General features: G+C 38.3%; 25 protein-coding genes and 1 tRNA gene (2 of these 26 cut by a window edge). 9 read left to right on the top strand and 17 right to left on the bottom strand.

Going from position 1 to position 57,671, the window contains the following annotated elements:
• The 5 genes from ACEXOE_RS23495 to ACEXOE_RS23475 all read right to left on the bottom strand — a co-directional run.
• Positions 1-7,832, bottom strand: partial view of an amino acid adenylation domain-containing protein gene (locus ACEXOE_RS23495; RefSeq protein ID WP_394751323.1) — the 5' portion only. It extends 1,291 nt beyond the left edge of the window; 7,832 of the gene's 9,123 nt are visible here — the first part of the coding sequence; the start codon lies at positions 7,830-7,832; its stop codon lies off the left edge, out of view.
• Entirely contained in the window at positions 7,829-13,996 is a 6,168-nt protein-coding gene (locus ACEXOE_RS23490) for an amino acid adenylation domain-containing protein (RefSeq protein ID WP_394751322.1), read from the bottom strand. The genes ACEXOE_RS23495 and ACEXOE_RS23490 overlap by 4 nt, the downstream gene beginning before the upstream one ends.
• A complete protein-coding gene (locus ACEXOE_RS23485; protein WP_394751321.1) occupies positions 13,993-26,202 on the bottom strand; it encodes a type I polyketide synthase in 12,210 nt (4,069 codons plus the stop codon). The genes ACEXOE_RS23490 and ACEXOE_RS23485 overlap by 4 nt, the downstream gene beginning before the upstream one ends.
• A gap of 399 nt (positions 26,203-26,601) precedes the next feature.
• Entirely contained in the window at positions 26,602-28,974 is a 2,373-nt protein-coding gene (locus ACEXOE_RS23480; RefSeq protein WP_394751320.1) for an ABC transporter permease, read from the bottom strand.
• A gap of 214 nt (positions 28,975-29,188) precedes the next feature.
• Entirely contained in the window at positions 29,189-35,659 is a 6,471-nt protein-coding gene (locus ACEXOE_RS23475; RefSeq protein ID WP_394751319.1) for an amino acid adenylation domain-containing protein, read from the bottom strand.
• A gap of 930 nt (positions 35,660-36,589) precedes the next feature.
• Between ACEXOE_RS23475 and ACEXOE_RS23470 the strand changes: the two genes are divergently transcribed.
• Positions 36,590-37,690 (top strand): DmpA family aminopeptidase, encoded by a 1,101-nt coding sequence (locus ACEXOE_RS23470; protein ID WP_394751318.1) that lies wholly within the window; start codon positions 36,590-36,592, stop codon positions 37,688-37,690.
• Positions 37,691-37,871: 181 nt separating this feature from the next.
• On the opposite strand, the gene ACEXOE_RS23465 is transcribed toward ACEXOE_RS23470, so the two are convergent.
• From ACEXOE_RS23465 to dnaE, 4 genes are all read right to left on the bottom strand, one after another.
• A tRNA-Asp gene (locus ACEXOE_RS23465) sits at positions 37,872-37,945 on the bottom strand.
• 75 nt (positions 37,946-38,020) lie between these two features.
• Positions 38,021-38,950: a DUF58 domain-containing protein gene (locus ACEXOE_RS23460; protein WP_394751317.1), complete on the bottom strand. Its 930-nt coding sequence runs from the start codon at positions 38,948-38,950 to the stop codon at positions 38,021-38,023.
• Positions 38,951-39,106: 156 nt separating this feature from the next.
• Positions 39,107-39,424 carry a thioredoxin gene (gene trxA, locus ACEXOE_RS23455; protein WP_394751316.1) on the bottom strand — a complete coding sequence of 106 codons (318 nt, stop codon included), beginning with the start codon at positions 39,422-39,424 and terminating at the stop codon, positions 39,107-39,109.
• A gap of 208 nt (positions 39,425-39,632) precedes the next feature.
• A complete protein-coding gene (gene dnaE, locus ACEXOE_RS23450) occupies positions 39,633-44,069 on the bottom strand; it encodes a DNA polymerase III subunit alpha (protein ID WP_394751315.1) in 4,437 nt (1,478 codons plus the stop codon).
• A gap of 228 nt (positions 44,070-44,297) precedes the next feature.
• On the opposite strand from dnaE, the gene ACEXOE_RS23445 reads away from it, so the two are divergent.
• From ACEXOE_RS23445 to ACEXOE_RS23420, 6 genes are all read left to right on the top strand, one after another.
• The gene (locus tag ACEXOE_RS23445) at positions 44,298-44,822 is read left to right on the top strand and encodes a 30S ribosomal protein S16 (protein ID WP_394751314.1); all 525 of its coding nucleotides are present in this window, start codon (positions 44,298-44,300) and stop codon (positions 44,820-44,822) included.
• A 13-nt stretch (positions 44,823-44,835) separates the two neighbouring features.
• Complete coding sequence (gene rimM, locus ACEXOE_RS23440; RefSeq protein WP_394751313.1) at positions 44,836-45,363, top strand: ribosome maturation factor RimM; 528 nt, start codon at positions 44,836-44,838, stop codon at positions 45,361-45,363.
• 67 nt (positions 45,364-45,430) lie between these two features.
• On the top strand, positions 45,431-46,102 hold the full coding sequence (locus tag ACEXOE_RS23435) for a tRNA1(Val) (adenine(37)-N6)-methyltransferase (protein ID WP_394751312.1): 672 nt from the start codon (positions 45,431-45,433) through the stop codon (positions 46,100-46,102).
• A 130-nt stretch (positions 46,103-46,232) separates the two neighbouring features.
• Positions 46,233-47,411: an acyl-CoA dehydrogenase family protein gene (locus ACEXOE_RS23430; protein ID WP_394751311.1), complete on the top strand. Its 1,179-nt coding sequence runs from the start codon at positions 46,233-46,235 to the stop codon at positions 47,409-47,411.
• A gap of 633 nt (positions 47,412-48,044) precedes the next feature.
• Positions 48,045-48,218, top strand: a complete 174-nt coding sequence (locus ACEXOE_RS23425; protein WP_394751310.1) for a hypothetical protein — start codon at positions 48,045-48,047, stop codon at positions 48,216-48,218.
• A 383-nt stretch (positions 48,219-48,601) separates the two neighbouring features.
• Positions 48,602-49,747: a hypothetical protein gene (locus ACEXOE_RS23420; protein WP_394751309.1), complete on the top strand. Its 1,146-nt coding sequence runs from the start codon at positions 48,602-48,604 to the stop codon at positions 49,745-49,747.
• 80 nt (positions 49,748-49,827) lie between these two features.
• Here ACEXOE_RS23420 and ACEXOE_RS23415 read toward each other — a convergent pair whose 3' ends face one another.
• The 6 genes from ACEXOE_RS23415 to trmB form a co-directional block, all read right to left on the bottom strand.
• A complete protein-coding gene (locus ACEXOE_RS23415) occupies positions 49,828-50,157 on the bottom strand; it encodes a 2Fe-2S iron-sulfur cluster-binding protein (RefSeq protein ID WP_394751308.1) in 330 nt (109 codons plus the stop codon).
• Positions 50,158-50,291: 134 nt separating this feature from the next.
• Positions 50,292-50,534: a NifU family protein gene (locus ACEXOE_RS23410; protein ID WP_394751307.1), complete on the bottom strand. Its 243-nt coding sequence runs from the start codon at positions 50,532-50,534 to the stop codon at positions 50,292-50,294.
• Between the two features lie 3 nt (positions 50,535-50,537).
• Positions 50,538-51,680 (bottom strand): Mrp/NBP35 family ATP-binding protein, encoded by a 1,143-nt coding sequence (locus tag ACEXOE_RS23405; protein ID WP_394751306.1) that lies wholly within the window; start codon positions 51,678-51,680, stop codon positions 50,538-50,540.
• Between the two features lie 123 nt (positions 51,681-51,803).
• Positions 51,804-52,139: an MGMT family protein gene (locus tag ACEXOE_RS23400; RefSeq protein WP_394751305.1), complete on the bottom strand. Its 336-nt coding sequence runs from the start codon at positions 52,137-52,139 to the stop codon at positions 51,804-51,806.
• Positions 52,139-52,768 (bottom strand): LysE family transporter, encoded by a 630-nt coding sequence (locus ACEXOE_RS23395; RefSeq protein ID WP_394751304.1) that lies wholly within the window; start codon positions 52,766-52,768, stop codon positions 52,139-52,141. The genes ACEXOE_RS23400 and ACEXOE_RS23395 overlap by 1 nt, the downstream gene beginning before the upstream one ends.
• Positions 52,769-52,772: 4 nt before the next feature.
• A complete protein-coding gene (trmB, locus tag ACEXOE_RS23390; protein ID WP_394751303.1) occupies positions 52,773-53,444 on the bottom strand; it encodes a tRNA (guanosine(46)-N7)-methyltransferase TrmB in 672 nt (223 codons plus the stop codon).
• Between the two features lie 191 nt (positions 53,445-53,635).
• Between trmB and ACEXOE_RS23385 the strand changes: the two genes are divergently transcribed.
• Positions 53,636-54,748 carry a glycosyltransferase gene (locus ACEXOE_RS23385; RefSeq protein WP_394751333.1) on the top strand — a complete coding sequence of 371 codons (1,113 nt, stop codon included), beginning with the start codon at positions 53,636-53,638 and terminating at the stop codon, positions 54,746-54,748.
• On the opposite strand, the gene ACEXOE_RS23380 is transcribed toward ACEXOE_RS23385, so the two are convergent.
• The gene (locus ACEXOE_RS23380) at positions 54,673-55,728 is read right to left on the bottom strand and encodes a sensor histidine kinase (RefSeq protein ID WP_394751302.1); all 1,056 of its coding nucleotides are present in this window, start codon (positions 55,726-55,728) and stop codon (positions 54,673-54,675) included. The genes ACEXOE_RS23385 and ACEXOE_RS23380 overlap by 76 nt on opposite strands.
• Positions 55,728-56,414 (bottom strand): response regulator transcription factor, encoded by a 687-nt coding sequence (locus ACEXOE_RS23375; RefSeq protein ID WP_394751301.1) that lies wholly within the window; start codon positions 56,412-56,414, stop codon positions 55,728-55,730. Before ACEXOE_RS23375 ends, ACEXOE_RS23380 begins: the two co-directional genes overlap by 1 nt.
• Positions 56,415-56,593: 179 nt before the next feature.
• Between ACEXOE_RS23375 and ACEXOE_RS23370 the strand changes: the two genes are divergently transcribed.
• Positions 56,594-57,671 carry the beginning of a TonB-dependent receptor gene (locus ACEXOE_RS23370; RefSeq protein ID WP_394751300.1) on the top strand. It continues 1,748 nt past the right edge of the window, so 1,078 of the gene's 2,826 nt are visible here — the first part of the coding sequence; the start codon lies at positions 56,594-56,596; its stop codon lies off the right edge, out of view.

The raw sequence follows: 57,671 nt of genomic DNA, 5'->3' as shown, positions 1-57,671 counted from the left end.
GGAATTTCTTCCAGCAACGGGCTTTCTGTTTTTAAAATATACGCCCCAAGGGCATGAATTGTGGGATGTTCAAAAACATCCTTTAAACTTATTTTTACCGAAAAAATGCGACTTATTTTGTGCAGCATATCCACTGCCTTTATAGAATGACCTCCCAAGGCAAAGAAATCATCATGGATTCCTATTTTCTTCGCGTCTATTTTTAGAACAGCTCCCCATATTTCCGCTAATTTACTTTCAATTTCATTTTCAGGAGCAATAAAATCTTTTGCATTGCCCTCTGGATCGGGCATTTGATTCTTATCTAATTTTCCATTTGAAGTTAAAGGAAAAGTCTCGAGTTTAACATAATTCATTGGAATCATGTACAACGGAAGGGATTGTTTCAAAAATGCAATGAGCTCCTCAGATGCTATAATCTTATCTGCTTTGTAATATCCTACTAGGTATGGCTCATCATTTCGCATTTTAACAATAACCTCTCCCTGTTCAATACCAGGACAAGTCCTTAAACGGTGAGCGATTTCCCCAAGTTCTATTCGATATCCCCTTATTTTCACTTGATCATCCATTCTACCCAAATACATAAGCCCTTTGTCGGAAGTCCATTGGACCATATCTCCCGTTTTATAGAGTTTATTGTTGTCTTGATCATCAAAAATATTATCCACAAATTTCTCTTCTGTCAATTCAAGACGATTCAAATATCCGCGTGAAACTTGGATACCACCGATCCACAACTCTCCAGGAACCCCTTCTAGCTGCAAATTATTCCATTTATCCACTACATATAGCGGTGTATTGGGCACAGGATAACCTATAGGCACCATCTTGTTCACATCAATTTTAGAGAGGTCTATTGCAGTAACATCTATTGCAGCTTCGGTTGGTCCATAGAAATTATGTAAACATACCTTATCCATGTTGGACTTAAATACATTCACCAAATTCAGTGGCAAGGCTTCACCGCTGCAGATGACATGCGCCAACTCAAAAGTATTCTCGTTTTTCTTGGTTTTTTCCAAGAACAATTGCAGCATAGAGGGAACAAAATGAATAAGATTTATTTTGTATTCCTCAATTAACTTCCACAAATATTCAGGGTCTTTATGGCCTTCTGGTTTGGCGATAACCAATTTTGAACCGGATATTAAAGGAAGGAAAAATTCCCAAACGGAGACATCAAAACAAAACGTGGTTTTTTGGAGTGTGGTGAGCTTCCGATCTGTTCCTAAATACTTCCGCATCCAGAGTAATCGGTTATAAATACTACGATGCTCATTCATTACCCCTTTGGGCGTCCCTGTGGTACCCGAAGTATAAATTACATAGGCCAAGTTCCTATAGAGATCTTCTCTAGTTGGATTATGTTTCTGATACTCTTCATAGGTTGTGACATCATCCAACAAGATGGTTTTTATTGTTGAAAGTGCTCCCAACGTCTTTTTTGAAGATGTTGTCATTAAGATAAAATTAGCTTCTACATCGTTGAGGATATAGTCAATTCTAGCTGTAGGATAATCCAAATCTATAGGGACGTATGCGCCACCTGCTTTTAAAATTCCTAAAAGTCCAATGACCATTTCTAAAGAACGTTCAACGCATATCGGCACCATACTATCTGGCCCTACCCCCTCATTTTTAAGGCGATGAGCTAATTGATTGGCTCTTATGTTCAATTCACCATAGGTCATTCTAGCGCCTTCAAATAGGAGCGCTACCTGTTCTGGGTTATCCTGTACCTGTTTTTCGAATAAATCCAATAGTGTTCCAGTCCCATAATCTTCGCTGGCAACCGTATATCCTTTTTTTAACCGATTGAATTCCTCTTTTTCCAATACGCTGATTTCATGTATCTTCTTGTTCGGGGATAGCAGTATTTCATCGACCACTCTTATGAGCTGATCTACGACTTTCTCTATTATTTTAGTGTCGTAACGTTCCGTATTGTACGAAGCTTTTATGGTGATATCATCATTATGAGGTACAATGATCAGGGTTAGATCATAGCCTGTTTGTTCAAAAAACTCAGCTCCAAGAAATGACAATCCCCCTTCTTTGGTTTTTTCTCCCTTATCTATTTGTTCTGCAATAGGAAAATTCTCAAATACCATAATATGATCAAGCAATGCTCCTTTCAATTCACTTAATGATTGAATGTCAGACAAGGGCGTATAGTGATAATCCGTGGCAACCAATGCTTCTTTTTGACTATTAGAGAGTGCTTCCATAATAGTTTCTTTGTTGCTTTTAATGCGTACGGGAACCGTATTTATAAAAAGCCCGACCATAGTATCTACTCCGGTAATACTGGGAGGCCTTCCCGATACTACGGTCCCAAAGACAACATCATTGGTATTGTTGTATTTCTGCAATAAAATTCCCCAAGCCATCTGCAATACGGAACTTGTGGTAGTAGAATTTTCAATGCAAAACGCTTGTAAGTCCCGCGTTTTTGCTTTCCCCAAATATTTTGAAAAATCCTTATGAACATAAGGTACTTTCTTTGTGGTGATCTTGGGGATTCCTGTTGCTGTGTTAAACTCGGATAGGTATTCTTTCCAATACTGAAATGCCACTTCTTTTTCAGTATTTTCTATCCATTGAATATATTTGGAATACGGTTTAATACTGGGCAATTCCACCTCCTGTTTGTCAATATAAGAAAGGTAATACTTTTCAAATTCACTGATCAATATGCTCACGCACCAACCATCCATAATAATATGATGATGACTCCAAATAAATGTATATTCATTTATGGAAGTTCGCAAAACCAGTAATCTTATGAGCGCATCGGTCTCGAGATCAAATTTTCTTGTTTTATCGTTTTGCTGATACTGCTGTATTACCGTCTCTTTACGCTTTCCTTCAGATTCATTCCGAATATCTTTGAAAGCAAACTCTACTTTTCGCTCTGATAGTACTATTTGCAATGGGCGATCTACCTCATCTACTTGTTTGAACAAAGTACGGAGAACGGAATATCGTTTTGTAAGGGCGTTCATTGCATTTTCGACCTTATCGAGTTTTAAATCCCCTTGGACATGTAGGGTAATTTGTTCAAAATACGCCTGCGATCTCGGTTCCATGAGGTAATGAAAAAACAACCCTTCCTGCATAGGGGATAAAGGATATATATCCTCTATATCATATTCTTCCTGTAATGCTTCCAATGCGGTTATTGGAATATTTTTATAGGTCATATCTGACGGAGACAATGTTACCTGATCTGCAGCGCAACAAACATCAATGACATCTTCAAGGCATTTCTTATAATTTTTGGCCCATCTAGAAAATGTAGTATCCTTATGATGCTTCTTACTGTATACCAATTGAAGTTCCAATCTCCCATTATTGACCATACTTAAAACATCAATTTCATGGGACCGACAACCTGCAGTATCCACAGCATTTCCAGACAAGTGATTCTCCATTGTAAAGGTATCATGATCGATCACCTCTTCGAACTGTCCCAAATAATTGAAACAGATTTGTGGGTCGTTCCCTTGTAAGGTGTGTGCTTGGGAATCCATATAAGAGGCAATTAGATAGTCGATCCCTTTATTGGGAACCTGCCTCAATGTTTCTTTCACACTTTTCACTACAGCAGGAATATCCTCAGCTGTTTTTCTTAAAACCACAGGAAATATACTGGTAAACCAGCCTATGGTGCGATGCACATTTACAGTCTCATTAATCTCTTCTCTGCCATGTCCTTCCATATCGATCGCTATGGTTTCCATACCAAATGTTTTTGAGACGCTCATTAGCAATGCCGTTAATAACAGATCATTAATTTGCGTGTTAAATGCTAAATTGCTTTCCTTTAAAAGCTTTGTGGTATACTCAGGACTAAGCACAAAGAGTTGCTGTGATACATCTTCCAATAATGGAAGTGTTTGGTCCTGATAGTCCTTTGGGATTCGAGGCAAGGTATCCAACTTCTGATTTTCCCAAAATACCTTTGCTTCCTGATAGCTTTTACTTTTGAGATAGTTATGTAAATGCGTGGGCCATGTTATAAATGGCGCTGTCTTGGAAGGCAATTTTAATGCTTCCCTCTTCATCTCTTGTTGGTATAGCCGGTCCATATCTTCAAGGAGTATCCTCCATGAAACACCATCCACTACCAAATGATGTATAACAATAAGGAGATGGGACGCATCATTGGAATTAAACAACCCTAATCGCATCAGCGGGCCATTACCTATATCCATTGACGATTGAATCTGATTACTCAAGGAAATAATTTCCTTTTCTATAGATTCATAATTTTCTTCAAAAGAATAGGTTTTTAAGAATATATCTCCTAAATATTCCCTGTTTTCCTGAACCCATTGCCCTTTTTCTTTTCTAAAGACCATCCGCAAAGCGTCATGGTGTTCTAGTATTTTTTTAAAAATATTCCTAACGGTGTGCTCATCAATTCGTTTTTTAAATCTTAAAACAATACCATGGTTGAAATAATCTTTGTTTTCAATAGGTCCTTCAAAAAACCATTGTTGAATAGGGCTGGTTGTATTTTCGTCCACGATAATTTCTTGATCGCTCTGTGTATTTCTGCAAATTAATTTAGGCGCTAATTCTCTAATGGTCCTATATTCAAAGATATCCTTGATCAGTACATGATAACCCTCATCCTGTAACCTAGAACTTATTTGAAGCGAACGGATCGAGTCTCCCCCTAAAGAAAAGAAATCGTCAACAATTCCTATTTTATCGATACCCAACACGCTTGACCATACCTCAACAAGGATTTTTTCTTCTTTGGTAGTGGGTGCGATATAGGTAGACGTTAACTCCAAATTATAAGGAGGTAGAGCAGGCTTATTAACTTTTCCATTAAATGTCAAAGGCATTTCCTCCAATACCATATAAAATTTGGGAACCATATACTCTGGCAGAAATTTGCCAAGAAAACTTCTCAGGCCTTCCGTTTCCAAAACTGTATTTGATGTAACATAAGCAACAAGATGTTTTTTATCCTGAATTTCTTGGGTAATTACTGCGGTTTCAGTAATCTGATCGTGCTGCATCAAAGCTGCCTCTATTTCTCCAAGTTCTATTCTATAGCCATTAATTTTGACTTGGTCGTCTACACGTCCTATATAGCGAAGCGTATCATCGGGAAGTAAAAGGACCTTATCCCCTGTTCTATATATAAATTGGCCTTTGACATAAGGATCTTCAATAAATCTTTCCCGGGTCAATTCGGCATTATTCACATAATGCTTGGCCAATCCAAATCCTCCAATGTACAGTTCTCCCTGTACATTTCTCGGGCAAACATTCTGACTTTCATCCAAAATGTATAATCTCGTATTGTAAATTGGCTTTCCTATGGCTACAGAGGGGAAATTCTGCTTTTTGTCAAACTTATGGGCAACACAACCTACTGTAGTCTCCGTAGGCCCATATTCATTATAGATCACACAAGTTTCTTTGAACTTATCCATTACTTTTGCTGCCAAAGCCGTTTCCAATTGCTCTCCACCAACAATGAATTTTCTCTTTACTTCGCTTTCTATATTTTTGTTTTCCACGACCATTTTTAAATGGGATGGGGTCAACTTAACCACATTCACTTTGTCTTCATTCAGCACATTTTCTAGAAGTGTACTGCTCTCATATTGCTCAAAAACAAAAATTCCGCCTCCAGAGAATAATGGAGAAAAGATAGATGTTAAGGTCAAATCAAAAGATAAGGAGGTATGTAATCCAAAAACACTGTTTTGGTCGAAACCATAAAAGTCTTCCCCCCAGCTAACGTAATTCAAAAGTGCTTTATGTGATATTTCAACTCCCTTTGGTTTTCCTGTACTACCCGAAGTATAGATCACATAGGCAGATTGATTATTTTCCGTAACCGTTCCCGGGAACACCTCTTTATATTCTTCAGAATCAAATTCAATATCAATTGCCATAATGTCCCCGTCAAAATAATCGGTTTCAAATAGATAATTGGATGCGGTAACCAACAGCTTCAATTCGGCATTTTCAGCGATATATGCCTTCCTATGATGTGGATAATCCGGGTCTACAGGAACAAATGTGGCCCCCACTTTTAGTATGCCCAGTATGGTAATGATCATGTATTCGCTCCGATCTAGCTGAACTCCCACATAGTCTCCTACTTCAATATTGTACTCTTCTTTTAATTTATGGGCCAGTGCATCGGAAGTTCTATTCAACTTCTCAAAAGTCATTTCTTCACTTCCGTAATAAATAGCTGTCCGATCAGGGCTTTCCTTCGTTTGCTTCTCAAAGTAATCCAGTATTGAAGATGTTTCCAAAGGATTCCCCTTACCTTTTAAAGCTGAAATTATTTGTTCCTCCTCCTTATCTGTCAGTATTTTAAGGTCTCTTAATTTTATTTCCGGTTTTTTCAATACCACTGCAATAGCATGTTTCATACATGCCGCAAATTTTTCAACGGTATTTTTTTTGAAGAGATCTGTGGCATATTCAAAATGAAACTGGATGCTCCCATGTAACTCCTTTGCGGTCAATGAAAGATCAAATTTTGCAATCTTTTGATCGTAATGATACGTGAACATGCTCAATCCAGGAATTTCAAAAGCTTCTTCTTCTAAATTTTGATAGTCAAATATGATATCAAATAAGGGATTTCTACTCAAATGCCGTTCAAGTTTCAACTCTTCTATCAACTCTTCGTATTTGTATTCTTGATGATCCAGACACTGCAACATTCTCTCTTTGCATTCTCTCAGAAAGTCTTTGAACGATAGATTTTGCTTGGGAAAGTTCCGCAAGGGAATTATATTGGAAAACATTCCCAGGGTATTTTCAACTCCCTCATAATGTCTACCAATAACTGAAGTGCCTACAACAATATCATCCCTATTCGATAATTTGCCCAACACCACATTGAAGATAGTCAACAAGATTGTGAACATCGTTGTTTTTTCTTCTATCGCAATAGTTTTTAGTGCTTTTGTTTGGGTCATGGAAAGATTTACACTTACCGTATCCCCTTGACCGCTTTTAGCGTTGGGCCTTGAATAATCCATTGGAAGATCTATAACACTAAGTTCTTGAGCAAATTCATTCTTCCAAAATTGTTTTTGTGAAGCACTCCTTTTCTTAAAGGCCTTACTTTGCTCCCAAACCGCATAATCCTTATACTGGATTTCCAAAGTTTCAAGTTCTTCTCCTTTATAAAACGCCACAAAATCCCTCATAAAAATACCGAAAGAAAAACCATCCATAGCGATATGGTGAACATCAAAGACAAGGATATATCTAGAGGAGGTTATCGCTATTAGAGTTACCCTCATCAATGGTGGTTCTTCTAAATTAAAAGGCTTTATACATTGTGCGATGATTTCTGGCAAATTATCCTCTGTATTTTTGAGAAGTGCTATTTCTAAATCTATATCATTCACTATTTGCTGTATAGGTTCTCCCTCGATCAAGGTAAACCGTGTACGTAGAATTTCATGTCTTTGAAATACTTTGTTAATAGCCCATTTGAATTTATCAATATCTAAATTTCCCTGTATTTCCAGCGTATGGGGCATATTATATGCCAAAGATTCTTTTTGGTACGATTGCAGAAAATACATGCGTTTCTGTACTGAAGAAAGCGGATATGCCGATTTTTTTTCGGCTTTGCCGATTACCGGAATAGCTTTTGAAGCTGCCACTGCATTGAAAAAAGCTGTGATTTCGGGTTTCCGTCTTTTAATTTCATTGATCAGCTCTTGCTCCAATGGGGCTTTCGAAGTTACTTTTAACTCCCCATTTTTATTGGTTATCAGAACATTATGTTTTTTTCTCAGCTGCGTTATGTAGTCCTCAATTTTCATAGTGTTGTTTCAAATAATTCTTTGTCTTCCAAGCCATTATGGATATTGGAAATGGTTATGATATAATCAGAAATACTTGTGATGTCCTGCTTGTCAAAAAGTTCTTTAAGTGGAATACTGACCTGGAAGGTTTCATTTATTTTATTGTGTAGGGTGACGGTATGTAATGAATGTCCTCCCAAATCAAAAAAATTGTGAAGAATCCCTATTTTATCCTCTTCTATATTCAAAACCTCTGCCCATATCCGAGTCATTTCCCTTTCAGTATCATTTGAAGGTGCTACATATTCCTTTTTTTCGAGAAAGTTGATTTCGGGAAATGCTTTTCTATCTAGCTTTCCATTAGGTGTCAAAGGAAATTCCTCCATAAATTTATAGTGCAGTGGAATCATATAATCCGGTAATTTTAACCTCAACTGCTCCTTTAAGCCATTCTCATCTACCGCTTCATCAGTGGTATAATATGCGGCTAAAAATTTCTCCTCTTCCTTTTCCCTTAAAAGGACGGCCGCATCTTTTATTTTTTCTAAGGATTTAACTGCATTTTCTATTTCTCCCAATTCAATACGATGTCCCCTCAGTTTTACTTGATTATCTATTCTTCCTACATAATGGATACTACCATCTGGGAGCCATTTTGCCCTATCTCCGGTTTTGTATATGAGCTCATCTGAAGCGTAAGGGTCTGGTATAAATTTTTTATTCGTCAACACTTCATCCTTCCAATACCCTTTTGCCACTCCAAATCCTCCAATACATAGTTCTCCTTCTGAGTTTACAGGGAGTAGTTGATTTGACGGTCCAAGTATTCTTATGGTAGTATTTGCTATCGGTTTTCCTATATCTATCGTTTCCGCAAACGTCAAATCTTGAACCGAAGACCAAACCGTTGTTTCCGTAGGTCCATACATATTGAACACCTTCCCCTTATAAATCTCTTTTAAACGACTTAATAGTGTACCTGGAAATGCCTCTCCTCCAACCATAACCACCTTGAGCGTTGCGAATAGGGTATCCAAGGAAGTCCCTGTAAGCAATGATTTTAGATGGGAAGGCGTAATCTGTAACATTTCTACTTGATGGATTTTGATGCTTTGTGCAAGCTTGTCCGTATCCAGTTTTTCATGTGGACTTGCCAAAACAACCTTCAATCCATGTAAAAGAGGAACAATGGTCTCTAAAACAAAAATGTCAAAAGACATTGTGGTCAGAGAAAGTATACTTTCATGATCGTCAAAGGGTATTTCAGCGGTAATCCCGTGATAAAAATTCATCACATTGGCATGTGAAATCATAACGCCTTTTGGTTTTCCTGTAGAACCTGAAGTATAGATTACATAGGCCAAATCTTCAGGGGTTATGCCATACGCTAAATTCTCTGTAGGCATTTTCTTTTGCGAAGCTCCACCTACATATACAGGCTCGATTCCTTTTAATGGGGATTTTGGCAATCGTTTCTCTGTAGCTTTATCACAAACAATATATTTTAATCCCGTATTCTCTATAATATGTGCTATTCTAGGTGCCGGATAATCAGGATCTATAGGTACATACGCGCAACCTACTTTTAAAATTGCCAGGATTCCAATAATCATTTCTTCCGATCGGCCTATTGAAATACCAATAATTTCTTCGTTATCAACACCTTGGCCAACCATGGTATGGGCAAGTTGGTTACTACGCTCGTTGAGTTCTTCGTAAGACCATGTTTTCTCTCCAAATGTCAGTGCAGTTGCCTTTGTATGCGTTCTGCATTTTTCTTCAAAAAGTGATACTATCGTTTGGTTGTTGGGAAAATCAAGCTGGGTCGCATTAAAATCGTACAAAATCTCCTGTTCTTCGGCTGCGGACATCAGTTTTATATCTCCTACAGGAATACGGTGATCCGTGAGTACTGCGTTGATAATATTTTTAAAGTATCCGATAAATCGGTCTATTGATTCTTTTTTAAACAATTCTGTAGCGTATTCAAAAGAGAAAGTGATCCCTTCTTTTGTTTCCCTCGCATTCAGGGTCAGATCAAACAACGCCATGTCTACGGGTGTCTGAAAAGCAGAAACCTTTAATTCTGGAATAGCCACTGAAATGTCTTCTATATTTTGAAAAGAAAAGAAAACATCAAACAAAGGATTATGATTACTGGATCTTTCCAATTTCAATTGGTCAATTAAGTCTTCATATTGATATTCCTGATGTTCCAAGCATTGGATTGTTTTTCTTTTCAAGTCTTTGAGCCATTCTATATATCGCAACTCTTCATTCAATTGACTTCGAATACAAATGGTGTTGACAAAAACGCCAATAATATTTTCCAAACGCTTGTCAACACGTCCGCTCACTGGAGTTCCCACAACAATATCCGATTCACTGGACAGTTTTGTCAATAAAATTTTAAATAATGAGAGTAGCACCGTGAAAAGAGTTGCTTCACCCAATCTTGCCAATTGTTTTAATTGTTGCCGTTGTTGTTCTCCAATAGAAAATTGAATCGTATTACCGCGATAATTTTTAATAGGTGGCCTGGCATAATCTGTTGGCAATTTCAATAGGGATGGAATAGTTCTAAACTCATTCAACCAAAATTGCTCATGCTTTTTAAATCTGACTTTTTTATTCCTTTGCTGCCATTCCGCATAATCTTTATATTGAAATTCCAATGTTGGCAGTCGTTCCCCAGAATACATACGAATGATTTCCTCGAGCATCTGCCGTTGTGATATTCCATCTGTAATAATATGGTGCATATCTAGCATTAAATAATGCTCTTGGGAATTCACTTTGAGTAGTCCAACTCGTAGAAGTGGGGGTTTATCCAACTGAAAAGGTTGCACAAAATTCTTTAAGACCTCCTTAACCCCATTTGATGGAACATCATCATAATATGCTATTTCTAGCTTGGAATTTTTCTGAATCAGCTGAATGGCCTCAGATTCTATAAGATCAAAGCCAGTTCTTAAGCCTTCGTGCCGATCCACTACATAATGAATAGCTGCATAAAGTCTATCCCGATCCAAATCTCCTTCTATTTTGACCGTTGTGGATATATTGTAGGCAATCGAATCTCGATCAAATTGGTATAAGAAATACAACCTCTTCTGTGCAGAACTCAAAACATACCAATCTTTTTCCAGAGTCTTAAAAGTATCTTCCTCGAAATTTATGACTGCCTTGTTTTCAGTCGTTTTTATCCATTCCGCCAATTGTTTGGCATTGGGTCTTTCAAAAAAGTCACTTATGGATATGGACGTGTGCAAAGCTTCATTAATTCTCCCGATCAACGTCAACATTTTTAGAGAATCTCCTCCCAGTTCAAAAAAATCATCTTCCAATGCAATAGTATTTTTACCAAAAAACTGACGCCATATTTTTAGTAGTTTGCCTTCTGTCCCATCTATAATCCCTTCCATTGGCAACACCACATCTTGTTGTTGGTCTTTTCTGCTTTCTAACCATTCTGCATTCATTTTTTCTCCCAATGCGGCAAGTCCGCTTCCCGAGTTAACACTTGAGATTGCATGAAATGCGTCTACATTGACAGGAAATTCTTGTTTATCAAAGGCATAGGTTGGCATTGACACTTTTGTTCTAGTACTATTCTCATAGAATTCTTCCCATCTTATGGGTATTCCTTGACTCCAAAGTTTTCCAATAGCATTGAGAAGATACTTTTGATCATCTTGTTGTTCTTTAGGATGTCTTAACGTATTGACTACCCCATGTGCTGCATGATAGGAACTGTGCGAGGCTACCAAGGAGCTTAATGTTTTTCCTGGTCCGATCTCTATAAAAAGCGTATTATTTTTGCCTAGTATCGTTTCAATTCCCTGGGCAAATCTTACCGTATTCCTCAGGTGACGAGACCAATATTGAACGCTCGTAAACGCCTCGTTATTTTGAATATCACCTTGTAAATTAGATACTATAGGTATTTTTGGAGCATTCAAGGATATGCCTTGAAACGTATTCTCAAATTCATCTAAAATCCCATCCATCAAGTGGGAATGAAAGGCATGGGAAGTTTTGAGTATGCTATATTTATATCCTTCCTTTTCCAATTCTTCTTTAAAGGTTTCAAAATCCTTTTCGGTCCCTGAAACAACACAAGATTCCGTGCTATTGATCGCAGCAATGGAAATTTTTGGATAAGCAGATAGCAATACTTTCAGTCTTTCCTCGGAAATTGAGATTCCAAGCATATCCCCTTCCGGAGCTTTCTGCATTAGGGCCCCTCGTTGGAGCACTAATTTTATGGCATTTTCAAGAGAAAAAACTTCAGCAATACATGCAGCTACATATTCCCCGATACTATGTCCGATCATTACATCTGGAACTACTCCCCAGTGCATGAGCATTTTTGCCAAGGCATATTCTACACTGAATAATATGGGTTGGGCATACTCCGTTCTATTTATTTTAGAAGCCGACTCCGAATTTTTCGAAAACAGAATAGTCTTCATATCCAAACCTGTGAAGGTTTCAATATGCTTGAAACAGCTATTCAATTCATTTCTAAAAAAAGTTTCCTTCTCGTATAAATCACCACACATATTTACATACTGCGACCCCTGTCCCGAAAACATAAACACAAGTTGTTTCGTGCCCTGCAATGGCAGAATTTTTGGAACATTGCCCAATTTCTCCAGTACCGATATGGCTTTATCATTATCAGACACCACCATCATTTTCCTATAGGAAAAATGCCGTCTTCCCTTGCTCAAAGTGTAACAGATATCACCCCAGTCATTAGGATCGGTAGTTTCAATTTGTTCTTTTAATTTTTGTACATATCCATTTAAAGCCTTTTCAGATTTGGCAGAGAGTAGTAATATATGATGCTCTCTACCTTTTGAAATTGTTTTTTTAGGGGCTTCTTCAAGGACCAAGTGCACATTTGTACCCCCTATACCAAAGGAGCTTACTCCTGCCCTAAGCGGATATTCCTTATTTTTAAATTCTCTTAAGTGCGTATTGACATAAAAAGGACTTTTATCAAAATTTATTTCTGGATTGGCCTCCTCAAAATTAAGGCTAGGAGGTATTTGTTTATGCTTAAGAGCAAGAACGGCCTTGATAAAACCGGCAGCACCCGCAGCAGCATCCAGATGGCCAATATTTGTCTTTACCGAACCAATGGCGCAATACGGCGCATCACTTTTTCCAAAAGCAAGATTTAGTGCTTCCAATTCTATTGGATCTCCCAACTTTGTTCCTGTACCGTGTGTTTCTACGTAACCGATACTCTTGGCATCTATTTTTGCCCATTTATGGGCCATTAAGATGGCCTCACATTCTCCTTGAACCGAAGGTGCCGAAAACCCAATTTTATTTTTACCATCGTTATTTGCTCCCCAACCTCTAAGTGTAGCCCATATATTATCGCCATCTTTAATAGCATCTTTCAAAGGTTTTAATACTACCGCCGCAGCCCCTTCACCTCCTATTGTTCCTGTTGCATCTTTATCAAAAGCTCTGCAATGTCCATCTTTGGAATATATCATTCCTTCAGAAAAAAGGTATCCTTTGTTGGATCTATAATTTAGGGATACTCCTCCCGCAACGGCAATTTTACAATCTCCGAACAAAAGGCTTTTACAGGCTTGTTGAATAGCCATTAGGGATGTTGAGCAAGCCGAATCTACAAAAACGGAAGGGCCTCTTAAGTTGAGCAGATTGGAAATTCTAGTAGGCATAAACCGGATATTATTAAGACTAGAAGCCGTGAAACCGTCCACCAGTTTAGCGCCATTCATCAATTCCGAATAGATCACCCAGTTGGTATTTGCAGTACCTCCCGCAAACAATCCTATTTTTCTTGTCTCGTCCTCGGTTACACAAGCTGCATCTTCAAGAGCTTCCCAGACCACTTCGTGAAATATCCGCATTTGAGGGTCCATTATTGCTGCCTCAGCAGGAAGGTAACTGAAGAATTCCGAATCAAAAAGTCCTTTATCTTTCAGAAATGCACTGGCTTTGATATAGTTATCACTTTGTAATATATCTGGTGACTCTCCGTTTTCCTTTAATTCCTCTTCCGTGAAAAAATGCACTGATTCCACTCCATTTTTAAGATTCTCCCAAAACTGATGCACATTCGCTGCTCCCGGAAAACGTCCCGCAATACCAATAACGGCGATTTCTAATCCTGTAGATTCCCCTTTTTTCATTCAAAAATATTTTTCATTATGTCCAAGTTCTCTTCTACCTCTCTTTGAGAATCTTCGATCGAATTGATTAAACCTTCCATGTTTTCATCTCCATTCGCTATAAAATTGGCCATGGTCCCTATGGTAGGATATCTAAAAGCATTGGCCACGGAAACAGCATGCCCTAAGGCTTTCTTAATCTCTTTGGTCAATTTCACAATGCTTATGGAATGCCCTCCCAGCTCAAAAAAACTTCTTCGTATGCTTATGCTATTTTCATCTATTTCCAGAAGTTTTGCCCAGATTTTAACCAATTCTACTTCCATGGGAGTTGAAGGAGCTAAAAAGTCTCCTTCTATCTTATGTACTGGTTCAGGTAAAGATTTTCTAGCGATCTTTCCATTTGGCATCATTGGGAAGTTCGCTAATTGCACAAGGTATCTAGGAATCATATATTCTGGTAACTGTCTTCGCAATTGCTTCTTTAAGTCTTCAGTGTCCAGAGAGGTCGATGATGTAAAATATCCTATCAAATATTTATTTTCGCCAGATTCTTTGGGTAATACCAGGGCTTCAATTATAGTTTTTTGGAACAATAGCTGGGCTTCTATTTCCCCGAGTTCTACACGGTGTCCCCTGATTTTGATCTGCGTATCTTTTCTTCCTAGAAACTGAATGTTTCCATCGGGCAACCATCTTGCCATGTCTCCTGTTTTGTAGATGGTCCTACCGGGGACAATAGGGTCATCCTTAAATTTTAATGCCGATAATTCAGGATTATTCAAGTACGCTTTGGCCACTCCTTTTCCGGCAATACACAACTCTCCCACAACACCGATCGGAGTAAGATGTTCTGTATTATCCAGGATATAAATGTTTTTATTTTTTATAGGTTTTCCTATGATCGATGCATATTGCAGTTCCTGCACTTTATGATATGTGGCACAAATTGTGGTTTCCGAAGGGCCATAAGTATTGTATACTTCTGCCGTTTTTATCAAGTGGTCAATATGCTTAGGCAATAAGACATCCCCTCCACTGATTATCAATCTAAGACTAGGGATATCCTTGGATACCGCATTCAATTCTTTTAATATTAATGGCGTTGTACTAATAATGGTGGCTTTATGAAGCCGTATATTCTCTGTTATTTTTTCTAAATCGAAATGATTTCCTGAGATGACCACCAAGTGTCCTCCTGTGATCAATATGGGGAAGATTTCTTCTATTGAGGTGTCAAAAGTCAATTTAGCTTGTTGAACAATGGTATCCTTTGAAAGTAATGAAAAGTGCTTTTTAAAGGTCAAACAATAATCCACTAAGGCTTCATGACATTGCACTATACCTTTGGGTCTTCCCGTACTGCCGGAAGTGTAAATTATATAGGCATCATCTTCCAAGCACACCGAAAATTCTCCAATGTCATTTTCAGAAGGTGTGGTCCCTATACTTGATATATCTACAATGGTTCTGGATTCCGTATTCGTTTTAAATGGATTGACTCCCTGTGTAATAACAAAATTGGCATTGGCGTCTTCCAAAATACCATGAATGCGCTCCTCACTGTAATCAATATCCAGTGGAACATATATGGCTCCTATTTTCAAGATACTGAACATAGCCACAACACTTTCCAATGAGCGATCCATGTACAATCCTACTACACTCTTCTTTGAGATTTTAACTTCTTGGTGCAGATAGCTTGCCGTTTGTAAAACACGGTCATAGAGTTCTTTATAGGTAAAAGAAATAGTGTCGCAAGTAATGGCAACAGCATCAGGAGTATGCTTTGCCTGTCGCTCAAATAGTTCTATAATGGTACCTTCTTCGGGATGGGCATTGATCGGACTATTGAAATTTTCCAATATTTTTTTCCGACTACCATGATCTACAATGTCAATTTCTCCCAAACTCAATTCAGGATTTTCCAGAAATTGCGCTATGATTTTTAAGAAATGAACCTTTAGATTTACAATAATATCTTCATCATAGATTTTTTGTCCATATTCAAAAATAAACTTCATATCCTCACCGGGAAGTATTGTAAGTACCAAGTCATAATTGGTCTTTTCAACGACCTTAACAGTTTCTACAGCAAGACCTGTAGCCTCCATCAATTGATTGTTCAATGCTTCGTTGATCGGGTAATTTTCAAAAACTAAAATGTGGTCAAAAAGTAATGTCCCCAAACTACTTTTCGCTTGTATTTCTGCCAACTGAACATATTGATGTTCCATAGCATCCAAAGAAGCGGCATGTACTTTATGCAGTACCTCCTTAAAGGAATCATTATTTTCAAATGTGACACGCACGGGAACCGTATTAATAAATAACCCCACCATATGTTCAACGCCATCAAGTGTACCCGGCCTACCCGATACCACAGAACCATATACTGCATCTGTAGCATTATTGTACTTCGCCAAAAGCACGCCCCAAATTGTTTGAACAAAAGTATTTTCCGTTAGACCAAATCCGGCACAAAGTGTTTTAAGCTTATTGGAATGCTCTATCCCTAGCGAAAAACTCATATTATTTCTTTGGGATTTCGCATGGAGCTCCAGTGATTTTTTGGGAAATTCGCATGCCAATTCATAGTCTTTTAAATGGTTTTCCCAAAACAATAAACTTTCTTGTTTATCAATGTTTTGTAGCCATTGTAGGTAATGGGCATATGGTCTCACAACCGGCAAATTGGTTTTTAACTTGCCCATTAAATTTCCGTAAATGGTAAAAAATTCATTGATAAGAATGCTCATGGACCATCCATCCATCAGTATGTGGTGATAGCTCCAAAGAATTTCATACTCCTTTTCACCAACTTGAAAAAGATATATTCTAAGAAGTTTATCCTTATCTAATTGAAATTTGCGAGATCTGTCCTTCGCCTTATGTACCTTTAAACGATCTTCGACGGAAGAAGCCTGTGACTCCTCCCTCAAATCAAGGTATGTAAACGCTACTTCTCTTTCTTTAAGGACCACCTGTATGGCATCTGAAGTCATTTCCGAAAGAAATAATGTTCTCAAAACGGCATGCCGTTTTGACATTAAACCAAAGCTTTTCTTAAACATCTCAATATCCAGCTCTCCTTTGATCCTACAGCTCAATTGTTCAAAATATACATCGGAATCGGGCTTAAACATAGTATGGAACAATAACCCCTCTTGTAAAGGGGAAAGAAGACAGATATCCTCTATTTCCATTTTGGATTGAAGTTTTTTCAAAATGGGTAACGGCAATGCTGTATATGAAAGATCGGTTGGAGTTAACTCCATGGCTGAGAAAGACGTGCCAAAATCCAAAATTTCACGTATGCATTTTTTGTAACCCTCCATTAACCTTTGAATATGGGCCTCCTGGTACTGTAGACTTCCAAAGGTTAGTTTTACCTCTAAGTGATTTTCCTTAATTATTCCGGATAATTCAAGTTCATGACTCCGAATCTCAGAACTTCCAATATCCTTTGCCTTATATTCTTTTACAAGTTGTAAGGAGCTAGTCTTGTCGCCCGTATCAAATTGTCCCAGATAATTAAAGAGCACCTGAGGTGTGGGGACATATTTATTTTTGTTTTTTTGACGGTACATTAAGTACTCAAAACCATTATTCGGAATTCTCCTTAAGGCTTCCTTTACAGCAATAAGAATATCTGAAATATGTTCTCCCGTTTCGTGCAGGTATAATGGATACATAACTGTGAACCATCCTAAAGTTCTACTAATATTGGGACTTTCAAAGAAATGTTCTCTCCCATGCCCTTCAATATCAATATGAAATGCATCTATACCATACTCTTTTCTCAAAGTCATATAGAATGCGGCGATAAGAATCTCGTTGATCCGTGTAGAATATTTTAAATTTACAGTGGTCAGTAGTTTTTTTGTTTCTACCTCGTCAAAATCTATCGAAACCGATTCTGCATATCCATGAACATTCATTCCATCAGGATAATCCTTGGGTATACGTGCTGTTCCTGCCACTGGAGCTTCTTCCCAATAAGTCATAATGGAATCAATACTTTGATGGGAAGTATACTTTTCAAGTTTTTCCATCCACCTTTGGAATGAAGCCGTTTTAGGAGGCAGTGTCAAAGAATCATTTTCCAGGATTTGTTGGGACAAGCGCTGAAAATCTTCAAACAAAATTCTCCAAGAAACGCCATCGATAATTAAATGATTTATAATAATAAGCAAGAAATTTCCCGTAACCTCATGAGTAAAGAGGGCCACTTTCATCAAAACATCCTCAGCAATACTTATTTCTTTTTGTAGTTTTTCCGCTCGTTCATTTATTTCTTTAATGTAATTCTTTTGGTCCTTTAAAGGATAATCTATTATTGATATCGTAGAAGATTTTGTGGCATATTCTTGAATAGTACTATCATTTTCGTTGCGAAACCTCAAGCGTAACGTATCATGATGTTCCAGTATTTTTTCAAAAATCTCGGTAAGTTCTTTTTGGTTTAGGCCCTTTTGTATTTTAAAAAGAACAGATTGATTGAAATGGGATGGGTTCTGTAAATTACGCTGAAAGAACCACTTTTGAATTGGACTTAAAGGAACAGTGCCCGAAGCCCTTGTTTGATCTTCAAGAACTTCTTTACGACAAATTCGGGGTGCCAAAGCTTCAATAGTCTGATTTTTAAGAATATCTTTCACGGAAACTTCATATCCTAGATTTCCCAGTTTTGAACTGATCTGTATAGATTTTATGGAATCTCCCCCCAAGGCGAAAAAATTATCCTGTATTCCCACCTTCGTACAACCAATAACTTCGCACCAGATATCGGCAAGAATCTTTTCTTCTTGGGACCTAGGGGCCACATATTTATCTGAACTGTGCAGTACTATCTTTCCAAGTGTCTTCCAATCTACCTTCCCGTTTGAGGTTACAGGAATTTTGGATACTTGTACATAGTGGCTTGGAATCATGTATTTGGGTAGTTGTTCACGTAGATATGATTTTAAAACTTCATTGTTTACCTCTTCTTTATCTGATACATAATATGCTACCAAGTGTTTGTGTCCATGCTCTTCCCGTACGCCAACAGCAACCTGGTCAATTTCCTCACTATTGGCCAATACATTTTCTATTTCCCCTAATTCAATTCTAAAACCTCGTATTTTAACTTGGGTATCTTTTCTCCCTATAAAAATGAAATTCCCATCGGGCAACATTTTTACCAAATCACCCGTTCTATAGAGTTTGGTATTCCCCTTATCAAATGGATTCTCAATAAACTTTTCCCCACTTAGTTTAGGCCTGTTCAGATAGCCTTGGGCTACTTGTATTCCTCCAAGACATAACTCTCCTATAATGCCGTAGGGCACAATCTCTAACATCTCATCCAAGACATACGCCTGTACACCTTTCATTACTTTGCCAATAGTCACCCGATCATCGGTTAAAATCGGTGATGTAGAAATCGTTGCGCAAACCGTGTTTTCTGTTGGACCATAGGCATTAATTACAGTAATCCCTTTGGCCTGTAGCTCTTTTGTCACATTGAGGTTCATTGCTTCACCGGCTGAGATCAGGATACGAACCGATTCCAAATCATCTTTCATTACTACCTGATAGGATGGAGGCAACGTAAGGACCGTTATTTTTTCTTTTAGAATACGTTCTTTGAAATCTTCCTTAGATCTAATTACCGCGTCAGTGGTCATTATCAATCTCCCACCCGAAACTAATGTTGTAAATACTTCAGCTCCAAAAGCATCAAAACCAATAGAGGCAAATTGTAGTACAGTATCCGTTGATTTAAGTCCGAAAATATCTATTTGATTCCTTACCAAGCTGGTTAGGCCTATATGTTTACACATTACACCTTTAGGTCTTCCCGTAGTTCCTGAAGTATATAAAACATAGGCCAGGGCATCAGAAGCTATATTTTTTTCAAAAGCAACGTATGGTTCTTTTTGAAGCGCATCAATACACAAGATCATATGATCTCCCTTATTCAGGATATTGGGCTCTAATGAAGAATGACTCAACAATAATTTTGTCCCTGTATCTTTTGCAATAAAGTCTATCCTTTCTTGTGGATAGGTAATATCTATAGGGACGTAGGCAGCGCCAGATTTTAGTATTCCCAAGACACCAACAATCATATCTATGGAGCGGTCCAGGTAAATTAATACCAAATCGTTATGGGCAATTCCGCGTTTCCTGAGGCAAGATGCCAAATGGTCCGATTTTTCGGATAATGCCTTATAAGTAAGGTGTTCCTTCTCAAAAGTTAATGCAACAGCCTCTGGTGATTTTTTAACTCTTTCCTCAAAAAGATCTAGGATTGTCTTAGTGGTATCCAGAGCATCAAAATCACAATGATGCTTTGAAATCATATTTTGGATTTCCTTTTCTCCAATAACTTTGATATCCTTTACCTTCTTGTTGGGCTTAGCACTAACTTCATAAATGATATTTTGAAGAAAATCAAGGAAGCGGGATACCGTCTCTTCCTTAAACAATTGAGTAGCATAAACAAATCCCAATTTTATGCCCTCCTTTGTTTCTATGGCCCGAAGTGTAAGGTCAAAACGGGATTGAGTAGATTTTTCCCATTGTATCTGGGTAATAAGGGTCTCTTGATCAATGATATCCTCATTGGTTTTTTCATACACGAACATCACATCGAACAAGGGATTCCTACTCGAATCCCGTTCTACATTGATTTGATTGATCAATTCCTCAAAAGGATAATCTTGGTTTTCGAAACTGGTGAGCGTCCTTGTTTTTATGATTTGGATGAGATCTCGAAAAGATTGCTCTTTTCCTATAAAATTTCGTAGTGGCAAAGTTCCCACGAACATCCCTACCAAATGTTCCAATTCGGCATGCCCCCTACCGGAGGTAGGCACACCTATAATAAGGTCTTTCTGAGCCGTAAGTTTATGTAATAGTATGTAAAAACATCCTATTAGAAGCGTAAACATGGAAACTCCTTCTTCCGACGTCATTCGCAATAACTTCCCATAGCCTTCCTTTGGAACATCCACACTTACAACATCTCCAATAAAATCGGGTTCGGCCGATCTATTATAATCTGTGGGCAAAGCAAGTAATTCCGGATTCTTGGGTATCTCTTCCAACCAGTAGTTTTTCTGATTTTGGATTCTCTTCTGATTTTCTTCAGATTGCTGCCAATAGGCATAATCAATATACTGAATCCCCGGTGTTTCATTAGTCTCAAGTATCTCTGCTGTATACCACTGTATAAAATCCTTGAGAATTATGCCACTTGATGTCCCATCGGTAACGATATGGTGGGTATCCAGAAGCAGATAAAAGGTACGATCGTTATTTTCAACAATTCCTATTCGGAAAATCGGCGCTTTGCCCAAATCAAATACCTTCGAAAATTTTTCAAAACTTTCTTCGAGAGAACCCGATTGGAACTCTATTATATTGAGGGGCACCTCTTTTTCAACGATTTGTCTCGTTCTGCCATTCTCTTGGATGAACCTTGTCCTTAGACTGGCATGCCTAGCTATTATTTTGTCAAAGCATGACTGTACCTCTTCTTGATCATATTTCCTGAAAACCTTATATAATTTGGGTTCATTGTAGGCTTTGCTGTTTTGGTGCAATTGCTGTAAAAAATACATGCGCTGTTGCTGATATGACAATGGGTAGCTCTCCAATTCAGGAGCCATCTCAATTACATTTTCATTGCTAAGATCTTCTTTGGATATTTTTTTTAATAGCGCATTTATTGTTGGGTATTGGTACATATCACCAATAGATAATGAAATGCCAAGTTTCTTATTGATTCTGGCAATGAGGGTCATTGCCTTTAAAGAGTCTCCCCCTAAATCAAAAAAATCATCTTTTATCTGAATATCTTCTTTACCAAAGAAAGCGTTGAATAGATCTACCAGTGCAATTTGCAATTCTCCCACATTTTTTTCCTTCACCTCTGTATTTTCACGCAATGCACTGTTTATTTCAAGGTATTGTTCCTTGTGGGAGGCAATGGCCTTTTTGAGGTTTCCTTTGTAGATCGTAGCCACCGTATGGGCTGATCCCAAACATTTGTAAAATATGTCTACTCCTTCACTGGGTGTTATTCCATTTTCTATTTTGGCATTGACTTCATTAATGTCAGTAGTGTTGTAATTTTTCTTGTTTGTCTTTACCGTCATGCCCACATCCAACCAATCGCACCAATTAATGACCACAGTAGGCAGTTGCAGTTTCTTTTTGATATAATGGGCATAGTTCTCTACAAACTCATTAGCCGCATTATAGGCAACCTGGCCAAACTTAATGTGATAAAACGCATTGCCAATAGATGAAAAAAGCACCAAAAAGTCCATAACTTCTAGATTGAAGTACTTTTCAAAAAGTAACAAACCATGTACTTTTGATTTCAGGTATTTGGTAAAGTCATCTGCAGTCCTATTTTGGATTATTCCTCCATGATCTACTTCTCCAGCGGCCCAAATAAGTCCATTGATTTTACCATACTTTTCATGAATCATCGCTGCAAAGTCCTTTACGCCTTTTTTGTTCGATATATCTAGTTGGAAAAGTTCAACAAAACGACCTTTAGCTTCCATTTTTTGGATAGCTTTTATTTTTTGAACAGTTTCATTAGCGTTTTCGTGAGATTCACACCAGGTACTCCAATCCTCTCTTTTGGGAAAATCCGACCTATGGATCAATATAATGTTGGCACCACGGTTTAAGGCTATGTCTTTGGCTATACTGAAGCCCATACCTCCAAATCCACCTGTAATGATATAGATTCCGCCATCAACAATTTCCGCATCTGAAGAAAGTTCACTGTCAAAGGATGTTTGATCAAAAAAAGGCACCCACCGTTCTAGGTAGCGATACGTAACAAAGGAATCATCCGTTTGATAAAAAACCTCATTAAGGCTTTTATTCAAATAAGCATTCAGCATCTTTTCTTCTCGAAAAGGATAGGGTATATCTATTGTTTTACACCTTATATTACTGATTTCGGAAGGCATGATCCTTGCCGGGCCATGTAGGGTAGCCTTTAAAGGATCAATGGTATCTTCTTCCGAAACTTTTGCTAAGTTGTTCGTAAAAACACTTATGTTTAATTGCTGATGTACTTTGTTCTTTGCGATTGATTTTGCCAAGAAGGATAATCCTAGATATCCTTCTTGCAATTTAGAATCTATGTTGTCAAAGTGAATATTTTCAAAATGTTCATCCAATGTCTTGGAATACACAATATGATCAATTTGAATTTTATGATTCTGTATTGCTTTCCACAATTCCTTTGATTGCGTCTCATCCAATAAATCGACTTCGTACGTATGACGATCAACTTCCTTGAATTTTGCTCCGGGTCGCACATGTACAATTTCATGTTGTTGTTCCGCGAGCTTAGAAATTAGGCCTTGACTGAAAGATTCTTTTCCTGAAAAAATTAAAAAGCCAGATTTTTCATTTTGTACGATCAAGTTCTGACCAGGGGAAAGGGTTCGTTTCCATTCTGTACAGTGAACATAATTTTCAGGAATAGTGTTCTGTACAGATTCTGATCCTTTGTTCAGATATAAAGTACCCTTTAAAAGGGAATCTAGATTAAAATTGGTAGTGTATTGAATTTTATCAAAGCTATAAGTAGGCAAGGTCACTATTGCCCTTTGTTCGTTAAAATAGTACTGTTCCCAATCTATCTTTATCCCTCTTAGGTATAACCGCCCAACTCGCTCTGAAAGGTATTTTTGGTCATTCGTATTTTGTTTGTAGGGCCTAACCATATTTATGGCATAATGACCTTCTTTCTTCGATTCATTTCCATTAACATAATTACACAAGGTTCTACCCGGTCCAATTTCAATAAAACAAGCCGCTCCTTTATCTAATAATGTCTGTGTTCCTTTCTGAAAATTTACGGTTTGTCTTAAGTGCTGTACCCAATAGGAAGGTTTGCGAATTTCACTATACAATACCTCTTCTCCCGTAACATTCGAGATATATGGAATCTTAGGTTCTTTTAACGTTACTGAATTTACTTCTTGCTCGAATTTCCCAAGTATGGTATCCATCATTCTAGAATGAAAAGCATGGGATGTCTTCACTTTTTTACAACTGTACCCCTCACTTTTCATTAGCGTTTCAAAAAGCGTGATTTCTTCATCAGTACCAGAAACTACTACCGATGTATTGGAATTGATAACGGATAAATCAATTTCAGGGCATTTCGCTAAGTACGGTTGAATTTTGTCCTCACGAATGGCAATGCTGAGCATCGTTCCCTTTTCTGCCAGACTCATGAGCACTCCTCTCTTTAACACCAACTTTAAAGCATCTTCTAAAGAAAGCACACCACTTATACAAGCCGCTGTATATTCTCCAATACTATGGCCAATCATGTAGTCTGGCGTAATACCCCATTTCATAAGCAATGTCGCTAGGGCATATTGGGTAGCAAATAAGATGGGTTGAGTATTCTCTGTGTTTTGAAGGAGGGTTTGCGCGTCCTTATTTTTTTCTTCTGAAGGAAAAAGGATGGGATAAAAATCTTTCCCTGACATCGTATTTAAAAGAGAAAAACATACCTCTAAGGTTTCCTTGAAGGTTTCTTCACTCAAATAAAGATCCTTGCACATATTTATGTATTGGGATCCCTGTCCAGAAAACATAAATATTACATTTTGCAATTCTTCCTGTGTACTGGAACTTTGTGCGATCGTATCTTGGGAAAGCAACATTTTCAGTGCTTCCTCTCTTGTTTCACAAACCAACATCTCCCGGTACTTAAAAATATTTCTTCCTTTATTGAGCGAATAACATACATCCGCAAAATTTAAGGGTTCATGACGCTCCAAGTACGCTATCATTTTTTTTCGAATTCCCTCAAGGCTTGTTTGTGTTTTAGCTGAATATTGGAATATTTGATATTTCCTGCTCTTGGAAGATACTATTCTATCAGGAGCTTGCTCCAATACAACATGAGCATTTGTACCTCCTATCCCAAAAGCACTTACCCCTGCTCGCAAAGGCTTTTTGTCAAGTATCCATGATTCTGGTCTATTATTAATATAGAAGGGTCCAGATTCAAAGTTTACTTTGGGGTTTGGTGTATTGAAATAGGTACTTGGGGGTATTAATTTATTCTTGATAGACAATACAGTTTTTATAAAACCAGCAACCCCTGCAGCCGCATCCAAGTGTCCAATATTTGATTTCACAGCACCCAAGGCACAGCTTTTATCTTTGGAATTACCAAAGACGCTATTCAAGGCCTTAACTTCAATGGGATCTCCTAAAGCCGTTCCTGTTCCGTGGGTTTCCACATAGGTGATCGTTTCCGGTTTGACCCTGGCTATTCTATGGGCCTTTTTGATTACCTCTATCTGCCCCTTAACACTGGGAGCCGTGAACCCTACTTTCCCTGCCCCATCATTATTAATTGCAGTTCCCTTTACAACAGCATAGATATTATCATTATCCTTTAAGGCATTCTTTAGCCTCTTAAGCACCACAACTCCGGCTCCTTCACCCCCAACGGTACCACTGGAAGCACTATCAAAAGGTCTACATTTTCCATCTTTAGAATGGATCATACCTTCTTTATAGAGATAACCACGCTTGGTATAGTTTTTTATATTTACACCTCCGGCCAAAGCTATATCACACTCTCCTAAAAGAATACTGTTGCAAGCTTCATGTATACTCACTAAAGACGAGGAACAAGCCGTATTTAAAAATACAGCAGGTCCTTTTAAATTAAATTTATAAGAAATTCGAGAACAGAGGAAACTGATATCTCTTAAATGGGAAGCAGTAAAATTATCTACAAGGCCTTCTTTATTATGGGCTTCCGCGTGCAGTACCCAAGGCACATTTATAGAGCCCGATGCAAAGACCCCAACTTTAATTTTTTCCCTATCCGCACAATAGCCACTATCTTCTAAAGCTTCCCAACAGCATTCTTGATATACGCGTAATTGGGGCTCCATCAATTCTGCTTCATCGGGACGATACCCAAAAAAAGCAGCATCAAAATAGGATTTGTCTTCTAGATAAGCATTGGATTTTACATATTCGGGACTAGAAATCAAGGCTTCAGGTACGCCTTCATTTCTAAGTTCTTCATCGGTAATGGTTGAAATTGAATCTATACCATTCTTCAGGTTGTTCCAAAAACCATCAATATCTGAGGACCCAGGAAATCTACCCGCCAAACCTATGACGGCTATTTCCAGTCCGGTATATTTTTCTTCTTTTTTCATTCTCAAATTAGTTTAATACCCTCTAAAGGCATTAGTTGGGAAGTACCGTTCAGTGTTCTAGGCTAAACGACACTTTTATGTGCGGGTTTAATGGACATTAGATTAAACAAGTCCAAAGTGTAGACCTATAAGCATGACATAGGTTGCTATCATTTGGGATAAGACAAAATATTATAGCATGCATTGTATTCAAGAAACAACTCGCTTATCCCTTGTACAATTGTATATTGAATTCAAACCATGAAAAGATGGAAAACAGGTATGCCTATGGCATTAACAAGAATCTTGTTAAGTTTTAATACGATCACTGTATGAGAAAAACCCCATATAACACCGTACTTTTATACATAGTGAACGGTTCAATCTTTGAAATTTAAAGAGGCTATGCCCCATCCTTAACTAATCATCTGCCGCCAAGCAGTCCACAGGATCTTTTACCGAGGCTCTGTATGCTTGAATAGATACCGTTATCCATGCAATGATCAAGGCTAAAATAGCGGCTATAACAAATATCCACCAATCCAAACCTATCCTGTAGGCAAAATCCAAAAGCCATGATCTCATTAAAAAATAACTAAGGGGTAATCCAATAGCGATGGAGATAAGGACCATTTTCGTAAAATCTGTAGATAACAGATATATGATTCCCGTATTATTTGCTCCCAGCACTTTGCGAATACCTATTTCCTTTATTCTCCTCTCCGCGGTAAATGCGGCTAGTCCAAAGAGACCCAAACAAGATATCACGATGGCCAATATGGCAAAATATCTGGACAATATTGAGACTCGCTCTTCGGCCTTATATTGTGCCTGATAGGCCTTATCTAAAAATTCATAGTCTACGACATATCCTGGGTTAATACGTCTATTTAAATCTTGAATATTTTGTATCGCTTTTTTTTCGTCGCCTTTTTTAGTTCTTACCATAATAGTACTAGCACTTCCAGGGTTAATTTTTAGAAAAAGTGGCTTTACCTCATTGTAAAGGGACTCAAAGTGAAAATCTTTGACTACACCGATAATTTGACGTTCTTCCCCCCAGAGATTTACAGATTTTCCAATGGGTTCGGAAATCCGCATTTGTGCTATGGCAGCCTCATTAAATATTATCTTCGTATCATCTGACCCAAAATTTTTGGAAAACGCCCTACCTTCCAATACTTCCATTTCCAACAACTCTATTAAGCCATAATCCACATCAACAATTTCAAAAACAATAACTTCATCCGGATTCCGACCTTCCCAATCCAAACCTCCCGTTTGATTATGACTTCCAACAATGCTATTGCTCATACTCGAGGCTGAAATCACTTCCGGTATATTTTGCAATTCTGCCAGATAACTTTCTGGTTGTTCACGAGACATGCCTTCTTTTTCAAAATACAGCACATTATCCCTATCATAGCCCATATCCGCTGTCTGGACCAAATCAATCTGAAGATATACGACAATGACAGCTACAATAAGAATGACCGAAAGTGCAAATTGGACCACAACCAAAATTTTCCTTACCCAAGCTTCACCTACAGATTTATTGATTTTCCCCTTTAAAACAATCTCAGGATTAAATCCTGACAAATAAAATGCCGGATAACTCCCCGCGATCAAACCCGTAACACCTGTAATCCCAAGCAGCATGATAAGGAATGTCGTATCTATACTGATGGATAATGCTTTTCCCGTAATTATGTTAAATTGAGGAAGAAGTAAAAGCACGATCAATAAGGCAAAAATCAATGAAATTACAGTTATTACCATGGATTCCCCTAAATACTGTAATATTAGATTACTGCGATAGGCCCCTATGGCTTTCTTTATCCCTACCTCCTTTACTCTTCGCAGTGCTTTAGCCGTAGATAAGTTCATGAAATTAATGCAGGCCATTAAAAGAATAAAAAGTGCAATAATTGAAAATAACCTTACATATTCTATTCGCCCTCCTTTTTGTATCCCATCTTCATACGATCCATAGAGATAATTCCTTGAATATTGTTTTAAAAAAATCGTCCTATTGGTATTCTCGATTTTGCTGTCTATAAAACCCTCTATTTTTTTATTGACCTTATCCACATCTGCATTCTTATTTAGAAGTACATAGGCTCTTGTCCCATTATTTCCCCATTGCAGTACGGATGGAACAATTTCTTTGAATTTTTCAAAAGAAAAGACAAAATCAAATTGTTCGGAGGAGTTTGCTGGAACATCTTTAAAAACCCCCGTCACGGTATAAGTCCCATCAAAATCATTTAAAACTTCTATGGCCTTTCCCACGACATTCGTATCAGAACCAAATAATTTCTTTGCCAAACTTTGCGAAATAGCTACCGAATTTCTATCCTTAATCGCCGTGTTCACATTTCCCTCGATAAGGTCATAGGAAAATATCTTAAAATAGTCTTCTCCTACAAATTGACCTGTGGCCTTTATTTTATCCTTTCCATTTGTGGTAAGTGCAAATTTTGGAAACCAAGAATAATGCATTACCGGAGATGCTATTTCTATTTCTGGTAATTCTTCCACAATAGTTTCCGCACTAGGTCCGGAGGTTCTATGGCTTACAACGATTTCACCACCTATATCCCTCTTTTCCATAACTTGATACAGTTGTTCATCATTGTTGTGGAACTTGTCTACTTTTAATTCATCCGTGACCCATAAAATAATAAATAAGCTACATGCCAAACCTGTGGATAACCCTATTAAATTAATGAAAAAAGAACTTTTATACCGTTTAAAGTTTCTATAAATAATAAGTAGATTATGGCGTAACATAACTATAAGTTTAAAATTAAAATCAGATTAAGACAAAGACAATGCCATAAAAAATATCTGATTATCAATTGGTTATAATATTATTTTTTTAATAATTGTTCGAATACGGACTATTTTGTCCGATTATGAACAGTTAGGAATCAAGGGCAAATTCATTCTTTACACCTGGAAAGCAAACCGTACCTACTTGTCTCATTTGGAAATATTTATAATATCAATTAAACAGCGTATCCAGTTCTTCTTGGTCTATTTCTGCCCCTTCAAAATCAGAAGGCGTATAAGAAATATCTTTTCGTGTTCTTAAATGGTTCAATACAATTTCCAAATTATCAAAAAAAGTAGTCATTATCCAATCTATAGTTTCATGGTCATGAGCCTTAGTATTGTATATTATTTCCATTTGAAGTTGCCCATCCAGAATCATTCCGTTAAATTCCAACTCGGCAGTCATATGATTCCGATCATCAGATTCCATTCCCGTTTCCAATTGGGAAAAAGAAAAGAGTTCATTATTCAGTTCTTTACCAAACTCCCCTAGGAAATTAAATCGTATAGCAGCACGATTTATCTGGTTTTTGTCATGCAATAGCTGATGTATCCCATATCCCAATCCATGATGCGGAACACTTTTAATGCGTTCCTTCACAATTTTAATCTGTTCCCCTACACTTTCCTCCTTTAGTGTGAACAATACAGGATATAAACTGGTGAACCAACCTACCGTTCTCCCTACATTTATGTCCTCTAAATGCCTCCCGTGATTTTCTATTTCAATAAGAAATCGTTCTTCGTTGGTCCATTTTTTAAGCATCTTCAACAGCGCTACATGGAGTAAGATAGGAATATTGGTCGTATAGGCCTTATGGGCATCCTTTCTTAAAAAAAGTGTTTTTTCTTCACTCCATGACCGTTTTATTTTTGCAGAATTTTCAGTGCTCCAATTCTTTGTTTGCCTATTCAAGGGTATAGAAAACCTCTCTTTTGCTATTTTACTCCAATATTCCTCTTGATTCACGATATTCCATTTTTTGGAAAATTCCATTAGCCCTTTATTCCAATCCAATAGGGAAGCAGTTTTTTGGGGCAACGTTATGGTTTTTCCTTCTTTGAGTGCATTGTATATATGATGTAGGTCTTCCAACAGTATTCTCCATGAAATACCATCAATGATCAAATGGTGTATCGATATAAAAAGAAATTCGACTTTCGTATTTAGCAAAAACACCCCCGCTTTGAGCAATAAAGTTTTTTCGATGTCAATTTTTTTCCTCAAGTGATTACAACTCGTCATTAAAGTTCTATAATCTCCTTCTGACAAGGTATGCTCTTCAAGGAAAAAATTAAAATCTGAATGGTTTTCATTATAGAATAGCTTACCCGATTCTTTGTTGTAATTAATTCTTAATCCATCGTGTTCCTTGATCAAATGTTCAAAGCTCTTGCTTAAGATTTTAATATCAATTTCACCATGTATCTGTAACAAAACTGATTGGTTGTAATAATTGGGGTTGACGAATTGCTGTCTAAAGAACCATGATTGAATAGGGTTTAATGCGAGTTCCCCTTTTGCCTCTAGCCATTCATTTTTCCTATTATCCCCTAGATTCGCGTAATTGCTTATCTGTTCTATGGTATGGAGGAGCAAAATATCCTTCGCCTTTACGTTAACACCTAATCCATTTAATCTAGATGAGATTTGTACCGCTTTGATAGAGTCTCCTCCAATTTCAAAAAAATTTGTTCTAACGGTAAGTTTCTCATCTTCGAATATATCTTTCCAAACCTGCAATACTAATTCTTCTATCTTATTTTTAGGAAGAGTATCTTCATCGTCAATAGCATTTAATGCAGGTATGGGCAATACCTTATAATCTACCTTTCCGTTAGAAGTCAAGGGAATTTCCTTCAATTCATGGTAGTAAGCTGGAATCATATAATAGGGAAGCTTCTCAACCATTTGGGATCGTAAAATTGAAGAATTGAGAGCATTCTTAGCTGTGCCTCCCAATACACAGTACGCACAGATCATCTTACGCCCTCCATTTTCATATATTGAAACTACAGCTTCTTCTACATCCGTAAGGGATAATAACTGGTTTTCTATCTCTAGCAGTTCTATACGATGTCCATTTATCTTGACCTGTTGGTCTATCCTTCCTACAAACTCGATCGATTGCTTATCAATATATTTAGCAATATCTCCTGTTTTATACATTTTTTGACCTGGTATAAAAGGGTTGTTCACAAACTTTCGATCAGTTAATTCCTTTTCCTTTAGATATCCAACCCCAACTCCCGCTCCAGATATGTAAAGTTCACCTAACACACCATCCATAACGGGGTTCATAAAAGTATCCAAAACATAAATTTGAGTATTTGCTATAGGCTTTCCAATGGGCACTGCAATACATTGATCATCCTTATGGCACTGGTAGAACATACATCCTACAGTAGCCTCGGTAGGTCCATATTCATTATATAAAACCACCTTTTCCCCTAACACCTTATATACCTCTGAAACCAAACTTTGTTCCAACTTCTCGCCTCCTATGATCAGTCCTTGTAAAAAAGTTGGAAAGGTAGTCTCCCATAGTTTCATCGCTAAAATTAGTCTTAAATGGGAAGGAGTCAATTTAATTATTGAAACCTTATTTTCCTCTATAACCCTTGTTATTGAAGGTTTTTCTTCCGTATCGTTATAAATTACAATAGTATTTCCTGTTATCAGTGGTGTGAAAATAGAGGTAATGGTAAGGTCAAAAGAAATAGAAGAGTACAACGGAAACAAATGCTTTTCTCTTTTTACATAGACCTCCGAAGCCCAAGAAGTATAGTTGACCAAGGATTTATGGGCTATCATGACACCTTTGGGGTTCCCTGTTGTTCCTGAAGTATAGATAACGTAAGCCAAATCATTAACGGAAACATGAACATTTTCTGATTTTTCGACATACTCAGGGAAATCCTGATCCAGGTTTATCATCCATGGTCTATTATCTTTAGCTACATCGCATAGGGTTTCCACACGATCCCATTCTTTCAATGATGTCAATATGCCTTTACACCCACTGTTCTTTAAAATGTATTGTATTCTTTCATTCGGTAAGTCAATGGCAATGGGTACAAAGTGTCCGCCAGCTTTTAATATGGCAAGGATCCCTATAATTAACTTAGGGGATTTTTCTAAGATAATTCCCACCGGATCTCCTTTGGTCACATACGCCTTCTTCAGAAAATTAGCAAGCTGGTCTGCTTTTTCATTCAGTTCTTTAAATGTTAAAGATTCTCCATCATGTATTACTGCTAGGCATGAGGCCGATTTTTTAGCTTCGATTTCAAAAAGTCCATGAATCGTTTTATCCAAGGGATACTTCTTCTCCGTAGCATTAAAATCAACAACTCGCTGTTGACGTATATCTTCTGATAAAACATCAAAGTCTTTCAAGGAAATTTCCGGATTTTCAATAAGTTGGAGCGCTAATCTCTTAAAATGTACTCCAAATTGAAGAATGGTAGGTTTATCAAAAAGTTGTTTGGCATATTCAATGCCATAAGTGATTCCCTTTGAATGATCAAATATTTCCATAGAAATATCAAACTTAGAAGATTCTGGGTCAAAAGTATATCTGGACAAACTAATAGAATCGCCGACAAAATCAGAAAAAGAAGCATCATGAAACATAAACATTGTATCAAAAATGGGATTTCTACTTATGTCGCGTTCTTTGTCCAATTCGTCCACCAGCGTATCAAAAGGGTAGTCTTGATGTTGTAAACTCTTTAAAACTTTATGGTGTACATATGCAACAATTTCAGAAAAAGATACATTAGTTTCCAAAGTAAGCCTGATAGGCAGATTATTGACAAACATTCCCTGAATCTTATCCAAATCAGGATGTCTTCTACCCGACACTGGAAGACCAATTATAATATCATGGCTTCCGGTATACTTTGAAAGAAGCACATAGTATAAGGACAACAATAGTGTATGCAGTGTACAGTCATAACCCAAAGCTATATTTTTTAATTTTTGAGTTGACTTTTTTGGAAGTTCAAAGGTTATCTTATTTCCCTTAGTATCAAATATAGCCGGTCTAGCAAAATCATTGGGCATCTCTAAAACAGGCAGCTCATCTTGGAATTCCTGAAACCAGTACTGCTTTTGATCTTGCAATTTTTGTTTGGACAAACGTTCCCTTTCCCAGTGCACAAAATCTTTATATTGGACTAATGGTTTTGTGACATGTTTTTTATCATATCCGTCTAAAAGTTCCTTAACAAAATTATATATGGACATCCCATCAGAGATGATATGATGAAAATCAAGGAAAAGAAATTGTCTTTTTTCCTGCGTTCTTAATATGTGCATCCGAAATAACGGTTGTTGCCTCAAGTCAAAGGGCTTAACGAACCCTTGTAATGCCCTTTCCAAATGTTCAAAAGCTACTTCTGATACCATCAATTCTATATTGGGCGCTTGACTTACACAAGCATAAGGTTCATCCAACATTTCAAAAGATGTCCTTAAAGAATCGTGTCTTTTCACCAATTCATTTAAACTCCGTGAAAGACCTTCTTCTTTAAGATTTCCCAATATTTCAAATGCCACCGGCATATTATAAGCTGTAGCTTTTGGGTTTAATTCCCAAAAATAGTACAGCCTTTTTTGCCGAGAAGAAAGTGGATAATACTTTGAAGCCAATGTTTCTGGTATAGGTTGATAATCTGAAACTTGTGAATTTTCAATCACCATGGCCTGCTCCCTAATGGTCTGCATTTTATAAAGTGTTTCCAAGGAGAGCTCAACATTGAATTCCTTAAGGAATTTCATTTGTAACTCCGCCACTTTCAATGAATTTCCGCCAACTTCAAAGAATTTATCCGTTACTCCAAAAAGCTGATGGTCAAGCACACTTTTCCAACTTTCCTGCACCAGAATCTCTATTTGGTTTCTTGGAGTTTCTAGATTTTTTTTAGGAATTTCTATTTGCCTGAGCATTGCATTTAAACGCAACAACTCGTTATGGTATTTGCCTTCTCTATAATTCTTCAGCAATTTAAACCTTTGAAGTTTTCCACTAGTGGTTCGAGGAATATCCTTCACTGGAACGATATGATCTATTTCAAAACCAAATCTCATATTAATAAGCGTTCTAGTCGCTTCAGCCACCGGGACAAATTTTTCCAGATTTCCTCGATGAAATATGAAGGCGATAACTATCTCCTTTTGATGATCCAAATCGAAGAAACCTGCTAGGGCAATTTTATTGAGTTCCACTCCCTCAACTTCTTCTGCTATCTGTTCAATATCATGTGGATAGTAATTTTGTCCATTGACAAAAATTACGTCTTTGCTCCTTCCTACAATATATAAGTTATCATCTACTATAAAGCCTAAATCTCCAGTTTTCAACCATCCATTTCGAAGGACTTCTTGTGTTGCTTCCGGATTATTGTAATACCCTTTGGTAACGTTAGTTCCTTTAATAAGAATATTTCCAACCGTTCCATCCTCCATTTTTGTATGATTTTCATCCCCAATTCTCAAATAGCAATCATGAATCACTTTGCCCACATTCAAAAAAGACACGGCATCTTCCTTTTCTTTCGGAGGCACTACTTTGTCTCCAAAGTTTAAGAAAGCTCTACTGGTTTTATATGATATAATATCATCTTCCAAACCAGAAATGGAGACCGCCAAACTCGCTTCAGCCAAGCCATATACGGGGCACATCGCATTACTTCTCAATCCCACGCTTTCCATATGGTCCAAAAATTCGTAGCATAACCTTTCAGATATGGGTTCCGCACCATTATAAATAAGTCTTACCTCGGAAAGGTCCCAATTGAAGTCTGTTATATTTGGGCAATGCTTAAGAATATATTTGTATCCAAAATTTGGAGAACACAAAATACTAGTTCCATACTCACTAGCTTTATCAAACCATATTGCAGGACGTCTTACAAAAAAGCTGGTAGGTATCAAATATTGATTCATCTTCATCAGTAGGGGGTTCAGATGAAAACCGATCATTCCCATATCATGCGTTAGCGGCATCCAACTCAACATTGTATCTCGTGAACTATAGTCGGCAGCTGCAGCTATAGCATCCATATTTGTCAATAAGTTGCGGTGTGTCAATACAACTCCTTTTGGAGTACCTGTTGAACCCGAGGAGAATTGAATAAATCCGATATCATCCGGTTTGGCTCTATATATTGCTCCTTCGGATTTAATTTTGGAATTCAGAACCTCTGAAACATCAATAAAATGATCTTTGATATTTTTTGTTAAAGCTACATCGACTTTAGAGATTGTCTCCAATTTGTCTATCCTATCTGCAGTGGCAATTAAATAAGGAGAACACAATACGTTCCAGACGTTTATTATCTTTTCCAAATGCTCTTTTTTAACACCTACAGTTAAAGGGACAGGGATGATTCCACCTAATATACAGGCCCAAAATACAGTAAGGAAATCCTGATTATCCTCAATTTGAAATACCAATTCATCCCCAACACCAAGCCCTCGTTTCTGAAGACTGCCTAGAACCTTAAGTGCATCCTCCATTAAATTCTTATACGCAAGAAAAACATCTTGCCCTCCCATTTCAATGAAGGTTATTCCTTTTCTTTTATTCTTTGCTGCTTCTAAAAGAATACTTGTTAATGTTCTTGCACTCATAATGGTATTATATTCTAAGGTTAGGCCGGTACTATTACATTGGATACCCTCTAATGCATTATTTTCAAATAATCAATTTCCTAGTCCTCTCTTTTAATCTGCAAATAGCGGTCGAAGAAAACTAACCGAGAAGTATTTGATGGCATATCTAAGGCATAGATCGCATTTCGGTTGGTCGTTCCATTCGAACGTAAAGGATATCTTCATTTAGATTCTTCCAATAGTAAAAAAGGAAATACTCCTATTTCTATTGAAAATGGAAAAAATCACTGGAACAAAAATTATTAACTGCTCTAAAAAAAAGGTTGTAGTCTAATTTTTAGTGTTCCAAGTGCTATTAAATAAACTAGAGAAATATACTTGGACACTTTAAAATATCCAAAGCATTCATAGAAGTTTCTTTGTAAACAAGAAAGGATCTACAGGCATATGCAATCTTAAGACAATGTATTTTTACGAAAAGGATATGGCTACGCCAATTTGAGTTACATGGTGCAATCTCAAATTCAAAAATAGTAAGACAGGGACAAAATCAACGATGTATTTTATCTCCATTTAAGGAAGATAAATGTAAGAATAATTACCAAATTAAAAAATATATTCTTAAATATTTTGTAATCTTAGTACATTTAATAATACCTATGGATATCCTTTTTGATTACAAGACAGTCATTTTTTTTTCTTTATTATGGTATTGACTTCAATTAATACGCTGTAAATCAAGTATTAGTCAAACAGTCTATCTATATAAAGTAAATTCTTTGAAAAAACAATTCGTTTCAATATGCTATAATCCACCATACTTTAATAAGTAGATAACGTTGGCTTTGCTATCTTTAAAGTTCATGAAGGATAATTTCTATTTTTATTGATATTGTTTACAAAAAAAATGGGCCCGTATTCCTTTAATTTTTACACTATTGACACTATATGAAAAACAAAATCCATCAATATTCTAAAAAGAGACTCCGGGATTACGGTATCGAAATTGGAATACTACAACCTGGAAACAAAAATGCAATAACTGATGTCGAAGGCGTACAAGTTGGCCATACTACTTTGATTAAAGCAGATTCCATTAGAACAGGTGTCACTGCAATACTTCCTCACCAACAGAACATTTTTAAGTTTAAAGTACCTGCTGCCATCTATATGGGTAATGGCTTTGGAAAATTAATAGGGTATAGCCAGGTACAAGAACTGGGAAATATAGAAACTCCCATAATCCTGACTAATACGTTGAGTGCGCCAACAGCCTCAAATGCGCTAATATCCTATACTTTGGAACAATCCGGCAATGAAAAAGTAAAATCTGTGAATCCTATTGTTGGAGAAACCAATGACGGTATATTAAATGATATCCGAGGACGGCATATCACTGAGACTCATGTTTTGGATGCTATCAAAAAGGCTCTACCCGGCAAGGTGGAAGAAGGGAATTTCGGAGCTGGTACAGGAACAGTATGTTTTGGATTTAAAGGAGGTATTGGAACATCTTCTCGTTTAGTTTCCGAGCTGTGGGGAAAATATACCGTTGGTGTTTTGGTACAAACCAATTTTGGAGGAATCTTAGAAATAAATGGCGTGCCCATTGCAAAGGAGTTAAATCAATTGATCTATGATGATTATACTAATGCCGACGGGTCCTGTATGATCGTAGTTATTACCGATGCCCCTTTAGATGCAAGAAACCTGCGGCGAGTAGCCAAGCGAGCAATGCTTGGTTTAGCGAAAACGGGAGGAATTGCTTCCAATGGCAGTGGTGATTTTGTTATTGCTTTATCCACTTATAAAAAAAACTTAGTAGATCATTCTCAAAACAACACCATACATCAACAGGAAGTTTTACCCAATGAAAAGATGACCCCATTATTTTTAGCTACGATTGAAGCAACGGAGGAGGCGATTCTAAACTCTCTTTTTGCAGCTGAAGATATGAACGGACATAAGAATAGAAGAATTGAGGGAATTCCAAAACAACTCATTCTGGATACATTAAAAAAATACGGTAGAAAAATCACTCCAAGATAATACCAGTATATTTAGGGATAGGGTTACTTCTCTTAGGAGGAAACAAAATAGTAAGATGTCGATCAAAGCATATTTCCCTGTAGCAATTTTAGATGATTTGATGTCAAAATACCAAGAATTTAATATTTGACCAGAGAGCATAAAAACCAAAAAAATCGCTCCATTTCTGAAGCGATTTTTGCGGTCCGGACGGGACTCGAACCCGCGACCCCCTGCGTGACAGGCAGGTATTCTAACCAACTGAACTACCGAACCGTGGCGTTAAGCGGTTGCAAATATACACCGCTTATTGAATTTCACAAACAAAATTCACTAAAAAATGCATTCCTTTTAGATAAATTTTTGTCGCTCTATCATATAGGTATTTAAAATTTTAGAGAAATCTGCATGAATATCCACATTCACATATTTAATTTTGTATTGGGCGCATTTCATTTTTAAGGCGTCCATATAATTGGAAACCTCTTTTTCATAGGCCTCCTTTACGGTTTCTGGATACAAATCGATATGATTTCCAGTTTCTACATCCACAAAACGCTTGGGCGTATTCTCAAAATCAAAATGAAACTCTTTATCCTTATCCAGAAGATGAAAGAGCACCACTTCGTGCTTGTTGTATTTTAAGTGCCGTAGTGCATCGAACAAGGCGGCATCATCCTTTGCCGTTTGGAACATATCCGTAAATAAAAAGATAAGGCTACGCCTATGGATGTTTTCCGCAATCTGATGAAGATAGGTATAGGTTTTTGTTTCCTGGGCGGGGCTGGCATCCAAACTCACTGCACTCAATTTAGCCAACAACATTTGATGATGCCGTTCGCTGCTTTTTTCTGAAGTATAAAAGTTATACGTATCCGAATAGATACTAAGACCCACCGCGTCTCTTTGCTTTTTTAAGATATTCATTAAAGCCGCAATAGCCAATACCCCAAATCCAATTTTGTTCAGATGATCGATCCCTAATTCTGCTACCTTAGGATAATACATGGATGCAGAATTATCCAAAATCATATGACACCTTAAATTGGTTTCCTCCTCATAGCGTTTGGTATATAGTTTATCGGTCTTGGCAAACAATTTCCAATCGATATGCTTGGTGCTCTCCCCATTGTTATAGATCTTATGCTCGGCAAATTCTGCCGAAAATCCATGAAATGGACTCTTGTGAATTCCGCTAATAAAACCCTCCACTACCTGACTGGCCAATAGTTCCAGGTTCTGAAATAGGGACGATTTGTGTAATTCTGACTGAAGATCCATAGCATGATTTGTTCAACTAAGATAGAAAAGATATTGGTGCATTTTAAGGCAAATACAAAGATTATGGTTTTTTTAAGGATTATTCATTTCCCATAAAAAACCACAAAAAAAGGGCCAGATTAAAATCTGGCCCTTTTTTCTTGTTTACGCTCTTATTTACAATGCTGCATCAATAGCATCAGTGTATACTTTTTTAGGAGAAACACCAACTTGTCTGCTAATAATCTCCCCGTTTTTGAAAACCAAAACGGTTGGGATGTTACGCACACCGTATTTCGCTGCAAATTCCTGATTGGCATCAACGTCTACTTTACCAACCACAGCTTTTCCTTCATACTCGTTACTAACTTCGTCAATAACGGGTCCAACCATTCTACAAGGACCACACCATGCAGCCCAAAAGTCGACAACGACTGGTTTATCACTTTTCAAAACTACCTCATCAAAAGTAGCATCTGTTATTTCTAATGCCATGTTATTTGTTTTTTAATATAATTATGCAAACTTAGTCATTTATTTCTCTATAACCTTACTAACGATGCATACGTATTACCTATTGCTCTATTAATAATATTTATTTAAAGCACTTTGTGAATCAGGAACTTAATTCTTGATATCCACATCTTTTTGGGGGATATATTTATTAAATTCCCTTCTTACGGGCAACACGGTCATTTCCCTTTTAGTTCAATTTATAATGTACCTGCTTCTCTTCCAAAACAGATAACAGTTCTGAAGAAATTTGAATTTTTTGTTTGCGACTGGATAAATTCAATTTTATCTGTTCCTTCATTTCATAAATCACAAAGCTGAAGGGATGATTTCCCTGATGGGATACCAAAAGGTCCTTTAAATCAAGGATATGTTCTTCTTTCAATTGGTCAATATTCAACTTAATGGTCAACTTCCTTGCATAGGTTTCCATGACTTCCTGCAAAAGCATAAAACTATTGAATTGCATTCTAGGGTCTCCCTTTTTACCCGTATCCCTATTTACCCAACCATCTTTGATATATACTTTTACGTATGCAAAGGAGTTCACCATAAGAAAATGTCTAAATTTCAGGTACTCCTCCCCAAAGATTCGAAATTCATAAGAATCCGTATAATCTTCCATGGTAAAGAGGGCCCATCCTTTTCCGTTCTTGGAAACACGATGTTGCACATCGCTGATCACACCTGCAAAAGAAAGCTCCTTGTTTACATAATCTCCCATATTGTTGAAGTAGGAAACCCCTGCATTGCAAAAGCTTTTGATCTCCGTTTTAAAATCGTCCAAAGGATGGCCTGAAATATAAATTCCGACCACTTCTTTTTCCCTTCGCAATTTTTCCATAGTTCCCCATTCTTCGCAAGGAGGCACAACGGGCTCCGGAATCTGCACTTCACTGGCATCTCCAAAAAGACTCACTTGGGAAGAGTTGGCATTTTCCTGATATTTTGCGCCATATTTCATGACCTTTTCCAAAAAGGTAATCCCATCGCCCTCATCGTGATAATACTGCGCCCTGTGTGCGGCTCCAAAGGAGTCAAAACCTCCGGCCACAGCCAAGTTTTCAAATGCTTTTTTATTTGCTGCCCGCAGATCTATCCTTTTTGAGAGGTCAAAAACCGAACGATACGGACCATCCTTTTTCCTATTGGCCACAATAGTTTCTACGGCATTGGCTCCGACGCCTTTTACAGCGCCCATACCAAAGCGTACGGCTCCACGATCATTTACGGAAAATTTATAATAGGATTCATTGACATCTGGCCCCAATACTTCCAAGCCCATACGCTTACATTCCTCCATAAAAAAGGTAACCTGTTTAATGTCGTTCATATTGTTAGACAATACGGCCGCCATATATTCGGCCGGATAATGTGCTTTGCAATAGGCCGTTTGATACGCAATCCAGGCATAACACGTGGAATGACTCTTGTTAAAAGCATAAGAAGCAAAAGCTTCCCAATCCTTCCAAATCTTCTCCAAAGTTTTCACATCATGGCCTTTCGCTTCTGCCTGCGAAATAAACTTGGGCTTCATTTTATCAAGGACATGCTTTTGCTTCTTCCCCATCGCCTTACGCAGTACATCGGCTTCACCTTTGGTAAAGTCGGCCAATTTTTGCGACAGCAACATCACCTGCTCCTGGTATACGGTAATCCCGTAGGTCTCGGCCAAATACTCTTCACAAGCCTCTAGATCATAAACAATTTCTTCATCCCCATGTTTTCGCGCAATAAAACTGGGAATGTATTCCATAGGTCCTGGGCGATACAGGGCATTCATGGCGATAAGATCCGCAAATACCGTGGGTTTCAGAGATCTCATATGTTTTTGCATCCCCGGAGATTCGTATTGAAACACCCCTACCGTTTCCCCACGTTGAAAAAGCTCATAGGTTTTTTGATCATCCAAGGGGAAATTTTCGGGATCCAATTCAACGCCGTGTTTGGCCTTTACAATTTTCACGGTATCCTTGATTAAGGTCAAGGTTTTTAGTCCCAAGAAATCCATTTTAAGGAGTCCGGCATTTTCCACGACCGAGTTATCGAACTGGGTACAGTACATGTCGGAGTCTTTGGCCAGGGCTACGGGCACAAATTTGGTAATGTCATCAGGAGTAATGATCACACCACAGGCATGTATCCCTGTATTTCTTACCGAGCCTTCCAAGACATATGCCTGATTCAAGGTCTCTGCCTCCAAGCCTTCTCCTTCAGAAATATTCAATAGCTGATTGATGTTTTCCATCTCATCCGACTTGAACTTTTTCCGCAAAGTAGCCTCATCTACTCCAATGATTTTGTTTAATTTGGACATATTGGGAATCAACTTGGCCATGCGATCCGCATCTCCTAAAGGAAGATCCAAGGCACGTGCCGTATCCCGTATGGACGATTTTGCCGCCATAGTACCATAGGTAATGATCTGCGCTACTTGATTGGCCCCATACTTTTCAATCACATAGTCCATGACCCTACCACGACCCTCGTCATCAAAATCGATATCAATATCTGGCATACTAATACGGTCCGGATTGAGGAAGCGCTCAAAAAGTAAGTCGTACTTAATAGGGTCCAGATTTGTAATCCAAAGGCAATAGGCCACTACCGAACCTGCAGCAGACCCCCTACCAGGGCCAACAGATACATCCATATCCCTTGCGGCCCTGATAAAATCTTCAACAATCAGGAAGTAGCCCGGATAACCCGTATTTTCAATAACCTTGAGCTCAAAATCCAATCGTTCATCAATCTCGGGCGTAATTTCACCATAGCGTTTCTTAGCTCCTTCATAGGTAATATGCCGCAAGTATTTGTTCTCCCCACGCTTGCCGCCATCCAGTTGATCTTCTTCAAATTGAAATTCTTCAGGAATATCAAAAGCGGGCAATAATACATCACGGGCCAGTGTGAAAGTCTCTATTTTATCCACAATTTCCTGAACATTGGTAATTGCCTGCGGAACATCTTTAAACAGTTCCTTCATCTCATTGGAGGACTTAAAGTAATATTCCTGATTGGGCAGACCATAGCGATAGCCACGTCCTCGTCCTATGGGCGTTGCCTGTTTCTCCCCATCTTTTACGCACAAAAGAATATCGTGGGCATTGGCATTTTCCTTACTTCGATAATAGGTGTTATTGGTAGCCACCACCTTCACTTGATGCTTTTTTGCGAATTGCAACAACACCTGATTTACACGATCTTCATCTTCCTGCCCGTGTCGCATCAGTTCAATATAAAGGTCATCCCCAAAAGTGTCCTTCCACCAAATCAATGCTTCCTCCGCCTGTTTTTCGCCTACATTGAGCACCTTGCTAGGGACTTCTCCATAGAGGTTTCCGGTAAGTACAATGACGTCTTCCTTATATTGTTCTATGATTTTTTTATCGATACGTGGCACATAATATTTCCCACTTACGAAAGCAATAGAAGACATTTTGGATAAGTTATGATAGCCGTTCTTATTTTTGGCCAGCATCACAATTTGATATCCATTGTCCTTTTGGGATTTGTTGGTATGGTCTTCACATACCTGAAATTCACAACCTACTATGGGAGTGATTTCCAATTCTAGTTCCGGCAATTCATGAAGAGCTTCCTGTCCCTCTTCCAGCGTTCCATTTTGAGTGGCCTCAAAGCGGTTCTTTAGCTCTTCATTACGCGAGGCAACTCCCTTGTTATGATTAATGACCCCATTTACAAAGTGAAACGCCCCCATCATATTGGCGTGATCCGTCATGGCTACTGCGGGCATTTTTTCGTTGGCCGTAGCCTTGATCAAATCAGGAACACTTATCGTGGATTGTAAAATGGAGAATTGGGTATGGTTGTGCAGATGTGCAAAACTTGCGCCCTCCAAGCTTTTTACATTTTCCAGAATCTCTTCCTCCGATACGCCACCCGTATCTTTCTCCCAAAACGCATCGGCAATTGCCTTAGATGCCTTCTTTAGATTAATATGCTTTAATCCGATCAGTTGAATTTCCTGGGGATTGGACTCCGAGAAATTTTGGAAATAATCCGGGGATACATCCAACTGCTCAATGCTGTATTGCTTTCTTCTCACCAATTCCAAGAAACAACGTGTAGTGGCTTCTACATCGGCAGTTGCATTATGCGCCTCGGCAAAAGGGGTATTGAACAAATGTTGATGAAGTTCCGTTAGGGTGGGCAACTTAAACTTTCCTCCGCGACCGCCTGGTATTTGGCAGAGCATAGCCGTTTCCTCGGTACAAGTATCCAATACTGGAAGTTCTTGGAGTGGATTCTCCACTTGCATCCTGTAGAATTCACAGCCCATAATATTGACATCAAAGCCCACATTTTGCCCTACAATAAATTTAGCTTTGGACAGGGCAATATTGAATTTCTCCAAGACCTCCATTAAAGGAACGCCTTCCTGATCGGCCAAAGCTGTTGAAATTCCATGTATTTTTTCCGCATCATAGGGAATATTGAATCCATCCGTTTGTACTAAATAATCCTGATGTTCCACCAAATTCCCCATGGCATCGTGCAATTGCCAGGCAATTTGAATACATCTGGGCCAATTATCCGTATCCGAAAGCGGGGCATTAAAACGTTTGGGCAATCCAGTAGTTTCGGTATCAAAGATCAGGTACATAAAAGAAGGGTTTATTCGCTTTAAAAGGAGGGTATAAAAGTAAAAAAATCGTGTCTTTGAAAAAAGATGAGTTGTTAGGAGTTATCAACGAGCCCATATCGTTAAAGCATATTCCCAAAAAGCATTGTTCTCTTAAAAAAAAGACTTATATTTGCACCCGCTTTAGGATAAAGCCAGTTAAAAAAGAATTAATAATCAAGGGTCGGGCACCCTACAAATTAATGTGATATGCCAGTTAGAATTAGATTACAACGACACGGAAAAAAAGGAAAACCTTTCTATTGGGTAGTAGCTGCGGATTCCCGCGCAAAAAGAGACGGTAAGTTTCTTGAAAAATTGGGAACGTATAATCCAAACACCAATCCTGCTACCATTACTTTGAATGTTGACAATTCTGTCACATGGTTACAGAATGGAGCACAGCCCTCCGATACTGCCAAAAAAATCCTTTCTTACAAAGGTGTTCTTTTAAAGCACCACTTATTGGGAGGTGTTCGTAAAGGTGCATTGACCGAAGAGCAAGCAGAAGAAAAATTCAATGCTTGGTTGGAAGAGAAAGCAAAATCCATTGGCGCCAAAGTAGAAGGTTTGGATAAAGCAAAAGCTGATGCCAAGGCCAAAGCTTTGGAGGCTGAAAAGGAAATCAACGAAAAAAGAATACAAGAGGCCGCAGCTGCAGCAGCTCCTGAAGTTGAAGAAGGCACTGCCGATTCTGAAGATGCAGCTCCTGTAGCTTCCACAGAAGAAGAATAGTCTTTTAAACGATATGCAGAAGTCAGCTTGTTTCTACCTCGGCAAAATCGTTTCAAAATTTAGTTATAAGGGGGAAGTGTTGGTCAAAATCGACACGGATGAACCCGAACTTTACGAAAACATGGAATCAGTTTTTGTTTCATTGCGAAACAATCTGGTTCCATTTTTTATTGAAAAGTGTGTCTTGCATAAATCGGCACTCTTACGCATCCGATTTGAGGAAGTGAGCAACGAGGACGATGCGGACAAGATTATGGGTTCAGAGCTATATCTTCCCTTAGAATTCTTACCTAAACTAAGTGGAAATAAATTCTATTATCATGAAGTTATCGGGTTTACATTGGAAGATGAACTCCACGGAAATATTGGTACAATTCAAAGTGTAAACGATACGACTTCCCAAGCCTTGTTTGAAGTGAAAAAAGAGGGCAAAGAACTCTTAATTCCAATCAACGATCAAATTATCAATAAAGTGGATCGGGAACAAAAAACTATTTTTGTAACTACCCCGGAAGGATTGGTAGATTTGTACCTATCCTAAGATGCTGAAGATTTTGAACAAGCCTTTTACTTTCAAACAGTTTAGCGTTCATCAAGACCGCTGTGCTATGAAAATTGGTACGGATGGCGTGTTATTGGGTGCTTGGACTGCTATTGACACCCATCCAAATTCCATTTTGGATATTGGTGCAGGAACAGGGGTTATTGCCCTTCAGTTGGCACAACGCAGTCATGCCGAAATCATTGATGGCATTGAAATTGACGCGGAAGCCTATGAACAGTGTGTCTCCAATTTTGAAAATTCTCCTTGGGCCGATCGTCTTTTTTGTTATCATGCTGGGCTGGATGAACTCACAGAAGAAATTGAAGAACACTACGATCTTATTGTCTCCAATCCTCCCTATTTTCCTCCCAATGAAAAAGCAGCGGAGGAACAAATAGACGCTGCCAGAAAAACTGCTCGATTTTACGATGCGCTTCCCTTTGAAGCATTGTTACAAGGGGTTGCACAATTGTTGAGCCCATTAGGTGTTTTCTCCACCATAATACCATATCAAGAAGAAGAGAAATTCCTTGCACTGGCCAAAGCATTGCAGCTTTTTCCTAAAAGGATAACCCGAGTCAAAGGCCATGCAGGGGCTCCTACAAAAAGGTCCTTATTGGAATTTCATCGGCTTGAAAAAACGCCAATAGTCCAAGAATTGACCATTGAACTGGAGCGTCACCAATATACTCCAGAATATATTGCCCTGACCAAGGATTTTTATTTAAAAATGTGACATTCATGCATATGTCATTATTTTTCCTTTAACTACCTTTGAAAAAATTGCTTTTTTACAAAATTTGCAGCTATTATTGCGAATTCTTTAAAAGCGATGCTATACAAAAGTTAACATTAAAACCCTTTCCATGAGACCTGATTTGTTTGAAGCTCCAGATTACTATCTCTTAGATGATTTACTTTCCGAAGAACATAAATTGATTCGCGATGCGGCCCGTCAATGGGTCAAACGTGATGTTTCCCCCATTATTGAAGATTTTGCGCAACGTGCTGAATTTCCAAAACAAATCATCGGTGGACTCGCAGATATTGGGGCATTTGGTCCATACATTCCAGAGGAATATGGAGGTGCGGGATTAGATCAGATCAGTTATGGTCTTATCATGCAGGAAATAGAACGGGGCGATAGCGGGGTGCGATCTACAGCCTCTGTACAATCTTCCTTGGTCATGTATCCCATTTATGCCTACGGAACCGAAGAGCAACGCAAAAAATATTTACCCAAATTGGCTACTGGAGAATTCATGGGATCTTTTGGCCTAACAGAACCCGATCATGGTTCCAATCCGGGTGGCATGACCACAAATTTTAAGGACAAAGGAGATCACTACCTACTCAATGGGGCAAAACTATGGATTTCCAATTCCCCCTTTTGTGATATTGCCGTAGTATGGGCTAAAAATGAGGAGGGCCGTATTCATGGATTGATCGTAGAGCGGGGAATGGAAGGTTTCTCTACTCCGGAAACCCATAACAAATGGTCCTTAAGGGCATCCGCGACCGGAGAGCTTATCTTTGACAATGTAAAAGTTCCCAAAGAAAATCTGTTGCCTGGAAAAAATGGCCTTGGAGCTCCCTTAGAGTGTTTGGATTCCGCACGATTTGGCATTGCTTGGGGTGCTATTGGCGCAGCAATGGATTGCTATGACACCGCTTTGCGTTATGCCAAAGAACGCATTCAGTTTGGAAAACCTATTGCAGCAACACAATTGCAACAGAAGAAATTGGCCGAAATGATTACGGAAATTACCAAGGCCCAATTGCTCGCTTTCCGTCTAGGGCAATTAAAAAATGAGGGGAAGGCCACCACAGCGCAAATATCCATGGCAAAACGAAATAATGTAGATATGGCTATAAAAATAGCCCGTGAAGCACGACAAGTTCTAGGAGGTATGGGAATCACAGGGGAATATAGCATTATGCGTCATAGTATGAATCTCGAAAGTGTCATTACTTATGAAGGTACCCACGATATCCATTTACTGATTACTGGATTTGATATTACGGGGCATAGCGCTTTTAAGTAAAAAGTATTGCTTCAAAATAGAATTCCTAGGCCTTACTTCTTAGTTAAGAAGTAAGGCCTAGGAATTCTATTTTGTCCCCAAATTTGGCCCTAATGCAAATTGCCCAGATTCTAATTTTCCCTAGGGTACGAATGATATGTTTAGAACCATTTTCATTCTTACTTAAAATGATATGGGCTTTTAGTCTTCAACATCTATTAAAAAAATCATAATTTTTTTGTTTTCGTAGTTAAAATATTTAATTGTTATAAATAAAATACTACATTAGAGTGGTATTTTCTACAGCGATAGCTTTAGATTAAAGAAGAACTTTACAAACTTGATTACCCATGTATTGAGCAGAAAGAACATTTATTTTGTGACATACCATTTTGAGTATCCAAAATAAGCCTACTGCTATAGTCCAAATGTCCGAAGAAGATTTCAGCTATTGAGATTCTCTTCTCTCGATCCAAATAGAGAAATTAATACCGCATACGCTTTCTAACATTCACATTAAATTGTTCGCTTTAGGGTATCCAGAATGTCACCATGGCGACTTAAAATAAATAAAAAAACCTTGCAAGGACAGACACAAATCACGAGTGTCTCAAAATGTTCGTGACTTTTAATTCACTGACAAATTTTTAATCCATGTTAAAAAAAGTTTTAAATCTAGGAAAAGCATTAAACAGAAAAGAACAACTAACTATAAAAGGTGGTGGCGTTGTTTTTGTATGCACAGCATTAACCGAAGGATGTACCTGTTTTGACACTCCAGATGGCAGTCAAGGATTCTGTTCTGACGGAGTTTGTTATGATTGTTAAGACAATAGAAATCCTTAACAAACATTTTTTGATTAAATGAAAACAATTTTCCTTTAATCAAATGGTAATCCCTGATTTGCTACAATTGTAAAAATGCCAATCAGGGATTAAAACACCTATGCTACATTTTTTGTAAAAGCTCCAATAAAAAAAGTACTGGAGCAACCTTTTTTAAAGCGTTCCATTCATCCCTTTACAAGGTAATTTATCCCAATAGCATGGGATTTACGGTCATCTCCATCAATTTGGTCCTCAATACACTTCAAAAAATCCCTTTGACCTGGGACAAATGGCCTCCACTAGAATTATTAAATACTTTTAGCTGCTGTACTCCATTAAAAAATGGAGTAAAAAATACGCTGGAATCAATAATTCTATATACTATGAAAAGAAATCAAAATTTAAAAAAAATCGTATGCGCTCTTACACTGATGTCCCTAGCATTAGTTTTCACGAATTGCAGCAAAGAAGATGCTGCCGAATTTGAAGGGGAAGCGCATGCGTTCAGTGCCTGTATCGATGATGGAACGGGCAGCTGTGACGAGGACATTATCCTGTTTGACCCTACGGACCCTACCGATCCTGGCAGTGGTGGAACATCTACCCCGCCCTCCTTATCTTCACGGTTTCGCTATTACCATCGCGGCAACAGCGGCGATAATATCTTCACTTCATCAAGTTCTAGCGGAAGAGGAAATTGGTCGGGAAGCGTGAACACCAATGGAAACAATCGTCTGGACGACCAAAGTATCTCTGCTACTCAATTTGGAAACCGAGTAGCCGTCGTCCATCAAGGGAGGACATCGAACACTATTTTTTATTCTTTTTCCAGAGATGGACGAAATTTTACACGAGACCGATCCATTCCCACCGGAGCACGAACTTCCGGCACCATTAAAACCGTTGAATTCAATGGTCGCCTATTTGTATACCATCACAATGGTTCGTCTAACCGAATCTATTATAATAGCACCTCCAATGGAACCAATTGGGTAGGGAACAGACCTATCTCGGATGCCAATTCCTATCTTGCCTTTGATGTTGTGGTACTGGGAAATAGATTGTTTTTGGTCTCTTTGACCAACAGCAGTATTTCTGTTTCTTCGAGCACTGATGGTATTAATTTTTCGAGAGTAACGAGAGATGGCTTAGGCTTAAATGTTGCCCCAAGGAATATAGATGTGGTTGCTGTGGATGATATCATCTATATCCTATTCGAAGACAGAAGAATTTCCTCAAGAACCAGAAATCTATCTATTGGGAAATGGATCAATGGTTCCAACCCCATTGGTTTTGTTTCCTTTGTAAGCATAGGCACAACTACGGACCAGCCGGCTACTATTGCATCAGACGGAACTACATTGGTCGTTGCTTATGAAAATGACAATGGAAATGGTATTACGGTGAGTTACAACACTGCCTTTCGCAACATTCCCAGAAACCAGACCATCCCTCCAAGTAGCTGGCGCAGAGTCGCAGGGAGTGGCAGAACTAGTCTTTCGGGTGTAAGTCTTATCTATACCGAATAAGGTAGAACGCTGATTCCATAGCGTAAAAAACCCCTAAACAGTATTGCTTAGGGGCTTTTTACATTATATTTTTTTTCAGGCTAGCTTTCCGGAGCCAATTCAATTTCCAATCCGTCCATTTCTTCCGAAATATGCAGTTGGCACCCTAAGCGGCTATTATCTTCCACATAAAAGGCTTCGGCCAGCATGGCATCTTCATCATCAGATTTTTCAGGAAGTGCATGTTCACTTTGCACATAACATTGACAGGAAGCACACATGGCCATTCCCCCACATACACCAATGGTACCTTCGGGAGCAAGTTCATATGCCCGGACCAATTCCATCACATTCATATTCATATCCGTAGGTGCCTCTACCTCATGAACAACCCCTTCTCTATCTTTTATTTTAATTTTTACGTCAGACATGCATTTATCATTATTTCGATTATCCTAAAGTCCTATTCAGGAAGAAATCCTTACAAATTCATTTTCTAAATTGATGGAATATCAAAAAAAGATACAAGACTACATGCTTATACCTTTTTCATGGAAAGTATTCGTTATGACACATTGATCACTTCTTCGATCTGTGGGGCGTATTTTTTAATGGTCATTTCCACACCACTTTTTAACGTCATTTGATTTACACTACACCCTACACAGGCTCCTTCTAAGCGGACCTTTACAGAAGTATCATTATTATCTATGGAAATCAATGAGATGTCTCCTCCGTCGCTTTGTAAGAAAGGGCGGATTTCGTCCAATGCCTTTTCAATATTAGCTTTAGTTTCCTCTGCTGTCATTTTTTATTTCTTTTTAACAGGTGCACACCCTGCCATCGTTGTTATTTTAATAGCCTCTGTAGCGGGCAATGTTCTATTTCTCAGGACTACTTCCTGTACTACGCTACGCGTAAGCGCCTCAAATGCATGTTCAATTGGCGTTGCCGTTTGTAAAGCGGCCGGCCTACCAACATCTCCTGCCTCACGAATACTTTGCACTAGTGGAATTTCTCCAAGGAAAGGAATATTTACATCTTCTGCCAAGTGCTTGGCACCTTCTTTTCCAAAAATATAATATTTATTATCCGGAAGCTCTTCCGGAGTAAAATAAGCCATATTTTCAATAATTCCTAGTACAGGTACGTTGATAGCTTCTTGTTGGAACATGGCCACTCCTTTTCGAGCATCAGCCAGAGCTACTTCTTGCGGGGTACTTACAATCACGGCACCCGTCACTGGTAATGCCTGCATAATACTCAAGTGAATATCTCCGGTACCCGGTGGCAGGTCCAGTAGCATAAAATCTATTTCTCCCCAATCTGCATCAAAAATCATTTGGTTCAAGGCCTTCGAGGCCATTGGACCACGCCAAATCACCGCCTGATTGGGTTGGGTAAAAAAGCCTATGGATAAAATTTTAACCCCATGGCTCTCTATGGGTTTCATTTTAGATTTTCCGCCGACATTGGTAGCCAAAGGTTTTTCATGAACCACATCGAACATTATTGGGGCAGAAGGCCCATAGATATCCGCATCCAACAATCCCACTTTAAAGCCCATTTTGGCCAAGGAAACCGCTAGATTCGCCGTTACTGTAGATTTTCCTACGCCTCCTTTTCCAGAAGCAACAGCAATAATATTTTTTATTCCCGGAATAGCTTTCCCTTTAATCTCATTGACCTTAGGTTTTGCCGCCTTTACATCTACCTTTACATTTACCGTTACTTTGGCTTTCTCATACACCCGCGCATGGATGATCTTAAGGATTTCAACCTCCGTTTTTTTCCGAGCTTGCAAGCTATGATTCCCAATAGTAATATCTACAACAACTTCATCACCGAAAACCATGACATTGGTCACGGCTCCACTCTCTACCATATTCTTTCCCTCACCCGGAACCGTAATTTGTTCCAAGGCTTTGAGAACCTCCTTCTTATCTAATTTCATTTAGCTAAGGTTTCCGTTTATTCAAACTAATTCTACACCACAAAGATAGGGTATAGGGCTGAGATTAAGAAGTTAAGGAATGTATAAAAGATATGGACAAAAAAAGCAGTAGCTCCCTTTTATTTATTGTAGTTCCAAGGCTGGATCCCAAAAATAACGCTCCATATCCACAATTTGATTGTCCACCACTTCAATGCCTTCGTTTTCCAAAAGTTGTTGCATAAGATTAGTGCCTTCAAAATGGTGTTTTCCCGTTAGCAATCCCTTTCTATTGACCACTCTATGCGCCGGCACATCTTCCATACCTCCAGCTCCGTTCATCGCCCAACCTACCATGCGAGCACTCCTTGCCGCTCCCAGATATTTGGCAATGGCACCATAGGTGGTTACTTTTCCATAGGGAATCAGACGTGCTACTTCATAGGTTTTTTGAAAGAAATTCTTGTTTTCGGGTTTCATCAGCTGTAAAATATTCGAATTATGGTAATGATCAATAAAATAAGCATTAGGGCACTCAATATATAGTTGGAATTCTTGGAAAAACCATGGTTCTTCGTTTCCAATTTATAGAAATATACGGTATAGAGATACAGTACGGCAAAGGTCCCCAAACCAGCAGCCAAAATAAACGTAACAATATCCCATACCTGAAATTTTATCCAGCCAGAGGCATTCCACATCGCGTTTAATCCGCTATAATAGGGGATGGTCAATAAGTTTACCGCAGCAAGGAGCATTCCCTTAAAGAAGCTATTCCTTTTGCTAATTTTCACTTCTTTGTTCTTGGCTGTTGTATTCTTTCTTGCTTTGATAAAAAAATAAACGGCAAAAAAAGCAAAGACCAGCAAGGCAATCTTTAACAGGACACCGATGACCTCAGGATTTCTATCTAAAAATTTAGAAATCATTACCGCAATATAGGCTTGGATCATAATCATGCTGGAAACCCCCAAACTAAAGATAATGCCGTTGAGTTTTCCTTTTTCCACACTAGTCTTGGCGGCATTCATATTCAACAGTCCCGGGGGTACGGTCGCCATAAATGCAGCAGAAAAAGTGGCAAAGAAAAGTATAAGGAGATGCGTCATAGGTTTAGTTGATCCTAAATTGGATATAGGTTATCGGTTTTCCTTTTTCAAGATACTGATTTTCATAGAATGTCTGAATCTCCAAAACTTCCTTTGGGCTTCCCTCGTTTTTATAGACATCGTGGTTCGCATACACCACTTCTGCACCTAAACCATGTAAAAGCCCTAACGTATATCCGTGCATAAACTCGCTATCCGTTTTCAGGTGGATCACGCCTTCCGGGCGTAAAATTTTCTTATATTTTTCTAGAAAAAAACTATTGGTAAGGCGGTGTTTTGTGCGCTTGTATTTTATCTGGGGATCCGGAAAAGTAATCCAAATTTCAGCGATTTCCTGAGGCCCGAACAAGGCATCTATCAACTCAATTTGTGTTCTTAAGAATCCTACATTATCGATCCCTTCTTCTAAAGCTGTTTTCGCCCCGCGCCAAAATCGGGCTCCTTTAATATCAATACCAATATAATTTCTGGAGGGATCTTGTTTAGCCAATCCTATAGTATATTCTCCCTTTCCACAACCCAATTCCAATACTATGGGATGGTCATTGCCAAAAAAAGTGGCCCATTTCCCTTTAAGCTTAAAGGATGCATCAAGAATTTCCTCCCGTGTAGGCTGAATTACATTCTTAAAAGTCTCGTTCTCTTTAAATCGTTTGAGTTTGTTCTTACTTCCCAAAATATGCGTTCAATTTTCATTCAATATCCATAAAAATTGGTATTTCCTCTCTTGTTCCATAGACTCCTCTTGCTGAAGTGGCATTAACAGGTAAAAATCGTATTGCAAATCAAAAGTTGATGACCAAAATTTAATGTTTTGACAAAACTAAGGAAATCTATTTGAGTAAGGAATTTTTGTTCTTTGCAACAATGCGATCCAACAAACGAATTTTAGTGGCCCCGCTAAATTGGGGATTGGGACATGCAACGCGATGTATTCCAATCATCAGGGCATTAAAGGCGCACCATTACACTCCCATCATAGCCTCAGACGGTGTAGCCCTTGTATTATTGCAAAAGGAATTTCCAGATGTGGAGACCATTGAATTGCCTTCTTACAAAATTACCTACGCCAAGAAAAAAAAACATTTTAAGCTAAAAATCCTCTGGGATTCCCCCAAGATGATAAAAGCCGTTAAAAAAGAAAAAAAACTAATCAAAAAACTAATTAAGGAATTCCAATTGGACGGTATCATCTCGGACAATCGTTTAGGGGTATACAGCAAAAAAATCCCCTCGGTGTTTATTACACATCAGCTCAACGTTCTTTCGGGCAAAACAACCTGGATGAGTTCCAAGGCACATCAAAAAATAATACGAAAATTTAATGCCTGCTGGGTTCCTGATCATGAAGGCAAACCAAATCTATCCGGAAAACTGGGGCATCTCAAGAACTCCAAACTCCCCATCGTATATCTAGGGCCGCTCAGCAGGCTACAAAAAAAAGCATTGCCCTTTGTCTATGATCTAATGGTACTCTTATCTGGTCCAGAACCACAGCGCAGCCTTCTTGAAGAAAAAATAAAAGAGGAATTACAACACTATCACGGCAGGGTTCTTTTTGTACGCGGAGTACTGGAAAAAGAACAAAAAACGCAGACCTCCATCGAAGAGAAAAGAATAACCACATACTATAATTATATGAATTCCCACGAATTGGAAATCGCCATAAACGAGAGCGCTCTTGTGCTTTGCCGTTCGGGATATACCACAATAATGGATCTTGCCCATTTGGAAAAAGATGCTTTTTTTATTCCTACCCCTGGACAATATGAACAGGAATACTTGGCCAAAAGAATGCAAAAATTAGGTTATGTTGGCAGCGCTACCCAAGAAGATTTTAGTATCGCCACCCTTGAAAGCGCAAAGGATTTTAAAGGCTTAAAAAAATTCAATGCGACCATCGATTACGCTTCTTTATTTTCTATTTTTTCCAAGGTAAACGAAAATTCAGAACCAACTTCCTCTACACTTTCCACATAAATCTTTTCGTCATGAGCCTCAATAATATGTTTTACAATAGAGAGGCCCAGACCAGATCCCCCTTCCTTTCTATTACCGCTCTTGTCTACCCTAAAGAAGCGTTCAAAAAGTCTTGGTAAATAATTCTCGGGGATACCTTCTCCATTATCGGTCACCCTGATAATGACTTTGTTCTTGATCAAATTTTCAACACTGACTTCCGTAGTTCCATCGGTTTGCCCATATTTAATAGAATTCACGAGGAGGTTGGTCACCACTTGTTGTATTTTCTCCTTATCGGCATACACTAAGACAGGTTCCCGATAATCCATATCAAAAGTAAGGGCGATTTTCTTTTTGGCCGCCTTCATTTCCAAAAGATCAAAAACACTTTGTATCAATTCAATGATATCAAAACTTTCCCGCTCTAAATTTAGGTCTCCTACTTCCAATTTCGTAATCAAATCCAGATCCTTTACAATATAGATAAGGCGTTCTACTCCTTTATTGGCCCGTTGCAGGTATTTTTTATTAATATTCTCATCGTAAAGCGCACCGTCCAACAGGGTCAGTATATATCCTTGGACCGTAAAAAGGGGGGTTTTTAATTCATGGGAGACATTTCCCAAAAAATCTTTTCGATATTCCTCCCGGATTTTCAGGGTGTCGATTTCAATTTTCTTATCTGCGGCAAACTTTTCAATTTCTGCAGTAAGCGTGGTCATATCGGTGGTCACCGTACGGGAAGAAAGACTGGAAGATTCCAACAGGGAAACATCGTCATAAATCCTTTTAATACGCTGATAGATAAACCGTTCTGCACGTGATTGTATGATAAGAAAGGTAATGAGAAAGGAGAGTAAGGCAAAAGGAGCCAGTACGATCCAATTGATCGATTTACTCAACCACATAAGGCCAAAGAGAAAAAGGGTCAAAAACAGGGTAATGTATACGGTAGAACGAAAAGCAAAACGATATGACTTCTGTAACCGTATCCCCATTATAATACAAACTTATACCCTACACCTTTGACGGTTTTAAAATGTTCTTCCCCTATTTTTTCGCGTAATTTACGAATATGAACATCTATGGTCCTTCCCCCAACAACGACTTCATTTCCCCAAACTTTATCCAAAATCACTTCACGTTTAAATACTTTGCTAGGTTTGGAAGTCAATAAGGCCAAGAGCTCGAACTCCTTTCTCGGAAGAATAATTTCAACCCCATCATTGATGATTTTATATTCTTCCCTATTGATGACAATATCGCCTACTTTAACAATATCTTCGGTTTCTTGCTTATCTTCTTTTAACCTTCTAAGCAAGGCTTTTACCTTACTCAGCAATACCTTTGGTTTTATAGGTTTGGTTATATAGTCATCAGCACCTGCCTCAAAACCGGCCACATGGGAGTAATCTTCGCTACGGGCTGTCAGGAACGTAATAATGGTGTTTTCCAATTCGGGAATACCACGGATGATCTCACAAGCTTCGATCCCATCCATTTCGGGCATCATCACATCCAAAATAATAAGATGGGGCTGTTTCTTTTTGGCTTTGGCCACTGCTTCTACGCCATTTTTAGCCGTAAAAATTTGATATCCCTCTGAAGATAAATTGTAGCTGACAATTTCCAAAATGTCCGGCTCATCATCTACTAACAATATCTTGGTATCCTTTTTTTTCATGAGTATTACGAATTGGTTACAGCCTCAAATGTAAATATAATACTATTACGCTTAAGGTGCTTAACGTTGATTTAATATCATAACATTAATGTAACAATAAATACACGAATGTTTAACCTGTAGGTAACGCGGCTTTTACAACACCTGACGTTCTTTGCGGCAACATTTAAATCATTTTAATGAGAGTTATTGTATTGATATTATGCCTGATAGGATCCTTACAGATAGGAGCGCAGGAGACTGGAAGTATTGTAGGAAAATTAACCGACAAGGAAGCAAATGATGAGCCGCTTGCTTTTGCAAACATTATAATTAAAGGCTCAACCAAAGGGACAACCTCCGATTTTGATGGATTATATGAATTGGCTGATTTAGAACCGGGAACCTATGTTCTTGTATTTAGTTATTTAGGGTATCAAAATGTAGAAATTCCGGATGTTAAAGTTGAAGCCGGAAAGGTAACCACCGTAAATGTACCCATGTCCGCTAGTGAAGGGGTGAGTCTAGATGAAGTGGTAGTGACTACACAAGCTAGAAGAGATTCCGAAACGGCCTTATTGATCGACACCAAGAAAGCCTTGATCGTAAAAGAAAGTATTGGAAATCAGCAATTGCGAAAATTGGGGGTACGGGATGCAGCAACGGCAACCACCAAGATCTCTGGAGTAACCAGTAGTGAAGGATCTGGGGATATTTTTGTACGTGGTCTTGGCGATCGTTACTTATCTACCACTTTAAATGGTTTGCCGGTACCTTCCGATGATGTAGAACGAAAGAACATTGACCTTGGACTCTTCTCTACTCGAGTAATCCAGAATGTAAGTATCAGTAAAACCTATGCTGTAGCAGGTTCTGCCGATCAGGCATCGGGTAATGTGGATATTACCTCTAGGGAATTGAAAGACACTTTAGAATTGAGTGTTGGGGTACGTGTTGGCGGAAACACCAATGTATTGCAAAGCGATGTCTTTAATAACTTTAGCATTTCACCCAACTCTAGAAATGTAGATTTTGGTTTTTATAAACAAAACCTCAGTACTCAGGAGTTGATTACCCAACAAGGGTTCAATACGGTACAACAGGAAAACCCGATCAACTACTCCTATTCCATTACTGCAGGAAAGCGTTTTGGCGAAAAATTTGGGGTGTTGCTCACGGCTTCCCAATCCCAATCCTATGAATATGGACAGGGTGTTTTCCGGCAATATGATCGTAACTTTATTACGGACACCATTACCGATGCTACGACCTCCAATA

It is taken from the genome of Spongiimicrobium salis (assembly GCF_043678055.1).
GTDB classification, from domain to species: Bacteria; Bacteroidota; Bacteroidia; order Flavobacteriales; family Flavobacteriaceae; genus Spongiimicrobium; species Spongiimicrobium salis.
The sequence above is the reverse complement of the archived record's forward strand: the minus strand, read 5'-3'. Positions and strand labels throughout refer to the sequence as shown.

Coding starts and splice junctions, on each gene's coding strand:
- ACEXOE_RS23490 (WP_394751322.1), bottom strand. CDS start 13,996: ATGAAAAAAGGGGAATCTACAGGATTAGAAATCGCCGTTATTGGTATT.
- ACEXOE_RS23485 (WP_394751321.1), bottom strand. CDS start 26,202: ATGAAAAAAGAAGAAAAATATACCGGACTGGAAATAGCCGTCATAGGT.
- ACEXOE_RS23480 (WP_394751320.1), bottom strand. CDS start 28,974: ATGTTACGCCATAATCTACTTATTATTTATAGAAACTTTAAACGGTAT.
- ACEXOE_RS23475 (WP_394751319.1), bottom strand. CDS start 35,659: ATGAGTGCAAGAACATTAACAAGTATTCTTTTAGAAGCAGCAAAGAAT.
- ACEXOE_RS23470 (WP_394751318.1), top strand. CDS start 36,590: ATGAAAAACAAAATCCATCAATATTCTAAAAAGAGACTCCGGGATTAC.
- ACEXOE_RS23460 (WP_394751317.1), bottom strand. CDS start 38,950: ATGGATCTTCAGTCAGAATTACACAAATCGTCCCTATTTCAGAACCTG.
- trxA (WP_394751316.1), bottom strand. CDS start 39,424: ATGGCATTAGAAATAACAGATGCTACTTTTGATGAGGTAGTTTTGAAA.
- dnaE (WP_394751315.1), bottom strand. CDS start 44,069: ATGTACCTGATCTTTGATACCGAAACTACTGGATTGCCCAAACGTTTT.
- ACEXOE_RS23445 (WP_394751314.1), top strand. CDS start 44,298: ATGCCAGTTAGAATTAGATTACAACGACACGGAAAAAAAGGAAAACCT.
- rimM (WP_394751313.1), top strand. CDS start 44,836: ATGCAGAAGTCAGCTTGTTTCTACCTCGGCAAAATCGTTTCAAAATTT.
- ACEXOE_RS23435 (WP_394751312.1), top strand. CDS start 45,431: ATGAAAATTGGTACGGATGGCGTGTTATTGGGTGCTTGGACTGCTATT.
- ACEXOE_RS23430 (WP_394751311.1), top strand. CDS start 46,233: ATGAGACCTGATTTGTTTGAAGCTCCAGATTACTATCTCTTAGATGAT.
- ACEXOE_RS23425 (WP_394751310.1), top strand. CDS start 48,045: ATGTTAAAAAAAGTTTTAAATCTAGGAAAAGCATTAAACAGAAAAGAA.
- ACEXOE_RS23420 (WP_394751309.1), top strand. CDS start 48,602: ATGAAAAGAAATCAAAATTTAAAAAAAATCGTATGCGCTCTTACACTG.
- ACEXOE_RS23415 (WP_394751308.1), bottom strand. CDS start 50,157: ATGTCTGACGTAAAAATTAAAATAAAAGATAGAGAAGGGGTTGTTCAT.
- ACEXOE_RS23410 (WP_394751307.1), bottom strand. CDS start 50,534: ATGACAGCAGAGGAAACTAAAGCTAATATTGAAAAGGCATTGGACGAA.
- ACEXOE_RS23405 (WP_394751306.1), bottom strand. CDS start 51,680: ATGAAATTAGATAAGAAGGAGGTTCTCAAAGCCTTGGAACAAATTACG.
- ACEXOE_RS23400 (WP_394751305.1), bottom strand. CDS start 52,139: ATGAAACCCGAAAACAAGAATTTCTTTCAAAAAACCTATGAAGTAGCA.
- ACEXOE_RS23395 (WP_394751304.1), bottom strand. CDS start 52,768: ATGACGCATCTCCTTATACTTTTCTTTGCCACTTTTTCTGCTGCATTT.
- ACEXOE_RS23385 (WP_394751333.1), top strand. CDS start 53,636: ATGCGATCCAACAAACGAATTTTAGTGGCCCCGCTAAATTGGGGATTG.
- ACEXOE_RS23380 (WP_394751302.1), bottom strand. CDS start 55,728: ATGGGGATACGGTTACAGAAGTCATATCGTTTTGCTTTTCGTTCTACC.
- ACEXOE_RS23375 (WP_394751301.1), bottom strand. CDS start 56,414: ATGAAAAAAAAGGATACCAAGATATTGTTAGTAGATGATGAGCCGGAC.